Raw genomic sequence first — 57,671 nt, 5'->3', positions numbered from 1 at the left:
CTTATAGGAGCTATCAAACTCACGGCCATCGATCAGGGTGCCACGATAGTGTACACAGACCTTGGATGTTGCTTCTGGCTGTGCTCCTTCATCGCTACGGCTCTGCCACAGGATTTGCACCCCACTTGGCAGCTCTTCCAGGCCATCCTGCTCTTTGTTTTTGGCAAAGAAATCGGCTTCCTTTTGCTTGTTAACCGCCGCGACCTTGCGATTACGCAGGTGCCCGCGTATGGTCAAAACCAGTAACACCAGGATGATCGCAGACAAAATAAGATTAAGCATCGTCTTCGTCCTCCCCACCGACGATGGCGGCAATTTCGCGCAGTCTGTTCATGGCCAGATCATGAATACTGCCTTTGGGATAGGTGCCCTCTTTAAGCTCGCCGCACTCCTTGCCCGTTAACAGGCTAAGTGCTTCATCGACATTGGCGACCGGATAAATATGGAAGCGGCCTTGCTCCACCGCATCGATCACATCTTGGTTCAGCACCAGGTTTAAGCAGTTCGATTTAGGGATAATCACCCCCTGATCACCACTTAAGCCACGCATCTGACACAGTTTAAAGAAACCTTCTATTTTTTCATTCACACCACCGATGGCCTGCACTTCACCGCGCTGGTTGATCGAGCCGGTCATGGCGATCCCTTGATCTATAGGCACCTGGGTAATACTGGAGACCAGGGCGCACAATTCCGCCAAGGATGCACTGTCACCGTCAATATAACCATAGCTTTGCTCGATAGCGATATTGGCACTGAGCGTCAGGCTAAAATCCTGGGCATACTTGCTGCCCAGGTAACCGGTCAGCAGCATCACCCCTTTGGAGTGAATCGCCTTACCCAGCTCGGCCTCGCGCTCGATATCGATAACGCCGTCGCTGCCGGCATAGACGGAGGCACTGATGCGCGCCGGGGTACCAAAAGAGGTGTCACCCACATGCAATACGGTTAGGCCGTTCACCATGCCGACGGCTTTGCCTTCGGTGGCAATGAGGATATGGCCTTCTCGAATATCACTAAGCATATGTTCACTCATTTGCCCGGTGCGGTATTCCTTACCGGCCAAGGCTTCGTGCACATGAGTGGCGTGGATCTGCTCGCTGCGATCTTGACGAGCGTAATAACTGGCTTCTGCGACCAGCTCCATTAAATCGGCAAAGCGTGCCGAAAGCTTTTGCTGATGCTCGGCCTGGCGATGGCTAAAACGCAACAAGAGTGCCATAGCGTCACAGTTGACCTCGGTTTTTAAGGTCTCGCGACAATACTCCTGCACCTTGGTAATAAACTGGTACTGGTATTTATCCGTACCCGGCAGGTAGAAGTCGAAATCGGCCAGCACCCGAAAATGCTCGGCAAACTCTTCATCATATTCGTTAAGTGTGTAGTAAAGCTCGCGAGAGCCGAGGAAAATAACCTTCACATCCAAAGGAATAAGCTGCGGGCGCAGGGTGAAGCTGCTGCCCACCGAGCTGTCCTGATAGGGTAAGTCGTTTTTGATCTGGTGAGTTTTTAATGACAGCTTTAAGCCATCCCATACCTGGGCATTGGCCATGACCTTCTCGGCATCCATAATCAGATAACCACCATTGGCGCGATGCAAGGCGCCGGGCTGAATACTGCGATAACTGGTGACCAGGGAGCCCTGCGAGGTGGAATACTCAATCTTACCGAAAAGGTTACCGAAGGTCGGATTGGGCTCATAAATGACCGGCGCGGCATCGTTTTCCTTGTAGGGTACCAGCAGGTTGGGGGCGAAGAACTCGGTGAGCATTTCCTTACGGTCATACTCTTCTTCGCTCTTGTCATTGCTCTGCTCTTCGTCAAGCCATTCCAGCACGGTATCAACCAGCTCCGAGCGCAGGTCTTTTAAATAGCGTAATACGCCGATATGGGTGGCATATTTGTGCTCCAACTCGCGCAACAAGGGCTTAATGGCCGCCTCAGCGGTGGCCTTTTTCAGCTTACGCAGCGCTTCGCTGGACTCACGCTTCCATTTCGGCAACTCAATGAGGGCATCGATCAAGGCGTCTTCAAGCTCGGTAATGGCGTTGATAAAACGCTCCTGAGTGTGCTCGTCGAGAGCGCTAAATTGCTCATCGCTTAAACGCTGATTGTTCACTATGGGCACAAAGCCGACGTTGTTTTGATCTTCTATCAACTCAACGCTGTGCTCATTGGCCAGCTCTTCGACATGGGCCAGCGCATCTTCGTATTTGTCTTCAAATTCACGGTCGATGGACTTTTTCTTGCGCTGATAACCGGGGTTATCGAAAGCGGCTGGAAAGGTGTCGAGTATTTCTTCAAGCACGGCATCGATATCGTCCACCAGGACTTGCCCTTCGCCTGGATTCATCAACAAGGCGATGGGTTCGCGGTGATCCTGGTAGTTGTTTACATACAACCACTCTCTGGGCGTTTCTCTGTCCTTGGCGTACTGCTGTAGCTTGTGTTGCACCAGGGTATAACGGCCCAGTGCAGGCTCGCCCATCACATAGGCATTGTAGCCTGGCAATTGCATGCCCAAAGCAAAATCAAGGGCGCTGTCGGCTCGCTTTTGGCCGATAAAAGGCAGCTCTTCTGGGTATGGATGAGTGAGGCAAGTACGAATATGATTTTCGGAAATTTGCGGCGCAAGAGCGCAAGCACTTAAGGTGCTAACAACGCCTGATGTCTTATGTTTCATACAACACGTCTTTTGCTGGGCCCACTGCCGGGCCCTTGTTATTTTTAACGCCGCTAAGACTGACTATGGCTGCAGCGCCTGACGATTAAAGTGAATACCACCACACTCGGTGCAGGGCAAAATTTCACTGGGGTGGTATACATCTACCTTCTGATGGCAATTTTGGCACACTAAGGTGCCCATGGCTATCCATTCTCCGCTATGATAAACCCCTTTATGTTTAAAGTCTTGGCTCAAGGCCTGCCACTCTAATTGCGACTTGTCTTCGATATGGGCCAACTCATACCAGAGGCTCTCTTTGAGCTCCTGCCAAGCCAGAGAATTATAATAGTTCTCGTGCTCGATAAAGTGGTCGATATCCCGGGCCAGGTAACGCTTATATTCTTCGTACTTATCCTTGCTTAAATCCTTAAGCGCCTGTTTAGACTCTAAAAAGGTGGCCACCATATCTTTGACTTCATGGTCGTTAACATCCTTTAGCCAATCGCTAAATTCGGATAACCATTGACGATAATCTGCCATATTGACTCCTTGCATAAATTTTACCCCTACTAGTTAACTATAGTCCGCCTGCACACAATTCAATAATGGCGACAAAAAAGCCTGTCCCTTGCTGTGATTAACCATAGATTTGGGGTATGCTATCGGGCAAATTTGTCATCATTTTGCAAGAAGTCTGGAAGAGTAGATGCAAGAGCAATATAACCCGCAGGAAATTGAAGCGAAAGCCCAGTCATACTGGGAAGAAAACAAGGTATTTAAGGTCACAGAAGACGACTCAAAAGAGAAGTTTTACTGTCTCTCCATGTTCCCCTACCCCAGTGGTCGACTGCACATGGGTCATGTGCGTAACTACACCATTGGTGACGTAGTTTCTCGCTTCCAGCGCCTGCAAGGTAAAAACGTCATGCAGCCTATGGGTTGGGATGCTTTTGGTCTACCCGCTGAAAACGCCGCGATTAAAAACAACACGGCGCCAGCTAACTGGACCTATCAAAATATCGATTACATGCGTAACCAGCTAAAACTACTTGGCTTCGGTTATGACTGGGACCGCGAAATCGCCACCTGTCACCCTGGATACTACAAGTGGGAACAGTGGTTCTTCACTAAGCTTTATGAAAAAGGCTTGGTATACAAGAAGATGTCAACGGTTAACTGGGACCCAGTGGACCAAACCGTACTTGCCAATGAGCAGGTTATCGACGGTAAAGGCTGGCGTTCAGGTGCCGTAGTTGAACAAAAAGAAATTCCGCAGTGGTTTATTAAAATCACCGATTATGCACAAGAGTTGCTGGATGACTTAGACAAGCTAGAGCACTGGCCTGAGCAAGTACGCACCATGCAGCGTAACTGGATTGGCCGCTCTGAAGGCGTGGATATCACCTTTAAACGTGCCGATGGCAAAGGTGAATTCAGCGTTTACACTACCCGTCCGGATACCTTTATGGGCGTGAGCTATGTGGCCGTGGCCGCAGCGCACCCGATTGCCCAGGAAGCAGCGGCAGTCAATGCCGAGGTAGCCGCCTTCGTTGAAGAATGCAAAAACACCAAGGTGGCCGAAGCCGATGTTGCCACCATGGAGAAAAAGGGTATTGCCACTGGTTTAACAGCTGTGCACCCGCTTACAGGCGAAGAAGTCCCTATTTGGATCGCCAACTTCGTATTGATGGATTACGGTTCAGGCGCGGTGATGGCCGTACCGGCACACGATCAGCGCGACTTTGAATTTGCAACGGCTTACGGGCTTGATATCAAACAGGTTATCGCAGCAAACGAAGGCGATGAGTGTGACCTTTCAAAAGCCGCCTACACGGAAAAAGGCACGCTGGTTAATTCAGGCGAATTTGACGGCCTTGATTTCGATGGCGCCTTTAATGCTATCGCCGACAAGCTCACCGAGCTTGGCGTGGGTGAGCGCAAGGTAAACTTCCGCCTGCGCGATTGGGGTGTGAGCCGTCAGCGTTACTGGGGTTCACCTATCCCTATGCTGAACAAAGAAGATGGTTCTGAGCTGGCTGCACCTGAGGACATGCTACCGGTACGTCTGCCTGAAGACGTGGTTATGGACGGTGTAACTTCGCCGATCAAATCCGATCCCGAATGGGCCAAAGCAACCATCAACGGCGAAACCGTATTCCACGAAACCGACACTTTCGACACCTTTATGGAGTCGTCTTGGTACTATGCCCGTTACTGTAGCCCACGCTACGATGAAGGCATGCTTGAGCCGGGTGCGGCAAACTACTGGCTACCGGTAAACCAGTATATCGGTGGTATTGAACACGCTATTTTGCACTTGTTGTATGCGCGCTTCTTCCACAAGCTATTACGTGACTTCGGCCTAGTTAACTCAGATGAGCCATTCGAGCGCCTGCTTTGCCAAGGCATGGTACTTGCTGAAACCTACTTCCGTAAGGATGAAAAAGGCGGCGATATCTGGATTTCACCTACTGACGTCGAAACCGAAAAAGACGACAAAGGTCGCATTATCAAGGCGTGGCACAAAGACGACGGCCAGCCGGTAGAAAGCGCCGGTATGAGTAAGATGTCGAAGTCGAAAAACAACGGTATCGACCCTCAACAAGTAATCGACCAATACGGTGCCGATACAGTACGCCTGTTTATGATGTTCACTGCGCCACCAGAGCAAACGCTTGAATGGTCAGATTCGGGCGTTGAAGGTGCACACCGCTTTATCAAGCGTGTTTACAAGTACGCTGTTGATGTGAAAAATGCCGGCTTTGTGGCGTTAGATGTTGCTTCACTGTCGAAAGAGCAAAAAGAATTGCGTCGTGAACTACACAAGGCCATTGCCAAGATCACCGATGATCTGGAACGTCGTCAAACCTTCAACACCGCCATTGCCGCCGTGATGGAGCTATCGAATAAGCTGATCAAGGCGCCACTTGAGAGCGAAGGCGACATAGCTGTTGCTAATGAAGCACTTGAAGCCATGTTGATCATGCTTGCACCTATCACCCCGCACCTTTCGCACCAGCTATGGCAAGACCTGGGCAAAGAAGGCGACGTTCTTGACGCAAGCTGGCCGATTGCCGATGAAGCGGCTATGGTTGAGAGTGAAAAACTGGTTGTTGTTCAGATCAATGGTAAGGTACGTGCGAAACTGACGCTTGCGGCGGATGCCGATCAAGAAGCGGTAGAACAAGCCGCCTTTGCCGATGCCAATGTGCAGAAATTCACCGAAGGCCTCACAGTGCGCAAAGTGATTTATATCAAAGGTAAAGTGCTTAACGTGGTGGCGAACTAAGATGTTCGCCCCATCGCGTTTGCTCAACTTGATGATGCTCGGCTGCTTAGTGCTTATGCTAAGCGGCTGCGGCTTTCATCTAAAACGAGCTTCAGACCTACCCGAGGATCTGATGACCCTGGAAGTCACGGCACAGGACCCTAATTCGGCCCTGTACGCCGAAGTCTTGCAGGAGCTTGAGCGCGGTAACGTTCAGGTAAATCAAAACCTCAGCGTCGACTCGCCGACGCTCACCCTCAAAGCAGACACACTCGATAGACGCGTACTGTCGCTGTTTAAAAACGGTCAGGTGGCAGAATATGAACTGATTTATTCGGTCTCCTATCGCCTTGAGCGCGCCAATGCCGAGCCGATTGAGCAATTCTTTGAGCTCTATCGCAATTATCAGGACGACCCAGATAATGCTTTGGCCAAGGCCAATGAGATGACCATTTTGCTTGGCGAACTGCGCAAGCAGGCCAGTCGTCGCATCGTACGTGAGCTGGCTCAACTCTAATGCGCGTTTACGCTAATCAACTGCCGCAACAGCTACAAAAAGGGTTAGCACCATTTTATATGGTCTTCGGTGAAGAACCCTTTCAGGTTAGTGAATGCGTGCAGCAAATTCGCCACAGTGCTAAGCAACAGGGCTTCGATGAAGTCATTAAGCTGAGCGCCGGAGCGCAATTCGATTGGCAAGAGCTAGACGGTCATTATCAAAGTATGTCGCTCTTTAGCGCCCGCACCCTAATTGAAGTGGATATGGCGGGGCAAAAGCCGGGGAAAACCGGAGCCGAGCACCTCAAAAGCTATGTGCAATCCCCTAACCCGGATTGCGTTATTGTCCTGCACGGCATGAAGGCCTCGCAGGAAATCCAGCGCAGCGCCTGGTTTAAGGCCCTAGATCAACAGGGCCTCTTTATTCCCTGCTACCCCTTGACCGGCAACCATCTGCGACGCTGGCTCGACGGCCATTGCCGCCGTCTGCAGTTAAATCTCGAAGGCGATGCCAAGCAGGTATTGCTCGACACCACAGAAGGCAACCTGCTGGCCTGCTATCAGGAGCTGGAAAAACTCTCCCTGCTCTATGGGCAGCGCGCCATTAATGGTCACACCCTGCTGGGAACCTTACTGAATCAAAATAAGTTCGATATCTTTGATTTAGCCAATGCCATCTTGCTGGGTGACAGCACTAAGGCCATCCAGGTATTAACCCGGTTGCAAAACGACAATACCGAACCCACTGCCATCGCTTGGGCCCTGACTAAGGAAGCGCAGCAATTACAAAAGCTGCTGAGCTTGCAACAAAGCGGGCAAGACTTTAACAGCGCCTGCAAACAGCTGGCCATTTGGAAAAACCAGCAAGGTATGTACAGCCAGGCCTTGCAACGCCTGCGCAGCGAACACCTCAGCGAATTGCTGGACTTACTGGCCGATTTCGATAGCGCCTACAAAAGTGGCAAGCTAGGCTCTCCCTATCCCATGTTGGCCCATATTAGCGTCAGCTTTTGCCGTTCACTGCCTTTTGCCGCACCTAGCTTTGTGGAGTAAGCATGTTGTTATTTGGCGGCACCTTTGATCCGGTGCATTTTGCCCATCTGAATATGGCCGAACAATGCCTAGAGCATTTTGGCGGCGACACCTTATTTTTTATGCCCAATCGGGTTCCTGCGCATAAACAGGCAAGCGGCATCGACAATGCCGATAAGCTGGCGATGCTGAAGCTCGCCACCGCCGCCGAGCCCCGCTTTGCCATAGATGAGCGCGAGTTACACCGCAGCGGCCCCTCTTATTCCTTGCTAAGCCTGCAGGAATTGCGCAGCGAGCTTGATGCCAGCGGTCGTCAGCAGGAGCCAATCCTGTTTTTATTGGGCATGGACTCATTTAACGGCTTTGATTCCTGGTATCAATGGCGCGATATTCTCGAGTTATGTCACTTGGTAGTGTATCAGCGCCCGGACGAGCGCCTCTCTCCCTCGCCTCAATTGCAGGCCTATTTAAACCAGCACCAATGCAACCAAGGGGCTGGACTGGAGTCTAAACAAGCGGGACTGGTGTACTTTTTAGCCGGGCCGCAACGGGCGGTATCCTCTACCTTGGTGCGCGAGCGCTTGCAGCGCGGAGAGCCATGTGAAGATTTAATACCCGCGGCGGTGAGTCAGTATATACGCGATAAGCACCTGTATATGGCCAGTTAAAAATGGTACTATCACCCGCTTAAATGAATTTGATTAAACAGAGAGTGTATTTTGCAAACCAACGAACTCCTTGACTTTGCATTAGACAAAATTGATGACATGAAAGCCCGCGACGTGATCACCTTAGACGTACGCGAGAGCTCAGACATTACCGACTACATGGTGGTGTGCTCTGGTAACTCCAAACGCCAGGTACAATCTATCGCTCACCATCTTGCCAAAGAAGCCAAAGACCACAACCTCGACGTGATCGGCCAAGAAGGTCAAGACGTTGGTGAGTGGGTCTTGGTTGACCTTGGCGATGTGATCGTCCATGTTATGCAAGACGAAACCCGTGACTTCTATCAGTTAGAAAAGCTCTGGGGTTAAGCGGTGAAAATCCAATTGGTCGCCGTGGGCACCAAGATGCCCGCTTGGGTTGAAGCGGGCTTTAGCGAATATCAGCGCCGCTTTCCTAAGGACATGGCTTTAGAGCTGGTAGAGATCCCCGCCGGTAAGCGCGGCAAGAATGCCGATATCAAACGCATCTTGCAGCAAGAAGGCGAACGTACCCTGGCCGCCATTCCCAAAGGCAATCGCATCGTCACTCTAGAAGTGACGGGAAAGGCCATGGACACCCATCAATTGGCCAAAGCCATGGAAAAGTGGCAACTTGATGGCCGTGATGTCAGTTTATTGATTGGTGGCCCGGAAGGTTTGGCGCCCGAATGTATCGCCCGCTCGGAACAAAAATGGTCATTATCGAATTTGACCTTGCCACACCCCTTGGTCCGCATTATTGTAGCTGAAAGCCTGTACCGAGGCTGGAGCTTAAACAACAACCACCCTTATCACCGAGAATAATAAGAACCCATGCTGCGCAAACGCACTCCGATCCGCGACCATTCTGCCGAGGCCAATTTGTTTGCGCGGCGGGCCTTTACCGCCTTTGTTTTTGTGTTGCTCCTGGTCGCGGTACTTATTTCAAATCTTTATAATTTACAGATAGTTGCTCACAAGAGCTATCAAACTCGCTCGAACGATAACCGCATTAAGGTGATCCCCATCGCGCCCAACCGCGGTCTTATTTATGATCGTAACGGCAATCTGTTGGCGGAAAACAAACCCGTCTATAACCTTGAGGTGATCCCCGAGGAAGTAGACGACCTTGACGCCGCACTCAGTGACATTGGCAAACTGATCGACATCAGTGAGCAACAAAAGGAAGAGTTTTTAGACGACATCCGTCATAACCGCCGCTTTAAGAGTCAGGTGCTTAAAAGTCGTCTGGATGAAAAGGAAGTGGCGCTGTTTTCCGTTAATCAGCATAAGTTCCCAGGCTTTAGTATAGAGGCCCGTCTGGCACGTTACTATCCCTATGGCGATACCCTGACTCATGCCTTGGGTTATGTGGCCAAGCTTAATAAAAAGGAGCTGGCTCAGCTTGAGGCAGAGGATCTGGCAACCAACTACCGGGCCACGCGGGATTTCGGTAAATTGGGCTTAGAAAAGTTTTATGAAACCGAATTGCATGGCGAAGTGGGCTCGCAATCGGTGGAGATCAATAACCGTGGCCGAGTGCTGCGCAGTCTGGAGGAGACCGCACCGGTGCCGGGTAAAGACCTGGTGCTTACTTTGGACATTGGCCTGCAGCAAATCGCACAATTAAGTTTAGAGGATAAACGCGGCGCGGTTATCGCCCTTGATGCCAAAACCGGTGGCATCCTTGCCCTGTATTCCAACCCCAGCTATGACCCCAACCTGTTTGTCCACGGCATCAGCTCAGCGGACTACAAGGCCTTGTTGAATCCAGACAGACCGCTTATCAACCGAACCACGCAAGGGCGTTACGCCCCGGCCTCGACCATCAAACCGCATATGGCGATTTTCGGCTTGGAAGAGGGTCTGGTTACCGAGCAAACCAAGATGTTCGACCCGGGTTTTTTCCAAATTCCCAATGTTGAACATAAATGGCGTGACTGGCGCCGCTGGGGACATGGCCACGTGGATGTGTACAAGGCCATTGAACAGTCCTGCGACACCTATTTTTACGATATCGCCTACCGCGCCGGCATCACTAAGATCAGTGATTTCATGGCTCAGTTTGGTTTTGGCGATCTCTCCGGCATAGATATCAAAGAAGAAACCACCGCCATTTTACCTTCGCGGGAGTGGAAAGAAGGACGTTTCCGCGAGCCCTGGTGGCGCGGCGACACCATTTCCGTGGGTATAGGTCAGGGCTATTGGACTGCAACGCCGATTCAAATCGCCAACTCCATCAATATCCTGGTTAATAAGGGCAAACACCATCCACCGCACCTGGTACAGCAGTTACGCCGTGATGAGGAAGTGGAAGACGTCAACAGTGATGAAAAGCCACCAGTAGTATTAAACAACCCAAGACATTGGCAAATCGCCCTAGATGCCATGCACAACACCGTGACCAAGGTCAGCGGTACCGCGCACAAGGCTTTTAAAGGAGCCACCTACGATCCGGCAGGTAAAACGGGGACGGCACAGGTGGTCAGCATTGCCCAGGGTGAACGCTACGAGGCCGATAAACTCAAAGAGCGTCATCGCGATAACGCCATTTATGTGGGTTTTGCCCCTTTTAACGACCCACAAATTGTAGTCACCATTATCGTTGAAAACACCGGTGGCGGCGCCTCGGTTGCGGCACCTATTGCCCGCCAGGTAATGGATTATTATTTCCTCGCTAACCCCATTAGCCAAGGTAAGAAGGAGCCGCAGTCATGACTCCGGTAACCAGCAAGGTGTCAATTTGGCAACGTGTGCATATTGACCTGCCACTCTTTTTAGCACTGCTGGCCATGATGATTGGCAGTCTGGCCATAGTTTACAGCGCCAGTGGCCAGGATACGGGTATGATGATGCGCCACAGTACGCGCATGGGTGGCGCCATTATTGCTATGTTGCTCTGTGCCCAGGTCTCGCCGAGCACCCTCAAACGAGTGGTGATCCCTGTGTATCTGGTGGGCACGTTAATGTTGGTTGCCGTGCTCTTTGTCGGGGTCAGCTCCAAAGGCGCGCAACGCTGGCTTAACATAGGCATTCGCTTTCAACCCTCGGAAATCATGAAGTTAGCCGTGCCCATGTGTGTTGCCTGGTATATAGGCCGCAACCATTTACCACCGAAATTAAGCAACCTCTTTATCGGCTTAGTGATTGTTATGGTGCCCACCTTGCTTATCAAGGAGCAACCGGATTTAGGGACCTCGATTCTGATCGCCAGCTCAGGCATCTTTGTGCTGTTTTTAGCCGGCGTCAGTTGGCGCCTGATCGGCTCATTAGCCGTATTGGTGGGTGCCGGTGCGCCACTGTTTTGGCACTACGGCATGCACGCCTATCAAAAACAGCGGGTGCTTACCTTCCTCAATCCGGAAAGCGACCCCTTAGGCTCCGGTTACCATATTATTCAATCGAAAATCGCCATCGGTTCCGGTGGCATTGAAGGCAAGGGCTGGTTGCAGGGTACGCAGTCACAGTTGGAGTTCTTACCCGAGCGCCACACCGACTTTATTTTCTCGGTGCTGAGCGAAGAATTTGGCCTGATTGGGGTGTTATTCCTGCTCGGTGTCTACCTCTTTATTATCGCTCGCGGTCTCTATATCGCTGTAAATGCTCAAGAAGCTTTCGGAAAGTTATTGGCCGGCGCCCTCACCCTGACCTTCTTCGTCTATGTCTTTGTGAATATCGGCATGGTATCTGGCTTATTGCCCGTGGTGGGTGTTCCCCTGCCATTGATCAGCTACGGGGGCACATCTATGGTGACACTGCTCGCAGGCTTTGGCATCATAATGAGTATCGCCACCGAAAAACGGATGTTAAATAAATAATGGCCTTGCGCGCGCTTTTTATCGTTTTAATCAGTCTTATTGTTACCGCCTGTAGTTCACCCAAAGGAACCCCAGGCAATGGCCAGGCGGGTCGCTACCAGATGGAGCATGATGCCGCGCCTCTGCGCCACCCCACCGATATGGAACTACAAGATGCGGTGGTGACCGATGAAGCAAAAAGTGCTGCGGCAAATCGTCCCTATCAGGTCAGAGGCAAGCAGTATGTGCCCATTTTTGATGAAACCGGCTTCACCCAAACTGGTATCGCCTCCTGGTACGGACGCAAGTTTCACGGCTATCACACTTCCAACGGCGAGGTGTACGATATGTTTGCCATGACCGCAGCCCATAAAACCCTGCCCTTACCCAGCTTTGTGCGCGTCACTAATGTCGACAACGGCCAAAGCGTGGTGGTGCGGGTTAACGATCGCGGCCCCTTCCACGCAGACCGCATCATAGATTTATCCTACGCTGCCGCGTATAAACTAGGTTATCATTTAAAGGGTACAGCCAAGGTTAAGCTCGAAGCCGTTACCCTAGCCGACGCTAAGCCTCGCACTAAATACATACAGGTTGCTGCCGGGTCAAAATTGGCAAATATTCAGGCGCTGGCACTACAGCTAGAGCAGGATTATCAGGTGCCGACCCATATAAAACAGCAAAAAGATGGAATTTTTCGCCTCCGCTTAGGTCCTATAAGCGACGAGCAACAGGCTAAAACGTTATTAGAGCAATTAAAAAGCAGTCGGTTTGCCCAAGCTTTCTTGCTTTATGACGACCAAGCCCTTTAAGATAACACCCTAATCGCATTTTCACCCAAAACAGATTAAACAAGCATAATGAAATCAATTAAACACTCTCTTCTAAAAGGCTTAAGTGGACTGCTATGTGCTAGCGCCGTTTTTACTGCTAATGCCCAAATTATTCCCGCCCCTCCTGAGGTTAATGCCAAGGGTTATTTCCTGGTGGACTTCACCACGGGCAAGGTGATCGCCGAGGGCGAAGCCGATACCAAACTGGCACCGGCCAGTTTAACCAAAATGATGACCAGCTATGTGATTGGTACAGAAATCGCTGCGGGTAACATCGCCCCCACCGACATGGTGACGGTGAGTGAAAATGCCTGGGCGAAGAACTTCCCCGAATCATCGAAAATGTTTATCGAGGTGGGTAAACAGGTCAGCGTTGAAGACCTAAACCGCGGTATCATTATCCAATCGGGTAACGATGCCTGTGTGGCCATGGCCGAGCACATTGCCGGCAGCGAATCGGCGTTTGCCGATTTAATGAATGCGCACGCGCAGAAGCTGGGCATGAGCAACAGTCACTTTATTAACAGCCACGGCCTAGATACCAACGAGCATTACACCACACCGCGCGATATGGCGACCTTAGGTGCCGCGTTGATTCGTGACGTACCTGAAGAATACGCACTCTATAAAGAAAAAGACTTTACCTATAACGGCATCAAGCAGTTCAACCGTAACAGCTTGCTTTGGGATCAGGGCCTGGACGTTGACGGTATTAAAACCGGTCACACCGATGATGCCGGATACAGCCTGGTGTCTTCTGCAACCAAGGGCGATATGCGCTTAATCGCCGTGGTCATGGGTACCAGCTCAGAGCGTGCCCGTAAGGTAGAAAGCAAAAAACTACTTAACTATGGCTTCCGCTTTTTTGAAACCATTACTCCGTACCAAGCCGGTGATAAATTTGCCGACCAGCGTATTTGGATGGGCGATAAGGAAATGGTTTCTCTGGGTATTTTAGAAGATACGCCGATCACCATCCCTCGTGGTCAGCAAAAGAACCTGGAAGCGAATTTTGAGCTAGATAGCACATTGGAAGCGCCTCTGGCTAAAGGCACTAAGGTAGGTACCTTATACCTGCAGCTGGCCGGTGAAGACATTGCCAGCTACCCACTGGTAACGCTGGAAAGCGTTGAAGAAGGTGGTTTTTTCAGCAAGATCTACGATTACTTACGCTTGCAAATCATTGAGTAAGTAGAAATATACTTACAGCTGGCCTAATCCAGAATAAGCGCCCCTATTGAGGGGCGTTTTTTTTGCGCTAAAAAATGCTAGAATATGCCCCATTAAGAACTAATGAACCCATTAGTTTGTCTGCGTCCTGTGTTGTTAATGAGGGTCAAGCATTATGGTCAAGCCGGTTAAAAACACCAAGTTTGATGAATTTCTAGAGTTTCCTTGTCCATTTACCTTTAAGGTAATGGGCCTTGCTAACGTAGAATTAACTGAGCAAGTACTTACAGTTATGCAAGAACATGCTCCGGGCGACTACGCACCAAGAACCAAGCCTAGTAGCAAGGGTAACTACGAGTCGGTCACCTTGATTGCAACCGTAACATCGAAAGAACATATCGAAATTATCTACACTGAGCTGGGCAGCCTTGAGCATGTCCGCTACGTGCTCTAATGGCACTACCGAGGACACCCAGATAGTGAGTAATCTAATTGTTCGCCAGCTAGGACGCCAGGAATACATGCCCATTTGGCATGCCATGCAGGACTATACCGACCAGCGCGATGAGCAAAGCGCCGATGAAATTTGGCTGGTCGAACACGATCCCGTTTTTACCCAAGGTCAGGCCGGTAAAGAAGAACACCTGCTGATGCCAGGTGATATTCCTGTGGTTCAGGTCGACCGCGGTGGTCAGGTAACCTATCACGGCCCAGGTCAACAAATGCTCTATGTCCTGTTTAACTTACGTCGTCTAAAAATTGGCGTTCGTGAGCTGGTAACCTGGCTGGAAGAAAGCATTATCGATAGCCTGAAAGAATATGGCGTCGAAGCCTATGCCAAAAAAGATGCCCCGGGTGTCTACGTGAATGAAGCAAAAGTTGCCTCGTTAGGCCTGCGCGTACGCCGCGGCTGTTCCTTCCACGGTCTCGCCTTAAATGTCGATATGGATTTAGGCCCGTTTCTGCGCATTAACCCCTGTGGTTACGCCGGCCTGCAAATGGTGCAATGTAAAGACTTAGGCGGTCCACAAAGCGTAGAGAGCGCCGGACAAGGGCTGGTGCAGCAATTAATTAAACGACTCAACCCGGCAGAGGTTGAGTACCAACAAGGTTTAGCGAAATAATGACAAAATCATCTGTACGTATGGAGCCAGGCGTAAAGCTTCGTGACGCGGAAAAAATGGCATTGATCCCGGTAAAGGTTTTGCCGACGGAAAAAGAAGAAATGCTGCGCAAGCCACAATGGCTGAAAATCCGTTTGCCTAAGTCAAACGAACGCATTGATGGCATTAAACAAGCTATGCGTAAACATGGCCTGCATTCGGTGTGTGAAGAGGCGAGCTGCCCTAACCTATCCGAGTGTTTTAACCATGGTACGGCGACCTTTATGATCTTGGGTGCAATTTGTACCCGCCGTTGCCCGTTTTGCGATGTGGCGCACGGTCGTCCACTCAAGCCCGATGCCGCAGAGCCAGAAAAACTGGCGCTCACCATTAAAGACATGAAGTTAAGCTATGTGGTGATCACCTCGGTTGACCGCGATGACTTGCGTGACGGTGGTGCACAGCACTTTGCCGACTGTATTCGTGAAATTCGTAAACACAATCCAGGCATTACCATTGAGATCCTGGTGCCGGACTTTCGTGGCCGCATGGAACGTGCGCTTGAAATTCTAAGCGAAACACCACCGGACGTATTTAACCACAACCTGGAAACCGCACCGCGTTTGTATAAACTCGCGCGTCCGGGGGCCGATTATAAATGGTCTTTGGAGCTACTACGTCGCTTTAAAGCAGCTCACCCAGAAGTGCGCACTAAGTCAGGCCTAATGGTGGGCTTGGGCGAAGAAATGAGTGAAATCGAAGAAGTGTTACGCGATTTACGTGAGCACAATGTCGACATGTTGACCGTGGGTCAGTATCTGCAGCCTTCGAAGCACCACCTTGCGGTTAAGCGCTATGTGCCACCCGAAGAGTTCGATGCCCTGAAAGAATATGCCGACGAGATTGGCTTTTCTCATGCTGCCTGCGGACCTTTCGTACGCTCCAGCTACCATGCCGACCAGCAAGCGGCGGGTAAAGAAGTTAAGTAATCCATTGCAGCACGGCCTTGTGCAATGCAAGTGCCGTGCCTATTATAGACACACAGTTGTCACAATCCCTACGACCCCCTACACTTATTTCAACCGCGCACTTTAGTGCGGCTATATGCTTGTTTAATCTTTAAACATTGGTACTATTTTGCTACATTGCGCCAGCATTTGCATCTTTTTGTTAACAGTCGTAATCGGTGCGCAGAGGAAAATCCATGGAGTTTACGGATCAAGAAGTGGCCTTCTTTCAACAGTTGTTCAGTGAGAAGCCATTAGATAATGACAACCTAGGCGGGGCTGGCCTGTCTTTGCGCTCCACGCTCCCCGACTATGTCGCGCCCTTATTTGATAACCCGGGCTTGTATATGCTCGCAGAAGTCGGTCATTTTGAGCTTTGGTTTCCCCTTAGTCTCAACCTCACCGAGAATAACGACATTCAGCCACAGCTCGGTGCCCCAGAGATCTTTGAAGCTCAGGGGATCCACCGCAGTTGGCGCTTCGATAACCCCAGCGACATTACCCTGAAAGACCAAAAAGGCCAGCTTTGGCCGGTACGCTCTTTATCCTCAACCGGTGCCGTAATAGACATCACTTCCCTTGAAAATCCACCTCAAAGTGCGATGGCGAAGCTTATTTTGCCTCAGTATGATGCTCTACCGATAAAGCTTAAAAAGACCCGGCAGCAAGATAACTTTGTTGCCGTCACTTTTGTCGCCAATGAGAATAAAAGAGAACTGAGACAGTACCTTTTTGAGCAGCACAAACGGCATTTTCAGCATATTTATCAATCATTGACCAATGCTTGTTAAATGTCTGTTCAGGCAAGTTTGTTAAGCTCGAAGATACTGCAAACAAAGGGAATCAATAACTATGAACAAACTATTACTAGCAACGGCCATCTCAGCTACCTTACTAACAGGTTGTGGTGGTTCAAGTGATGATAACAATGAGCCAATGACGGCTCAGTTTACCCTAGGTGTATCGGATGCGCCGGTCAGTAATGCAAAAGAAGTATGGGTTGCTTTCGATAGCATCATTATCAACGCCGCAGACGGCGAGCGCCCAACGTTCGAAACCCGCACTGCAGATGGTGAGCCGGTAATGGTTAACCTGTTGGAGTTCACAGGTAGCGATGTATTCGGTCTTATCAACGATGAAGTTGTAGCACCGGGTGAATACGCGTGGCTACGTGCCAACATCATTAACGGTGATGAAGCCAATATCGAAATGACTTCTCACATCGTTTATAACGATGATACCGTGGCTCCTTTAGTCGTTAACCGTAAAAACAGCGACGGTATCGGCGAGATCCAAATCAACGACTTCACCCTAGCGGTAGGCGAAAACCAATTTGTTCTTGAGTTCGACCTGAAAAAATCACTGGTTGATCCTAGCAACAGCGAAGTTGTGAACCTTAAGCCTACCGGTATCCGTCTTGAAAACCTTGCCGAAGTTGAAGACATTGAAGGCACAGTATCAAGCGCCATGATGGAGACCTGTGAGGCTGACAACATCGCTCTTGCTCCAGAAACTGGTACCTTTGGTCATGCGGTTTACCTGTACAGCGGTGACGTTGTTGAGCCTAAAGACCTTTACGTAGACGGTGAAACCTCACCTGCCGACGCGCCGATTGCTACGGCTAGCGTGGTAATGAACGAAGAAACCGGTATGAACGAGTTCGAGATCGGCTTCGTTGCAGCGGGCAACTACAAGCTTGCTTACACCTGTGCGGCACACCTTGATGACGCAGAAGTACTAAATGAAGAGGTTACTCTGTACTCTATTCAGGACGTCACTGTAGTAGCGGGTGAAGACGCCAACGTTACTTTTGATATCGCTGAATAAGCAGCTGAAATAAAGCGATAAATTTTTTTAAAATTTAGCTTGCGTGGCGCAATAATTTGGCTATTATTGCGCCACTTTTTATTAGATAGCCAATCCTAGTACAGCATTTCTTGCCAAGGCGAAAGAGTAACTATCCAAATTAACTTTTGGAGTTATGATGTCGGTTTCTACCCTTGCTCAGCCTTTTGCTACAAACAACGAGCACCTTTCCTTATGCGCTGCGCTTGCTAAGCAGCACGGCACCCCGTTACTGGTACTTGACCTAAACCAGGTGCGTGAAAACTATTTGCAGCTGGCCAGTGCGTTACCCAATGTAGCTTTACATTACGCCCTTAAGCCCTTACCTCATGTTGATGTGGTACACACATTAAATGAGCTTGGAGGCTGTTTTGATTTGGCCACCAATGGCGAAGTGGACCTGGTAGCTCAGGCCGGCGTATCACCTAAACAGGTAATACACACGCATCCGATCAAACGCATCAGTGACATAGAGCATGCCCTTCACTTTGGCTGCACGACTTTCGTGTTCGACAGTGAAAATGAGCTGCATAAGTTTGTGCCCTATCGCGACCAAGTCGAACTTTTGCTGCGCCTAAGCTTCCCTAATAAAGACGCGGCCGCCGACTTGTCGAAGAAATTCGGGGTCACGGTCGAAGCTGCATTGCCACTTCTGACCCGAGCAAAAGAGTTGGGAATTCGGGTGCGCGGTTTGTCGTTTCATGTTGGCTCGCAAACCATGGATGCTGGCAAGTATGTTCATGCTATTGAACAGTGCAAAAAAGTATTTGAAGCTGCTGTTGCCGAAGGCCTAGGGGCCATGAATACCTTGGATATTGGCGGTGGTTTCCCCGTAAGCTACTCGGGACAGCCCATCGATATCAAGGAGTATTGCGCGCCAATTCGTGATGCGCTGGCAAACTGGCCAGACACGGTGCAATTTATCGCCGAGCCTGGACGCTTTATCGTCGCTTCGGCTATGACCCATGTAATGAGCGTCATGGGCCAAAGTCAGCGTGGTGGCACTACCTGGTACTACATGAACGATGGTGTCTACGGCGCCTTTAGTGGCCGAGTTTATGGTGAGCCCGAGCAGCGCTTTTACAGCCTGGCACACGAAGATGTGCAACCCTGTGTTTTAACCGGGCCGACCTGTGACAGCATCGATGTGATCAGCGATAACTGTTTAATGCCGGCCTTAGCGGATGGGGATTTGGTGTTTACCGAAAACATGGGTGCCTATACCTGGACCACCAGCACCGAGTTTAACTTCTTCGCCAAGGCGACCCTGATCAGCTTGCAGCCCTCACTTATGGTTGCCCAGGTCGGTTAATCCCGACTCATTAAATCTCTGCCGAGGCATCGGCAGAGATCCACATGCTATTCGCATACGTATCTATCGACTCCAATTCCTTGTTTGTGATCGGTATGCGAATCGGCCTTTATCTCTTTAGCAATGACCTCAGAGTAGAAGATAATGCCCTGTTGCGACTAATGAGTGCGCGTTGCGGACAGATTCTTTTTGTTTACTGCCCACTGAGAACGTTCATTCCATCTGCACACGGCGCCTATCCACACCAGCACTACTCCAAGCCCGTGCGTATCTTCACTCAGGCGACACTCGCCAACCTAGCCAAGCAGCTAGCGGCATACGACCACTCCCTTTATCACATCGAACGCCTTGAACAACTCACCCAACTGATAAAAACGCAGGGAGTTACGGATATCGGCATTGCTTTCCAGCACGGCTGGGAGGAAATAAACAGGGTGTGCACACTCAAGCAACGCATGGAGCACCTCACCTTCTGGCACGCCCATAACCATACCTTGTTCAGCGCCGAGCAGTTACCTTTTACTGTGTCTGATATACCGGCGACATTTAGCCAATTTCGCAAGAAAACCGAAAACTCGGTGGCAATCGAACCCACTTTGCAAAAACCCATCGCCTTACCTAAACCAATGCATTGCGATTTACCGACCAGTCCCCTTGAGCCTTCACGTGAAGAACTTGTAGAGCCTTGGTTTAATAACAGCGCTCCCCAGGCACTGAATGACTATTTCCACACGCGAGCGGCCAGCTCTTATAAGCAAACCCGCAACGCTTTGCATGGCGACAAGTTCTCAACCGGGCTCTCTCCCTGGCTGGCCAATGGCTCTCTTAGCGCTCGCCAGGTCTATAGCGCCCTACTTGCTTATGAGCAGCGCTGCGGCGCCAATGAATCGACTTACTGGATCTACTTCGAACTCTTGTGGCGAGAGTATTTTCAATGGCTGGCTCTAAAGCAAGGCCGCTCGCTATTTGTATTTAAAGGCATGAGCCACACGGCCCCAAAAACCAGCTTTTACCCGGAACGTTATCAGGCCTGGTGTCATGGCAATACCGAGTTTGAGCTGGTCAATGCGCTCATGCATCAACTCAATACCAGTGGATGGATGTCCAACAGAGGCAGGCAAATCGTCGCCAGTTGTTTTGTCAATGAATTGGAACTTGATTGGCGCTATGGCGCGGCCTACTTCGAGCATCACTTAATTGATTACGATGTTGCCAGCAATTATGGCAACTGGCAGTACATAGCCGGGGTCGGTGCCGCTCCCCGCGGAGGACGGCATTTCAACATTGCCAAACAAACCGAGTTATTCGACCCCGACGGCCGGTTTATCAAGCATTACGGTGGAGTGGCTGTGCAAGCACAGGAGCGGGATCACAACGGATGGCCACAGAAATAATATCAGAGACAGTATGAACAATAAGCATTACAAAGAAGTTCGCCTGATTTTAGGAGACCAACTCAATGCCAATCATTCTTGGTTTAAAACCAAGCGAGATGATGTGCTTTACATCATTGCTGAGCTGCATCAAGAAATGCACTACACCAAGCATCATATTCAAAAGATCATGTGCTTTTTTGCTGCGATGGAACGGTTTGCGTCTGCCCTTAGCCAGGCGGGGCATCAGGTTTTACACCTTACCCTGGACGACACCCAAGAGTTTGCAGAGCTCAATGATTTAATTGCCCACTGTGTCACCGAGCATCAAGCCGACTGTTTTAGCTATCAGCTCCCGGATGAATATCGGCTACGCCGGCAACTGGAGCAGCTGACATTAAGTGGCGTTGAGATAAGGCGCTATGACAGTGAGCATTTTATGCTCGGATTTGAAGAATTAGGCGACTATTTCCAGGCGGATACCCATCACACCATGGAGCAATTCTATCGCAAGATGCGCAGGCGCTTCGATATCTTGATGGACCAGGGTAAACCCCTTGGCGGCCAATGGAACTTCGACAAAGAGAACCGTAACAAGCTCAAGGCCGAGGACATTAAACAGCTTCCCCCTCCCTTGTGCTTTGATAACGACGTTAAGGCAATTACCGAGCGCATTGCTCGCCATAAAATAAAAACTATAGGCAAAGGCGGGCCCAGGCTGCTGTGGCCGGTGACACGCAAACAAGCACTGCAGTTGCTTGAGCATTTTTGTAATCATCTGCTGCCTCTGTTTGGCACCTTTCAGGACGCCATGACCTGCCACAGCGACGCTAAATGGTCCTTGTACCATAGCCGCCTGTCGTTTGCGCTCAACGCAAAAATCCTCCACCCACTGCAAGTCATCAACGCAGCAATAGAGGCATATCATGAATCTGAAGGAAGGATCACCCTTGCGCAAGTTGAAGGCTTCGTCAGGCAAATTTTAGGCTGGCGTGAATATGTCAGAGGCGTCTATTGGCTCAATATGCCCAAGTACGCACACAGTAATGCCCTCGAGGCGCACCAAGCGCTGCCGGAATTTTTCTGGAGCGGCAAAACAAAAATGAACTGCCTGCAACACGCCATTGGCCAAAGCCTGGACTATGGGTATGCGCATCATATCCAACGCCTGATGATCACCGGCAACTTTTGCTTGCTGCTGGGCGTTGAACCGGACCAGGTGGATGCCTGGTACCTGGGTATTTATGTCGATGCCATTGAATGGGTGGAAATGCCCAATACCCGGGGGATGAGTCAGTTCGCCGATGGCGGCATTATTGCCACCAAGCCCTACTGCGCCGGCGGCAACTACGTCAATAAGATGAGCGATTACTGCCAAGGCTGCCACTATAAGGTCAAGGAAAAAACTAGCGACCTCGCCTGCCCCCTCAATAGTCTCTATTGGCACTTTTTACACCGGCACAGAGCACGTTTTGGCAATAACCACCGCATTGGCATGATTTATCGAAACTGGGATAAGCAAAGTGATGAAGCCCGTCAGGCTGTGCTTGATAGAGCCCAGTGGTGCCTAGACAACGCCGATGATTTATAAAGACACAAAACAGGAACTAAAAATTAACAATTTAGTAACCAGATTGTAAGGCGCCCCCATTTAAATACAGGCTGTTTTAACACTAAAATGGAAACAAAATGAAGCAGCCCCTTATTTTCGGCGCCCTATTCATCGCCGCTATTACCACCGATGCCCAAGCATTTAGTCAGCAAACCCATAAGCGCATCGTGCTTGATGCCATTGCCTATATGCAACAAAACCAAAACAGCACCGCCTATGCAAAATTGCAACAATACGCACAACAGCACAATATGTCGGTGGCCGCCCTGGCCGAGCTGCTGGGCCAGGCGGCATACGATGTGGATGATTTCGAAGACACCTTTTTTTGCGGTGCCATGTCGGGCTCGTGTGTTCAGGCTCCAGCCTGGGGAGTCGCCGAGAGCATCGTAAAATACACCAGTTATTGGCACTTCCAAAACCACACCCAGGGTGCGGATGTGCACGGTAATGACTTTGGTGGCTATAACTATGAAAAGCTCACCGTATGGGGCGACATCGACAATATGGCGGCCACCTGGTTGCAGGGCGACTACCTGGATGACGGTCAGGGCGGCGCTAGCGGCTGGTTTGGCGACAGCAGCCAGTACAACACCTATGGGATCACCGAAGCACACTATCGCATCGATAGCTACTCCAGCTACAGCATGTATGATGACTTTGAGGAAATGCCCTTCCAGCCCATAGATAACTTGGGTCAGTACTGGTATCAAAGCTACCTGCAAAGCGGTAACCCTCAAGTATTAGGGTTTGTATTTCACACCACAGATCTACTGCAACCGCATCATACCTGGACCACCTCGGCCCTCAATCACTCAAGTTGGGAAAGCTGGGTCAATGACTACTATGATCAAGAGCAGCTTAATGACTTTACTTTGGTCTCCAACGCCATGGCCTCATTCGCAGCCCTTGACCCGCAAAGTCAGGACATCCGCCCACTGCTAACCCAAGGCGGGGCATTCAGCTATGCCCAGGGCGGCATAGTGCTGAATTCTGAAGATCATTATGATCGTGTACAAATTGGCCGTATGGTGATCCCCCATGCCATCGCCATGGTGGTGCACCTGCTAAATCACGCGATGGAGCAGCATTAATGCGACTGCGAGCCATTATTTTGATAGGCCTTTTTGGCCTATCTTCTTGGGCTTATGCACAACTGCCCACGCCTCAGGAAGTCTCCTTTATGCGCACGCTTTACCAGCAACAAAGCCTGGAGTTAGCCGCGCAAAGCAGGGAACGCCTTATTGAGAATGCGTTTTTGTTAGTGCAGGCGCAGCACACCTTTCCTCACCTCCTGTTACGCCAGGCCGAGGTGGGGTTTGATAATCAGTACCATGTCCGCCGCTACCTGCTAAACGCCTGGCAAGTGCATGCTTGGCTTGACCCCAGCACCCTGCCGGCACTGCCGCAAACTCCTTTTTGGACAGCCCAGTGGCTAAGCCAAACCCTTGGCAGCTACCCAAGCGATGGCCGGCTAAGCACCGACAGACTTGCACAGCTAAACAGCGTCGAACTGCTGCCGGAAAACGGCCCTTGGCCAGCGCTTAACTTAGGTGATTTTTATCAAAGTATGTCGATGCAAATTAAATTTCGCCTGCATCGCGCTGACCTAGACGTCTTCATCGCCGAACTAACGCGCTGGCATAAGTACCGAGAGGCAAGCAAGCAGCTTGCGGCCAAGTTGAAGCAGCAGCAACTGACGCTGTCACGACTCGAAGAGATGGCCTTAGCGGATATTTTACGACCCAGCATACTGGGCCAGCTTGGCGTCCAACAGACCTTGCATGGGCAAAGCCCCGAGCTTGAGCGCCTTAAAGGTGAAATCAGTGATACACAAATCGCCCGCTACTATGAGCGCCATCAACAGAGCTTTCGCTACATTGAGCGCGTTAGCGCGCAAGGCGTGCGTTTTAAGGATGCACAAGCGGCGCATGCATTCTACGAGCAAGCCATGAAAGTGGGATTTGCCGCGGCCTTGGCTACGCATGAAGATATATTTACCCAACACCAGGGCGAGCTTAGCCGTGATGACAAGGCTAAGGGGTTTGCCTATCAACTGGCTTTTACCTTACCGGCACAGACAATCTCTCGCCCGGTACGCACACCAAAAGGCCGCTGGCTGGTTATTCACTGTCAGGATAAGGAATATGGCCTTTATCCAGCGCAGTCACAAACCGTGCGCTATCAAGCGATGAATGCCATCGCCAAGGAGCAAGCACAGGCTAACTACCGGCGACAATACCTAGCCTGGCGTAAAGATCTGGGGTTACAAGAATGAAGAAAACCTTATTTGGCACCCTATTAATCGCCGCGACTATCGCACTCTATTGCCTTTACCCAGAGCACCAGATGCCTGATCCCCAGGTTAAAACCGCTATTGGTTCGCCATCCGAAACACCCAAAGGCAAACCTTTGGCTCCCACTAAGACAATGGTACCTGCAGAGCCGAGCACGACACTTCCAGATAACAAAGTAGAAGCGGTTAGTGCTCAATACTCGGCGCCCGAGTACCTGCCGCCAATTGCAAAAAACAATACGCAAACACCGGGTTATCAAGGGGATCTCGACGATCATCAAGCCTATCAGCAATACCAGGGCGCACAGCAGCTTGCCCTCAAACGAGCTTATGTAAACGCTGCTCAGGACAAGGTCGCGGGGTTAAAAAGCCTGTTGGCACGAGGTGAGCGCGAAGGCATAAGCGCGGAGCAACTTGAGTTTGCACGCAATAAGATAGATGCCTTAGAGCAGATGCAGCAACAACTCGAAGCAGAGCTGGCCACCGCTAGGTAAATATCAGACTCCCCAAGAGACGTGGGGAGTCAATGAGCTTGATACTGAAAAGTTCCTAAACAGTTCTGAACCAACCCGTTAATGAATAACGCTTGGCACTGGCGTAGGGAGCAACATACGTGACCGCATGAATTTTATGAACATCGAATATAGTCAGGGAATTAAAAATTGGCGAATAACTGCGAGTAGGGGTGCCGTCTTGCTCGTAAAACTGCAATAAACCGCCCCAGTCTGGGTGCCACTGCGGTGTTAACCCCAAAACATAGGCGTAAACTCGTCCTTCGGATGGAACTACATCGTTGTGTCTAGTGAGAAAATAGCCTTTGTCGTAGCAAGTTGCCTGAGCGCTGGCACGAATTATCTTCTGCCCAGACATTTCAGCAAACTCATTTAACACTGGCTTTGAATTCAAGTAACTAAAAAGTGCTTTTAACACTTCTGCACTTTGCTCGTTGATAAAATGTCGCCCATATACAAAGCCTACACCCTTCGCTGCATGCTGCTGGATATTTTCAAATAACCTACCTCGTTGTCCCGAAGACATAGCAGCTAGCTGTTCTTGGCTTAACTCTTGAGGTTTGCCATCTTGGGTGAGTGCTATGTTGTATTGCGTTTTGCTTAATTCATTGAACAAGGACTGTGCCTGCTCAGTTGGCAAGACATCTGTAATACGACAAAAGCCTTCCTGCTGTAATTGCGCTTTTGCTTCACCGAGCACATGGGGGTTGAACTGAAACATCTCATACCGTTCTTGTTATTATTTCTTAAACCAAGACTAACATCATTGTAAGCCGAAGTAAGTATTTATAGCCGAGGTGGTACAGGGCTTTTGCCAGTACCACCGATACCTTACACCTCTGCACTAAAGAGCAGCGGCTCCGCCTACAATAAACGACTTCTGAAGATAATGATCCCAACTACTTTAACAACAAACTGGAATCAATGGCGCGAAAGTAACTGGCGGCATTTATTAACGATGCAGCGGTGAGCTTTTCACAGCTATACACTTCCACACGCTTGTTTTTTTCGTCGCGTAGTTTATCGCTAACAGGTCAAAATCGCCATCGCCGGAAAGTAAAATGGTGGTGTCGGTCTGGCAGCCATACTCTATGGCATCCAGAGTGATCCCCACATCCCAATCACCCTTGGCTGAGCCGTCGGCGCGCTGGATAAAGGGCTTTAGCTTGACCTCAAATCCTATCGCGCGAAGGATATTTTGAAACTCCCGCTGCTTTGCATCACCCCGGTCAATAGCGTAGGCAAATGCATGCTGAATATCATACTGGCTGCTCACTTCACGCCAAAATGCATTGTAATCAAAATTACGCCCTTGGCTTTCTCTGCAGGTGTAATAGATGTTCTGCACGTCCACAAAAATAGCAGCACTGGGTTTTGAGGTGTCCATCGGTTATATCCCTAATTTAATCGTTTGGCCCAATTACCCTGGTGCTGTAACTGGCACTGCTCTTCGGTGTCATATCTGAGTTGTTTAGCGGCATTTTTCAGGTTCAGCCCCACCGACTTTAAACTAATTTGAATAACGCGCTCAAGTCGTGCTCGCTCGCCTGAGCTGATAAATGCATCACGCTCGGTGTCATTATCGAAAACCACCGTGAGTGTGAAGCTTGCTTGCGGGTTTTTCCAGTCAATGTGATGAGTTAACCAACTAAAACCCTTGATTATTTTACAGTGCTGTTCACACAGCCGAGTTAATAACTCGCGCAATTGCTTATCGCGTTTTTTGTCTGTTTTCGTCATTGTTAACACCTTTTATACCAATTCTGTTAAGTATGTGATCAGATATAGCGCTGAGAGCATAATATTTAGCCCGCTAGAATAATTAGCTATTTAAGTGAATTGGTATTAAACACAAAAAAGCCGCCCAAAAAGGGCGGCGCATCACAGGGAGATATCTTAACTGATTACTTACTTTCTAGTAAGTTGCCTTTGCCAATTTCGATTTTGCGTGGCTTTAAGGCTTCTGGAATTTCACGCTCTAGATCTATAACCAGCAGGCCATTTTCCAAACTTGCGGCCAATACTTTGACGTGATCGCCAAGTTGGAACTTGCGCTCGAAGTTGCGCTCGGCAATACCCTGATGGATAAATTTGCGCTCTTCTTGAGATTCTTTATCGGCCTTTGTTCCGGTCACCTTGAGCGTGTTATTCTCCGACTCAATGGTCAGCTCATTGTCGCTGAAACCGGCTACGGCCATGGTAATTCTGTACTGATCTTTACCCAGAGCCTCAATGTTATAAGGCGGGTAACTTGGTTGTTTATCGGTGCGTGCCGCCGCATCCATAAGTGATGCCAGGTGGTCAAAACCGATAAATGAACGATATAGTGGAGAAAGGTCTACTGTACGCATAATAATATCCTCAATTTAAGCAATATTTGGCGGTTGTTTTTCTGCTGAACAAACAACCTTTATGTATAAATATCAATAACTTTAGTTTGGTTAGGACCCTTTATGGCGTCCTCATAATCTGATGTATGGACGGTGCTTTTAATTTCAAGATAATAATTTCACATTTTTCTTAGAAAAGCCGGTCTAAAATAAGTATCAAATTGAAATTAAAGGATTTTAATGAAAAAGTTTTTTTTCCAACTCGTGGTCATAGCGGTGGTATTTTTCGCGGTGAGTGCCTATCAGGAGCGCCACCTTTTGTCTGCCGACCACAGCCCGGCTCCCTATTTTTCCCTGCCCCAACTGCATAGTGACGCTCGCTTTAGTATTAAGGAGTTGCAAGGGCAAAAAACCGTGCTGTATTTTTTTGCCCCCTGGTGCACCGTGTGTAAGTTATCTATGCCAAATCTACAAAAAGCCATGGATCGGGGCGACGTTCATGCCATCGCTATCGCTCTGGACTACCAGTCGCAGGCACAGGTAAGCGAATTTGTCGATGATTTACAGCTGACAATGCCTATACTTTTAGGTAGCGAATACACCGCACAGCAATATAAAATATCCGCCTTTCCAACCTATTACGTGATTGATGAATCTTTGTCTATTAGTGCACGTGCAATAGGTTACTCCACCGAGTTGGGTATTAAATTAAGAGGTAAATCAGATGATTAAAATGCTTTGCGCCGCTATGGGCCTGGCCCTGAGTGGCTCCCTGTTCGCCGCAGAGTTACCGGCGCTGCCGGAGCCGGTCAGCAACAATGCGGTGGCCAAGGTAAACACCGAGCAAGGCAGTTATTTCCTGAGCTTTATGGGCCTGGGGGCGGGTAAAACGCACCTTGATGTTCATAACAAGGTGTGGGCGTTAAAACTGGGCAGCAATGCCTGGCAAGCAAAGGCGCCGGTTCCGGCGTCAACCCAGCTATCGGGCCGCCTCGCCGCCACCGCCGTAGGCGTTGGCAAGTATGCCTATGTGTTTGGCGGTTACACAGTGGCCGCCGATCACACAGAGATCTCGGTGCCGGATGCCTATCGCTATGACGTGGAAAAAGATCAGTACCAACAGTTGGCTAATATGCCGGTGCCGGTGGACGACAGCGTCGCCCTCAACTACAACGACCAGTATATTTATCTGATCAGCGGTTGGCACAACGACGGCAATGTCAATCTGGTACAGGTATATGATATCGCTAAAGACAGATGGTCACAGGCCTCCCCCTTTCTCGGCGATGCGGTATTTGGCCACGCCGGCGCAATTAACGAGAACCTGATGATAATTTGTGACGGGGTTAAAACCGTGGCCTATGCCGAAAAACGTCGCGGCTTTGCCGCTAAAGCCCAATGCCTAAAAGGGGTTATCGACCCACAAGACCCTCGCCAGGTCTCATGGCACAGCATTGCCCACCCCAGCGGCAAGGCGCATTATCGTATGGCTGCGGGCACCATCAACGGCAACCTGGTATTTATCGGTGGCTCACCTAACCCCTACAACTACAACGGCATAGGGTATAATGGCAAACCCAGCTCGCCCTCAAGTCAGGTCTGGCGTTTTGATGTTCCCAGCAACCGCTGGCAACGGATGGAACACGCCCAAAGAGCAACCATGGACCACAGAGGTCTGCTCGCCCATGAGGGCACCGCCTATCGCATTGGTGGCATTGGCGAGAAGCAAAAGGTGTTAGACCAGATCACACCGTATCGATTTAAATTTTAGGAGTAACATCATGGCCAAAGCCTGTGCCTACCACATCCTGGTGAAGAGCAAAGAAGAATGTTTAGCAATTAAAGCCAAGCTCGATAAAGGCGGCGACTTTAATAAGCTTGCCAAACAGTACTCAACCTGCCCGTCGAAAAAACGCGGCGGCGATCTCGGTGAGTTTGAACGCGGCACCATGGTCAAGGCATTTGACGATGTGGTCTTCAAAAAACCATTATTTGAAGTGCATGGCCCGGTGAAGACCAAGTTCGGCTATCACCTGATTAAAACCGTTTATCGCAGTTAATCGTTTTTAACGAACAGATAAATCGGTTTTTGGCATTTTACCCGAGCTCCTAAGCTCGCTACACTGCCTCCTGTACCTTAAAAGAAGCACTGGAGAGATTATGTTAACTGTTATATTTGGTCGTGATGGTTGTCCCTTTTGCGTACGTGCGAAAGATGTTGCTAGCCAATTAGCCGAACAACGTGACGATTTTAAATTTCGCTACGTGGATATCATCAAAGAAGGGATCAGCAAGGCGGATCTGGAAAAGTCTGCCGGCAAGCCGTGTGAAACAGTACCGCAAATTTTTATCGACCAAGAGCATATCGGTGGCTTTACGGAATTTGAAGCCTACGCCAAGGCAAACTTGGGTCTGTATCAAGAATAACAGCTACCCTGAAGCGCCGCTCACCAAAGCGGCGTTTTCATTTGTTCATAAAACAAACTAAAAATTAAAAAAACAAGCGTAGCGCGAAACAAATCAACAAACGCCTTATTTTCAGCATTTTTATCCTGCCATTTCTACTTTGACAAGGACTAAAAAACTCTTTATTCGCTAACAGAAAACCCTTTATTTATGCCGTTTACACAGGTTTCCTAAAATACACCTGATTAAATTTCATACAAAACCAATCACATAGGAAATAGTTTCAATTTATACAAGCAATTACTGCTTCATTCCTGTACAATGCGCGCTCTTTGAATTCCTGAGGCGTTTTAATGTCAGAACCAGTCACCTTTGAGTCGTTGAACCTTTCTCCTGCTATCTTAAAAGCAGTGGAACAGTTGGGTTATGAGACTCCTTCCGAGATCCAAACTCAATGTATTCCCCTTTTACTCGACAAAAAGGATGTCTTGGGAATGGCGCAAACAGGTACAGGTAAAACTGCTGCCTTTGCTTTGCCTTTATTGAACAACATCGATGCCGATGCTAAGCACCCGCAGATCCTTGTACTTACCCCCACTCGTGAGCTTGCTATCCAGGTAGCGGAAGCGTTCGAGCAATATGCAAAATTTACTAGGGGCGTAGAAGTCTTAGCACTTTACGGTGGCCAGAGCTACGGTATCCAGCTAAGTGCATTGCGTCGCGGCGCACAAATCATCGTCGCGACCCCTGGTCGTCTATTGGATCACATCAGCCGGAAGTCTATCGACCTATCTCGTCTTAGCGCACTTGTGTTGGACGAAGCGGATGAAATGCTGCGCATGGGCTTTATCGACGATGTAGAAAGCATCATGGCGCAAACGCCAGAAACCAAGCAAACCTGTTTGTTCTCTGCGACTATGCCAAAACAAATTCAGTCTATCTGTAAAACCTACCTGCAAGACGCCGAGCAAGTGCGCATCACGCCACGTAACAGCACGGTATCGACCATCGAGCAGGTTTACTGGCAAGCCCGCGTACACAAGAACAATGCTATCGTGCGCTTCTTGGAAGCGGAAACGTTTGACGCCGCTATCGTATTCGTACGTACCCGTAACGACACGGTACAGCTGGCAGAACTGCTAGAGCGCGAAGGTTTCTCCGCGGCACCGCTTAACGGCGACATGAACCAGCAAGCCCGTGAGCGCACCGTAGACCGTCTGAAGAGCGGCTTACTTGATATCGTTATTGCTACCGACGTAGCGGCACGTGGCCTTGATGTTGAACGCATCAGTCTGGTTGTGAACTACGATATCCCACAAGACAGTGAAGCCTATGTACACCGTATCGGCCGTACTGGTCGTGCTGGTCGCCAAGGTAAGGCCATCTTGTTTGTTAAGGGTAACGAGCGTTACCTGCTTAAAAACATTATACGCCACACCAAGAGCGACATCGCAGAAGTACAGCTACCAAGTGCTAAAATGGTTGAGCAAAAGCGTATCGACGCCCTTGAAACCAAGATTGCCGCCGCCCTTGAGCACAAAGACAGCGAGTTCTTTGCCCAGGTTGCCAATTCAATCGGTAACAAGCTGCAACTTAGCCAAGGCGACCTTGCCGCGGCCCTGCTATGCCTAGCGCAACAGCAGACGCCATTGAAAGTGGAAGAGATCAAAGCGAAGGAACGTCCAGAGCGCGGTGAGCGCAATGAGCGCCGTAACGAACGTGGTGAGCGCGGTGAACGTCGCCGCGATGACAATCGTCGTGATGGTGATAAGCCACGTCGCGAGCGCCGCGACTCGAACATGCCGATGGATACCTACCGTATCGAAGTAGGCCGTGAGCACGGTGTACAGGTTAAGAACATCGTTGGTGCGATTGCCAATGAAGCGGATATCTCCAGCAAGTACATCGGTGACATCCGTTTGTTTGAGGCCCACAGTACCGTTGAGCTACCGCAAGGTATGCCCGCTGAGAAAGTTGCGCACTTCCAAAAAGTATTCATCTGTAAGCGCCCGATGAAGCTAACGCTAAGTCCAAGCGAAGCGAATGCGCCACGCGAGCAACGTGATTCACGTCCTCCACGCGAGCGTAATGACCGCAACGAAGGCAAGAAGCGCAGCTTCCGTGACCCAAATGCGAAAAGCCGTGGTCCACGCAAAGAGCGTCGCGCTGTTAGCTTTCAATAAGCAAAATTAAAAAAACCGCCCAAGGGCGGTTTTTTTTATGTCTTATCGCCGCGTATCCAGCCGACGCTGAATACATAACGTGTACCTTCTTCCACTAAGGTAACGGCATGAGCGTTAACATCCGGTCTAAACAGCTTGATACGCTTGCTGGTATAGATAGGTTGCTCGCATTCAAACTCACCGCCCTTCTTAGCAGCTTTTAAGACTATATTAAGGCGATAATGGCGACCAGACTCCACTGTATCCGTATGGCGCTGGATAAAGCTTCCTTGTTTGAAGCGCAAAAGATAACAATCAAACTTAATCGGCCAATATGCGCCAGCCAACAACATTTTGTCATAGCCGGACTGCTGACGCCCCTTCTGCCACCATAACCAACGCATTAGGTTATTCCTTATAATCGTAGCTCACTGCCATCTTGCTGATAATCGACAACTTTCGCAATTATTTAGGCACAAAAAAACCGCGCCTAAGCGCGGTTTTTCAAACGAGGGTAAAACCTTATAGGTCGCCTTCGTTTTCAGATAGGAACTTAGCAACACCTTCAGGGCTTGCGTCCATACCTTTTTTACCTTCAGTCCAACCAGCAGGACATACTTCACCGTGCTCGCTGTGGAACGCTAGCGCGTCAACCATGCGTAGCATTTCGTCGATGTTACGGCCTAGAGGTAGGTCGTTAACTACTTGGTGACGTACAGTGCCTTCTTCGTCGATTAGGAAAGAACCACGGAAAGCAACGCCCGCTTCTGGGTGCTCAACGTCGTATGCTTGACAGATTTCGTGCTTAACGTCAGCTACTAGAGCGTATTTAACTTGACCGATACCGCCGTCTGCAACAGCAGTGTTACGCCATGCGTTGTGTGAGAATTGTGAATCGATAGAAACACCGATTACTTCAACGCCACGCTTTTGGAATTCTTCATAACGCTTGTCGAAAGCAATTAGCTCTGAAGGACAAACGAAAGTGAAATCAAGTGGGTAGAAAAAGATAACCGCTTTCTTGCCTTTGATTGTCTCGTGTAGGTTGTATGCATCAACGATTTCGCCGTTACCTAGCACTGCTGCAGCTGTAAAGTCTGGTGCCTTGCGGCCTACTAATACACCCATTTTATTCTCCAAAATAGTTTGAGTTTATCGTACTTTGCGGCTGAGACGACGAGGCCGCCTAGCCTGTATTTATTCCTGCACATAGATATAGTGGCGGGCTTTTGAAAAACAACCCCGACATTAAAAATACGTACATTTATATTCTTGGGCGCTATGTTACTGAGCTAGGGCGCAAAAGAACAATCGCATTTAACGATAGCAGTTATCGAAAAAAGTGATTGTTTAATTTTTAGCTGTTCAGGCACAAAAAAGCCTGCATTCGCAGGCTCTTTAATTAATCCATAATGTCTTCGGGCATATCGCCACGAATTTCCTGCCAGATTTGACCGCTCTGATGGCCATAACGACGCATTAGGGAAATGGCACCGTCGTGGTCTTGCTTCTCGGCCAGCTCAGCCAGATCAGAATAGAATTGACGCGCTAACTCACGAGTACGGGGATCAGAGAAGTAGTGACAACCGATTTTTGAGTAAAAGCCTTTAAAGCCATTGAGGATTAACACATAAATTTTGTTGTTTCCGGCACTGGCAAGGTGATGGTGTACCAAATAGTCATAGTCGGCAAAGGCCTGAGCCGTGTCTTCAACACCGTCACGCTCGGCAACAATTTCCTTTACACGCTCTGGGTCGATTTTGATCGCCGCACGCATATAGATGGCACTGATGTTGGTGCGTGCTGACAGTAGCTGATCGGTCAGCTCGGGCATTTTATCTTCGTCAAGACGCGCCAGCGTCTCAAGAATATTAAGACCCGAGGTTTCCCAAAAGTTATTTACTCGCGTTGGCTTACCATGTTGAATGGTGAGCCAGCCATCACGAGCAAGGCGTTGTAAAACTTCACGCAGTGTCGTACGAGTCACGCCGATGAGTTCCGATAGTTCGCGCTCGGCAGGAAGAATAGAGCCTGGTGGAAACTCACCATTCCAGATGGACTCAACTATGTATTCCTCAGCAAATCCAGCTGGGCTTTTCGCTTTAAAAATTCTCATCTAAGGTCCACTTCACCACGGTTTATGTAATTTTAATTATCCCACTGATTGTACCAGATGATTAGCAACTAACAAGAAAACTTCACTGTAAAGCACACCGAGTAAAACTGGCAATTGCACAAGACAATAATAAAGTATCAGCTTTTCCCGGCGTTTGGCTGGTGCTTGCATAGACCCAGGTGCAGGTACAGAAAACTCGTTTATCTATTCGGCGCTAATATATTTAGTCAAAAACAAAATAGATAACTCATATTGCACCTACCCGTTAACCCTTCTTTAGTGGTGTTTTCTGCTGACGCAGCCAACGAGCTCCCATCAACATGAACACGATTAGATAACCCAAACTACCACCTGAGCTGCTTAAGTCGTCTGAGTCGGCATTTTCCACTTTAATATAAAACTGAACTTGGGCCGTTAGCCCTAAAGGATCAGTTGCCGTAACAGTAACCAGATAATCACCTGCTTTGGTTGGCACACCTGAAATGTAACTGCCGTCAAGCACTAAGCCAGCTGGCAAACCTTCTGTAGTAAAGATAAGATTATCGCCGTCGGGATCACTAACGATATCCCATAACGCTCCCTCATATTCAGTGCCAACAGTCATTCGTTGGTCATATACTTTTTGAAACACAGGCGCCTCGTTTAAATTAAGCAACTGAGTTTTTAGTGGAAATGTAGCTCGCCATGACCCTTGTTCAGTCACTAATTTAAAGGGAAAACTACCGTCATGGGCTAGGGAGTAAGCTTTTTCAATTGTAAAGCGAATATAGTTATCTTTCGGCACCGCATTTTTATTATCTTCGCTACTATAGCCTATCGCCAGCATCCAAGTTTCTTGAAACTCAGGTTCAGAAGTAAACAGCTCATAAATAGGAAGTGTTAACTCCTCGTAGGAATAAATGGTGTCAGGCTCGTTGAAATCCACTGCCACGTTAACAAGAAATGGCGCCTTGATTACTTCAATACCGTTTTTCACATAGGGGTTGTCAAACACCAGTAGGTCAGAACCCAAGTACGCTCTTAAGGAACCCTCTGAGACTTGGGGATACAGGTGATTCATAAACTCAACTTGATAGTAGCTGTCCGTGTTGATGTCATAACCAAATGATCCACTGGTGCTGTAACCCGAACCAAAAGCAAGTTTGGTAGTTTCATTATAAAAATAAGGACGTCTGGCCTGCACGTTCAACTTCTCCACACTACCGTCAGGCAATAATTCCATGTCATCTACAAACAAGCGGTCTGTAACAGGGTTATAAAATACCGTTTCAACACAGCAGCCGTCTTCAAATTTTCCAGCCCACTTATCTTCTACAAGTAACTCGTCGTTATTGTGAGATATGCTGATAAATTTATGCCTGTGAGTTCCCCAATAAACGATTCCGTCCTTGTAAGCACTGATGCGCGGAAAGGTAAGCTTTTCAACATAGATCTGAGCACAGTTATTGAGCGTTGTTAGCTCCTCAATGTCACAGTAGTAAACCTCCTCATTCACCTCAAAATAAACGTGTGCTTTGTCAGGAGAGATCACTGGACGACTGTCAGCTCCATGAATTGGTTGCCCAAAAAAATGCCCGTATTGAAATACTGGATACTCAGACAATAGCTGCTCATCTTTATAAATCTGAGCATAAACAAAGGTATCATTTGGGTTTAAGACAAGGGCAAATACTTTGTTTGATAGCGGCTCTGCCATAATCAACTGTGCCCAACTACCTTGACTTTGCCCCTCAAGTACAGTTTTCGATTGAATCTCCCCTGTTTCATTCAGTGTATATCGAGACAACCCCAAGGATATTTCAGAGCTTATTTGTTGAAAGTCGTTTCCCCATGCTGGTGAGCCTTGGTTGTCTCGTCTATTCACTAGCAGATCATTATTCGATAGGTGAAGAGTACTAAAATAGTCAAACTGATACGTTTCTCCTACCGGTTCAATTTTTAGGGGGCCCAACCAGAGGACATTGTTAATTTGTACAGGGCGGTCTTCAAACCCTTCCTTGTTACCGTATGACCTTTGCCCAGTTATAACTTGATAGCTCTTCAACCAATGTGGGTAGGTGAAGTTACTATTTATTCTTGCCAATGGATCAGTAGGATCAAATAACCATGGGCTAAATGCATTCGGCTTAACTCTTACCCAGTCAGTATGAGAACCAACACCAAGGAATTTGCTCCCATCCCAATTGTTAGCTATTAATTGTGGACTCGAGTCTTCGCTTAGTGGCCAGTTAAAACGCACCACATTACTGGTATATGATTTTAATACAATAAATCCATCGTTTTGATCTAAAACCAAAACATCGGGGGTCATAAATTCAGCCAATTTAGGAACACTAAATGGAACAGAATAAATAGAGCCATCCCAAGGATAAACATTGCCTATAAAATCCAACAAGGTTCCATCAGGGTGAATATAAGTGCTGTAATGATTAGGTAATTCGAAATCTTCGTGTGTGTAACGGCCTACTTCCACCGCCTGCTGATCAACGATTTGATATTGCACCATAGCTGTGTCCCCGAGTATCAGCACCAAATCTTGGTCTGGCAACAGCTTTATAGAGTAATTGCCAATTCCACTTGGCACATCTAACACATGCTGAAACTCACCTGTAGATACACCTTGGTCATCAAATGGTAGGAAATACACATCAAATACGGTGGCAGCTAGTGCTCCCCTGCCATCACTGTATAAAGCCACTTGATTGTCAGCTTCGTAGCGACCTAAATATGTATGGTCCAGCATTTGCCAACCATTCTCATCTGCTTGTAACGTATAAAAATGCCCCTCATTAAAACTATACGCTACCCCCTCTTTACTGGGGTGATTCACCATGTTCGTGAACACATTCGCAAAAACCACTGTTGATGCAGTTGAAAGAGTTAGCAGCCATATTAACAACCCGATTCTTATCATCTTATATCCTTATTTTTTTATTTTTACTTACAGCTAACGTGTCACAGATGCGGTAATAATCTAATTAAGTATTAACATTTAACTTCTTTTTAAAACCACGCTCTAGAATGATTTCGACCGAGTCTTTAGCAAAGCATTAAATTGCTCACACAAAACCCAGGAGAGCAAAGAAGAAGAGGTAAGCAGAAAATATAGGATAAGTATTCGTCTGAGTTGCATCGATTAACATCCTTTTTCTCTGTTTATAAATTGTGCCAATTAAAGTACCACTCTAACAAGCCATTTAATAAAAATGAAATTTCCGATCCGCTTTGTTCTTAAAGCTGTCCTGAGAGTGTTTATGTTAACAAGCTTTGCGGCAGAATTGGATTGGTTTAACGTCAACTTTATAGACTTTAATAGGTGGCCCAAAAATATTGTTAATGTTTCAGATTTGCCTGTAGTAGACATTTATACTAATTGATTGTGTCGTAAAAAAAGCCAATTCACTGTAAATCGCACCGAGTAAAACTGGCAATCGCACAAGACAATAATAAAGTATCAGCTTTTAGGGGTTTCTGCCCGGTGCTTGCATACCCCAAACAGCGTGGGCATAATCCTCAAAATAAAAATTAATAAGAGAGTCCCATGAGCTGGTTAAGTAAGATTTCGCGACAACGCGCGCCCTGGTTACTATTGGCGTTAATCGCCACCCTGTTTGAAGCAACGGCGCTGTATTTCCAATACGCCATGGATTTAGCCCCGTGCATTATGTGTATCTATCAACGCACCGCCGTGTTAGGCGTGTTGTTGGCTGGCCTTATTGGCGCCATCAACCCTGCTAATATATGGCTGCGCCTGAGCGGATTGGCTACCTGGCTGGTTGCCAGCATTTGGGGTCTGCTATTGGCCCGTGAGCACATTATGATGCAAACCACCACGGATCCCTTTGCCTTCGTCTGTGAATTCGAACCTAACTTCCCCGTGCCCTTGCATGAATGGATCCCTGGCTTCTTCGCCGCGACCGGCGACTGTGGTAACATCGACTGGCAATTTTTAGGTCTGTCTATGCCGGGTTGGATGCAGGTGATTTTTGCAGCTCTTGCTGCGGCAGCGATTATCGTGACCTGTGCTAGCTTGTTCTTTAAGCCTGGCAAGTCATGATTTATTTTCTCGCCAGTCACATTCCTAAGCTGCAACCCTTCAGCCACCGCCAACGCCTCCAACTGGTGGCCGAGGCGTTGGAGTTATTGAGTGCTCAGGAGCGCATCATCTTTAATATCATTAAGCTGCTACTTATCACGCCGCTGTTTTTATTGTTGGTGCGCTTTGAAGGCTGGAATATGTTGCCCTGGTTACTGCTCGCCGGCCTTGCCTACCCTATTCTGGTGTTACCCGTACGCCACTACTTTGCCTGTCGTCATCTCGACCAGGCGATTGCAGAGCATAATAAAGGCAGCTAATGCTGCCTTTATGTTATCGTCCCACTACAACGAAACCTTGTCCTTGAGTTCGGCCATTAGCCGCTCGCCTATCCCTGGCACATCATCCAATTGCTCAATACTCTTAAAGCCACCATTTTTATCGCGATAATCGATTATCGCCGCCGCTTTAGCAGGGCCAATCCCAGGCAAGGCCTGTAACTGCTCGGCCGAGGCCTGGTTCAAGCTCACTTTAGCAGCGCTCGGGGCTTCGCTTTTACTGGGTTCGGCTGGTGCCGCAACAACCGGGTGAGTGGTGGCAAGTAAGAGTATTGTGGCAAGGGCGCCTGCAAAGGCACTTGCAGAGGTGTTCAGTAGTTTCATACTTCTCTCCTTAAAGTGATGACTATTCCTTTGGTACTACCGCTATTAAATAAAGAAGAAGGAACCAGGCTTGTCAACCTAGTGGCTCTGGCGCACACGCATCGACCCAAGCTCCTGAGCACTGTGTTTATCGCAAGTTACGGAAAAAGAATAAAAACACCTTGACCTTAGCTCCTTGCCACCCTAATCTAACTGTATAAAAAAACAGTATAGTTAGGAGATCCCATGGCTGTTGTCGTTAAGTACGTAGTTGAAAGAGATGGAGTCGAGCGCATGACCTTTACCAGTAAAAAAGAAGCCGATGCTTATGACAAAATGCTCGATATTGCCGAAAACCTAGAAGGCCTATTGGCAAACGCCGATGTCCCCTTAAGCGAACAACAGGTCGAGGGCCTGGCGCTGCAAATAGCTAAACAAAAAGAAGATTTCATGCAGGTGCTAAAAGGCGCTAAGCCAAGTGATAAAAAAGCCGAAAAAAAGCCCAAAGCACAGGACAGCAATGACAAGGTGACCGAGCTGAAGGCCAAAGAAGCCTAACCAACAGCCAGAATTAAAAAAGCCAGCTAATGCTGGCTTTTTTGTTGATAACCTTTAGTTTGGTTATTTAGTAACCTCGGCCACGGCATCGGCAAAGTAATCGATGTTTGCATGGCTGATACCGGCTACATTCACACGGCTCGAACCAACGATGTAAATCGAATACTCTTTTTGCAGGCGCTCGATCTGCTCTTTATTAATGCCTAAGAAAGAGAACATACCGTGCTGACGCTCGATAAATGAGAAGTCCATGCCGTGACATTTGGCATTTAGCTTCTCTTTTAATAGTGAACGGAACTCGTTAATGCGTGAGCGCATTTCATCCAGCTCATCGTGCCACATGGTGGTCAGCTCTGAGCTAGCTAAAATAGTGCTGACGATATCCGCACCGTGTGCCGGCGGCATAGAGTAAATGCTACGCACCACGCTCAGCAATACCGAGTTAGATACATCGGCGCCGCTGGCATCTTTAGAGATGATAGAGCATGCACCGATACGGTCACGGTATAAGCCGAAGTTCTTCGAACATGAAGAACAGATGATCAACTCTTCAACCTGAGAAGCAAGCAAACGCAGGCCGGCAGCATCTTCGTCCAGGCTAGTACCAAAACCCTGGTACGCGATATCGATAAGCACGGTAAAACCTTGTGCTTTGGCGATGTCGGTTACGGTTTGCCATTGCTCGGCATTTAAGTCCATACCACTTGGGTTATGACAACAAGCGTGGAGCAAGACCACATCGCCAGCCGGGATCTGGCTTAGAGCGTTTACCATTTCATCGAACAATAGACCCTTATTTTCATAGTCGTAGTAAGGGTATTCTTTCACCGTAAGACCAGCCGCTTCAAACAAGCTGATATGGTTAGCCCAGGTCGGTGTAGTCACCCAAACCGTAGCATCATCGTTACAACGCTTAATAAACTCGGCGGCTACGCGCAATGAACCTGTACCACCTGGAGTTTGCGCCGTACGAACACGGTCTGCCAGCAAGGCTGGGTGGGCATCGCCTAACAGCAGTTGTTCCATTTTCTGACAATAATCCAAGTTACCGGCCAATCCGATATAAGACTTGGTGGCCTCATTGGCTAAGCGAAACTCTTCAGCTTTTTTTACGGCTCTTAACACAGGGGTGTTGCCCTGCTCGTCTTTGTATACGCCGACACCTAAATCGATTTTATTGGCATTGGTGTCAGCCTTGAACGCAGCCATCAACCCAAGAATGGGATCCGTCGGTAATGGTTTTAACTGTGAGAACATGGGACTCTCTTTTTAATTATCTCAGGGGTTAGCAGTACCCGGCCACATTAAGCTGGCAGATGCGCGACAATTTCTTTGCTTGCGGCAACTAACAGAGCTAAGCGTTCGGGGGTAAAAAAGTCTGTGCTGAATGCTTCCGCATCGACGATACCCACTACTTTACCTTCCTGCGAATAAAGCGGCAAGCAGCTTTCCGCCTTCACTTTTGGGTCACATGTATAGTATTCGCCACCGCTGGCAACATAGTCTTCCACATTGTTGATAATTCTGGCCTTTCCTGAGCTTGCGACCTGTACATTGTTACTGGTGGCGGCAAACTCAGCGGTTATAGGGAATAAGGGCCGGCTAGGCGCACCATAATAGGCCAGTTTTAGCAGTTGCCACTGGCCGTCAATATCACGAGCTTGATAGATACCAAACCAGTCAACACCACTTTGCTCCACGACAAAATCAACGATCGCCTGCAAGGTAGCAAGCCGCTCCTCGGCACCGGTATCAAGGTGCTCACGCAAGCTAAAGGGCTCTTCCTGTAAATGGCCAAACAGGCTACATGCGCCGCCCTCGCCCAATTCTGGAATTAAATATTGCCACTGCACCTGAGCATTGGCTGTCGCCACATATTCTTTTAGTAAAGCCTGATACTGCTCGATAAGCGCCACATCCGCCTCGATGTGCGCCAGTTGGTTATATGAATTCATTTAGCCATCCAAACATCTAAACCTTTAAACGGATGCTAACACAGAGGCAAAAGCACAGGCAATCATTAAATAAGGCGGGCGACCAACCCTCTAGAGCGTATAGGTGATGAGCACCTGGTTACCCTTGTCGTTATAGCTCACCGTCGTCGCGAGTTCATGTAACAAGGCAATTCCACAGCCATAACCTTGATACTGCTTTGGCGGTCGATGGCAGCGGTGATTAAAGCCGGGGCCGGAGTCGGTCACCGTCAGTTGCAATTGACGCTGCGTTGGCCGGTACGCTATGTCCAAGCGAATATGCCCACTCTCAAGCTGGACCAATGCCCGCTCACGCCGCGCATAATATTCGATAAAGCCGGCGTCGCTGCGTTTAAGCCCCGAGTCCAAGGCCAGTAATCCATGTTCCAGGGCATTGTTATAGGCTTCGGACAACAAGATAAAGAGCGCCGATTTATGGGCTCGGAACCCCGGTATACTGGCCACGAGATCAATCAATTCGGAGACGGGATCCGTGCTTTTTAATTGCTGCGCGTCCAGCTCCAGACTCAGACTTAGAGGTAACTGGCTTAGGCGCTCAGGAACAGGTTCCAACTGCGGCTGTGGCTGCGGGTCAATGAGTACTAGGCTGTAATCATCCGCTTGCTTGTCGCCGCCACTAAACCAATGCACCGCTCTAAGGACATCGGCTGAGCTAGCCTTGACCTTGGCAGCCACGGCGCTGAGCAAGCCTTGCTCGCCAAATTGCTGCTCCTCACCATTCGTTGCCTCAATAATGCCATCGGTGTAAAACACCAGGCGGACATTATCTGCCAAGGTGAGGTGCACCAAATTCCGTTCGAATTCATCATCTTCAAGTATGCCAAGCGCCATATGCCGAGACTGCAGGCGCTGTAATACCCGCCCCTGCTGATCGAGCAAAAAAGCATCGGGCAAGCCGCCCATCCAGAGGGTGGCGCTTTGCGCACTTGGGCTCAGCTCACACAGTGTCGCCGCACAAAACATATGCGCCGGCAATAATTGCTCAAGGGCCTGGTTTATTTCCCGGGCAATGTCGGCCACGGCAAAGTTTTTCTCCACCATGGTGTAGAAAATGCGTGCCACCGGCAGAGCGCCCACCGCAGCTACCAAGCCATGACCGGTAAAATCGCCCAGCAGAAAGTACTGGCCTCCGTTGGGACTCAAGGCACTGAGGAAAACATCACCGTTGAACATCGCCGCAGGTGACAAATGCCAGTCGACCCCCTTGGGCACCTGCATATTTCGCTGCAGGGCATTGGTAAAGATATGCTCCACCAGCTCGTATTCGCGCTCCGTTTGGCGCTGATAGTAACTAAGCGCCCGCGTCTGCTCCATGGACTGCGCCAGCAACTGGCGAATACGCAGGTGCGCCCGCAGTTTGGCTCTGAGAATATGAGCATCAAATGGCTTGGGCATAAAGTCATCACCGCCAACATCAAGACAGCTAGCCAGGGCCTGCTGCCCCTCTAATGCGGTAATAAAAATGATGGGTAAGTAAGCGCCCCCAGCCTGTTGCTTTATTTGCGGCGCCGCCTGATACCCGTCCAGGATGGGCATCATAATATCAAGCAGCACCACATCCACCGCCATGCTGGTTACCAAGGCCACCGCCTCGGCGCCGTTAGCGGCTTCCAGCACACAATACTGCTCGCGCTCCAATAAGGCGCGCAGCACTTGCCGGTTAAGGGCCTGATCATCCACCACCAAGACCACCGGGGGATGTTCGGCTATTCCAGGTGAGCCGCCGAGGCGGCCAACCTCAGTCAATGGCAAACTTCTTGTCAAAACGAGAAATCTGGAAGATCTTCTTCAATTGCGCATTGGCATTACAAATAGCAAAGCGTTCAACTTGTCCCTTCAAGGCTTTTTGCATGTTTAACAACATGCCCAGCGCCGAGCTGTCCATGTAACTGGTGGCACGTAAATCCACCTCCACAGAGCGCGCGCCGGGGTCGATGCCAATGTAAGCGTTACGAAAGTCCTGTACTAAGTTAAAATCAAACTTATCCTTAATCACTATTACCAATGTATTCTTTTCCTTGTCGTAATGCTGATTCAAACTCATGCTCGCTCCTAAGCTACTGATTATTTGCTTGTTTAAAATATAGGACCTAGCACTAATTTGGCAATAAGCAGAGCGCAATTATGATAAACTAGCGGCCTGATTAGGTCGGAGGTAGTGATGAGCGACAATAACCTAGTGTATTCAACTGAGACGGGACGCATTAAAGCGCCTGTTGAGCAAGAGCAAGCCGACGTTAAGCTGTTTAAAGACGGGGCCCTGCGTATCGAGCGACAAACCAAGGGCCGCAAAGGCAAAGGGGTGATGCTGGTTGTTGGTATTGACCCGCAGGAACATGATCTAAAGAAACTGGCGAAGCTATTAAAATCAAAAATGGGTCAAGGCGGCGCCGTTAAGGATGGCGTTATCGAAATCCAGGGTGATGACCGCGACAAACTTAAAGGTTTGCTGGAAGCACAAGGCTTTAAGGTCAAGATAGCCGGCGGCTAAGCCTCAAGACGCCCATATTATTGCGGGCTATACAAGGCCCGCCAATGGCCTCGTAAGGTCTGCGGGTCGTAGTCAATATGGGCCACGCCACAGGTTGGGAAGATGGGCATTTTATCCGGACATAGCTCGGCGACCATATAACTGACAATGGGCATATGGGCGACCACCAGCCAGCAGTCTATGTCATCGTGCACCGCAATCAGAGCGCTAAGGTAATCAACGGCGCGTTTAGCATCGGCGGACGGGATCACTTCCTCGCTGTCTTCGCTGTAAATAAAGTTGCGACAATGCTCCTTTACCTGCATCGCGGTTTGTTGCGCCCGCACATAGGGGCTCACCAATAAGCCTTGAGGATTAAAGCGTTGTGCCAGCCATTGACCAACATGATCCGCCTGCTCCAGGCCCTTGGCGGTCAACTCACGCAAATTATCTTCTGCCTGCAATGGCTGCGCATCGCCATGACGCATGATTAAAACTGTTTTCATTTCTGTTAAATCAACTAATTAGAGAAAAAGTTTTGCCGCAAAAGCTAGCCATTAAGGCGCGATATTCGCTATAGTTTAGCTTTACCACCCGATATTCAGGTAGGCACTTCGCCGTAACCGCTGGCCCTGAACATCTTGTAACTTTTTTTAGTTTCAGGAGCAATAATTGAATATCAGCCGCAATGATAACAGACTCTACCAAGCGCTAACACTGCCCAATGGTCTTAGGGTTTTGTTAGTCGCCGACAGCGATAGTCAAAAAGCGGCCGCCGCGCTTACCGTTAATGCCGGGCACTTTGATGATCCCTGGTACCGCCAGGGCCTTGCCCACTTTGTCGAACATCTGCTTTTCCTCGGCACCGAAAAATTCCCCGAAGCCGGTGAGTTTCATGACTTTATTAGCCGCCACGGCGGCAGCAGCAATGCCTGGACCGGCACCGAACACAGCTGCTATTACTTCGATATCACCAAGCAATATTTTCAGCCGGCCCTGGAGCGTTTTAGCCAGCTCTTTATTGCCCCCCTGTTCAATGACGCAGAAATAGACAAAGAACGTAACGCCATCGACGCCGAATTTAAGCTAAAAATTAAGGACGATGGCCGTCGTATCTACCAGGCACACAAGGAAACGGTCAACCCCAAGCATCCCTTTGCCAAATTCTCGGTGGGCAGCCTGGATACCTTGAGCGATGAACAAGGCCCGATAAAACAAGAACTGGAGTCGTTTTTTTCCGAGCACTATCAGGCCCAATGGATGACTTTGGTATTATGTGGCCCCTACTCCTTGGCGCAATTGCAGCGCTGGGCCGAACATCTATTCACAGAGCTCAACAGCAGCACGTCCAGCAAACCCGAGATTGCCGAGCCCTTGTATCGGGCGCAAGACCTTGGGCTGGAGCTGCATATAGAGCCCCATAAGCATTTGCAAAAGCTGATCATCAGCTTTGCCATGCCGAGCATAGATGAATTTTATCAGCATAAAACGGTTAGCTTTCTTGCCCATTTACTCGGCTATGAGGGCGAGGGCTCTCTGCATTCTCTGCTTAAAAGCCAGGGCTGGATCAATGCCTTATCCGCCGGCGGCGGCATTAACGGCAGCAACTTTAAAGACTTTAATATCAGCCTGGCGCTCACCGATGACGGCATTGAATATTATCAGGATATCGTCGAGATGGTGTTTGCCTATATCGCCCTTATCCGCGAAAACACCGGGCAACTGCACGCTCTGTATCGGGACAAGCAAACGCTGTTGCAAATCGCCTTCGATAACCAGGAAAAGGCGCGCTTACTGGATTGGGTCAGTGGCCTGAGCGTGAATATGCACCACTATCCCAGCGAACATTATCTGTATGGCGACTATCTGATGGCCGGTTATGAGCCACAGCAGTTTGCCCAGGTGCTCGACTGGCTGAGCCCCAAGAATATGCGTTTGGTGTTGATCCACCCGGGCGTTAGCGGCGATAAAACCACACAATGGTACAACACCCCCTATTACACCAGGGCCTTGGAACCCCAGTGGCTGGATGCCCTGGCGGCCATTGATACGCCGCTAAACACCATGTCTCTGCCCGAGGTGAACCCTTACTTGCAACGCCCCTGCATACTGCATGAACTGGAGTCGCCCGGTGCCACCCCAGAAAAGCTGGCCTCACACCCGGGCTTTAACTTTTGGTTTAAACAAGACGCCACCTATCGCGTCGCCAAGGGTCACTTTTATCTGGCCATCGACTCCCAGTTGGCAGTCAAAGATGTGCAGCATATGGCCCTCACTCGCTTGTTTGCCGATCTCTTTATCGACTGTGTGGCCGAGCAGTTTTATCCCGCCGAGCTGGCAGGCCTCAACTACCACCTGTCTTCACACCAGGGTGGTTTAACCCTGCACACAGCGGGTCTGTCTTCCAGCCAGCTGGAGCTAGCGCAGGGGCTGTTAGACGCCCTCTTTAACGCGGATATTTGCGCCAAACGCTACGCCGAATACAAGAAGCAATTGGTACGCCACTGGCAATCGAGCAACCAAAACAAACCGGTGAGTGAGATTTTCAGCCGCATCGGCGCCGAGATCATGCCCTGGAATCCCACCCCGGAGGCGCTGGCGCAGGCACTTAAAAGCACCAGCTACTTGCAGTTTAAGCAGTTCCGCGAAGAGTTTTTTGCCGCCGTGCATATCGAGGCATTTTTACACGGTAACTGGCGCCCAGCCGACGCCTATGACTTTTTGCGACTGATCCAGTCCCATCTGGAACAAAGAGCCAATATCGAAGCCATCAGCCGTCCGCTTGAGGAAATAACCTCCATAGTACAGCAGCAGCTTAGCCTGCCCTGTAACGACCATGCCATGGTGATTTACTATCAGGCCACCAGCGGCGATATTGAAGAGAAGGTATTGATGATGATGGTCAATCACCTCCTTAATCAGCCCTACTTTAATGCCCTGCGCACCGAGCAGCAGCTTGGCTATTTGGTGGGTGCCGGTTATGCGCCTTTTAATTCCCGCGCAGGCCTGGCATTTTACGTGCAATCGCCCAATGTCTCGGGTAAGGAGCTATTGGCGCATCATAATCACTTTATTAGCCAGTACTGCCAATAAGTGACGCAAATGGATGAGCAAACCTGGCAGCACAGCAAACAAAGCCTGTATCGCCAGATTGCCGAGAAAGACAAAAACCTGCGCCTGCGCTCACAACGCTTTTGGCTAGCCATCAGCAATCCAGGTGTCGAGTTTACCCTGCAGGCAAATTTACTGAGTACGCTGGAAAACATCGAGTTTGAGCAGGTGCTGCAGTATTTAAACGAGTTGTTTGCACCGCAGCGCCCGCGAATGGAGTGGTTGAGTGATCCGCTCACTGAGCAAGGTCAAAACGAGCAAAGCCAGCCCTTATAAGGTTTGATCCTTGCCCAAGTTCAGGTCCCGACGCGTTGGGCTGCCTGGATATAAAACACTAATAATGCTTTGATTATAATTGTTTTATTCTTTTGTAAAGGATGCTAGTTTGAATTAACTAACACGTTTATATAAAGGGATTTATTGTGAGTCTTCTAAAACCGACCAGCGCTTTAATTTTGGCTTTTCTTGTAGCCACAATGGCCTCAACCACGACTTTAGCTCAAGAAAAATTAAGTGACACCTACAGTCAACACACCGAAATCATACAGTCAAAAGTGCTTGGTGAAGAGCGCAGCATCCTGGTGCAATTACCTAAAAGCTACCACACCAACCCTGACAAGGTGTACCCGGTAATTTACCGCCTAGATGGTGCCAGTAATGTCCCCCTGCTTACGGCGGTTATAGAGCGCTTACAGCATGCCCAATCAGCTCCCGAGGTTATTATTGTCGCCATAGAAAATACCAACCGCCTGAGAGATCTTTATCCCACGGTAAACCAAGACCCAAGGGGGCCGGTCGGACTCGGTGGCGGTGGCGCCAAGTTTTTGGATTTTTTCGAACGTGAATTGATCCCTTTGGTCGATAATAAATACCGTACCCATGACTTTAGAGTCATTGCCGGCGCTTCCGCAGCCGGAGTCTTTGCCCTTTATGCGCTGCAAGCCAAGCCCGAACTTTTTCAGGCCCATATCGCCTATAGCCCTGCGGTGTGGTGGAACCATGGCGCGTCGGCAAAGAGTACCAAGGAGTTCATTGCCAAAGCTAAAACGCTTAATAGCTATGTGTATATGAACATAGGTGAAGAAGGTGGCGATATGCGCGCTGTGTATGATGACCTGCATCAGTTTATGCTGGCCAATAAACCCAAAAATCTGACCCTGGTCACCAACGCCTTCGATAACGTAGCGCACGCACTGACATCCAGCGCCGGCATATTCAATGCGTACCATCATTTATTTATGCCCAGGGCCATGCCGGTACAGGCCTTCACCGGCGAGCTGGACTCTATTACCGACTACTACGCTCGCCTTTCACAGCAATACGGCGAACAGATAGCGCCGCCGGAACAGGTAATAAGAGAACTGGGTTACCACTTTGTCTTTGAAGAAGATGACTTTACAACGGCAATAAAGCTATTCAAGTTTAATATCGAATTGCACCCTAAGTCCGCCGATGCATACAACGGACTGGCCTTCGCTTATGAGCGCAACGGACAATATAAGGACTCACTGCAACAGGTTAATATGGCCTTAGAGCTCTCCAAAGAAGGCGATGCGGGTTATGACTTCTTTATCCAACGCCGCGATAGATTGCTTCCGTTAGTGAAGGGCACGCAAAGTTAACTGGCTTACAAGGCCGCGATAATCAACTTTAGTTTGAAAAGGAAATCATGGGTGCATTTGTATTTTTATACTTCTTTCTAATTATCTATGCACTTGCAATTAGGTTTGCATCTAGAAAAGAGGTCTATTCTGGTCATGTTAGTTGGGCATATAAATTACAAGCTTTTACTTGTGTTGCTATTACAGCATTAACTAGTGCATCAATTGCATTCCTTTTTGCTCAGAATGTAGCCGAATGGTTCTATCAGTTTATACCTGCATTTATTGTGGCAGTCATTGTTGCTGCAAATAAGCCTATTGATTACAGTGAAATTCAAACTAACAAGTTGTTAAAGCAGGACAAGTAAAGCTAGGCTGGCGCTAATTTTAGCCAAGCTGAATCTGCCCATCATGCGGATGTTATATCTCTAAGGAAGGAGTTACCTCATGGAAGAAGAATCGACGTTTATTACCTTTGCATTGTTTACGCTCTTGGCTGCCATTAGTCCCATTATTTTGGCCATTATTGCAAGCGTGAAACTACACAGAACCTTTGGCAAGGGAGCCATTTTCTTTCTTAGCATTGGAACCATCCTCATAGGGCTGCTGCCGCTCGACACGCTCGCGACGGTTGCACTATCAAGGTTGGATACCGACCTACTTGCTAAAGCTATGCTCTATAAAAGCTATGTTGTCATGGCGTTGACTTATCTGGGCTCGGTCTCTATCTCGGTGGGCATTCTAATGCTGTGCCACCAGTATCAAACAAAGCCCTAACCATGCCGCTTGGGAAAGTATTCACTCTCTTAAGCCCGTAGATTGTGCCAGCTCGCTACCCATGCTGGTTTTAGCACAGCCAAAAAGGTAAGCTAACTTCAAGGACTGAATAATAACCTATTATAAAGAAAGGAAAAATTGTGCATCCAAATAGAAATGCAATCGCTTTTGGTGGTCTAGTGGCCACAGTTTTATTCTTTGTGCTCTTAATCATACTGGCCTTGTGGGCTTGGCCTAAATACAAAGTATATAAATTAGAAATGAATGGTATTGCCGCATTAAAAGAGGCGGAATGGAGCAAACAAATCCTCATTGAAGAAGCCAAGGCAAGGGAGCAAGCGGCGCTAATGCAAGCAAAGGCGCGGGTCACGTTAGCCCAAGCCGAGGGTGAAGCCAAAATTGTTCAAGCAAAAGCCGAAGGCCAAGCAGACATTGAAAGAGCAAAGGCAGCCGCAGAGGCAAACAGAATCATAGGCGAGTCTCTAAAAGGGAATGAAGCTTACCTGCGTTATGTCTGGATTAAAGGCCTGCAAGAAGGCAATGGCGAGCGCATATACATCCCCACCGAGGCAGGTCTACCCATACTCGAAGCGGGCAAAGCAGGAAAGTAATCTGCTTTTGGGTGAATTGCTAAAACTAGATAGTTTGTCCAAACAGCTGGATCTTGTCGCGGTGACGACGACACCCAACTAAGAAAACCGTTGCCGATGAGTTGCAACTCACTTACACAAAAAAGGATGCTCGGCGGCATCCTTCTCGGCACCAAGAAATATCAGGGACGCCAAATAATCCCACAATGGGCTATGGCGCGCATCAAAGCGCGGCGGTAATGCACATTAAACAGCGCCAGGGCGAAGGGTCCACATAAGCCGCCTAACAGGGCCCAGCGTTTGGCTGGCATGCCTTTGGCGGTGGCAACTACAAACAACAAACTGGCAAACACGACACTTAATAATAAAATCATAATCCCCCCTCATTCTCGGGCGGCGACTTTACCATAAAGATGCTGATTAATTAACCACCCAGCCCACCCTGCTTCTTTAATTCACAGCTAGACCATTGGTTATTAAGTAAACTTTTTCAGTTGATTTTATTTCATCTAGAAGCCGATACGCGCCCAAAATCCTGAGCACAAAAAAGCGCAGCATATTGCTGCGCTTTTCAATCTTGTACTTAGGAGGAGATTAACTGCGAGCCTGTTCCTTGTCTTGATCCGCAGCGTCCTCGGCAACGTCCCCGGCAACGTCCTTGGCCGGCTCTTCAGAATCAACTGATTCGGACTCGTCGTTGCTTTCAGCGTCGGCTTTGTCGCTAGCCTCTGCCTTGTTCTCAGCTTCAACCTGCTCCTTTGTCTCAACCTGCTCCTTTGTCTCAACCTCTTCCTCAGCTTCAACCTTGCTTTTAGCCTCGGCAACCGCCTGCTCCTGCGGGTAATAACTTTCGCCCTGCTCGGCCATGGCCAGTAGAGCCGCCGCCGGGGCAAAGCCGTCATTCAACTGCGCATAGGTTGCCAGAATCGAGCACACTTTGCCGGCGCCCAGGTTATCCATATAGCTAAACGGACCGCCCAGGAACGGCGGGAAGCCAATGCCGAAGATGGCACCTATGTCGCCGTCGCGGGCATTGCTGACGATACCTTCTTCCAAACAACGTGCCGCTTCGTTCAGCATCTGCATGACGCAACGCTGGGCAATCTCTTCCTTGTTTAGTTTAGGGCTGAGCGTCACGCCCAGGAATTCGTAAACCGACTCGTCCACCTTCTTCTTTTTCTTGCTGTAATCGTAGAAGCCACGGCCCGACTTGCGACCTAGACGCTTGTCGTCGATTAGGCGATTAAACACCTCGGGTGCCTTAAAGCGCTCGCCCAGCTCGGCCTCAAGAATAGGAGCGATCTTAGAGCCGATATCGATACCCACCTCATCGAGCAGCGCCAGAGGGCCAACCGGGAAACCAAACTCCACTAAGGCCTGGTCGATTTTCTCTATGGGTTCACCTGCGAGCAATAGGTTTGCCGCCTCGTTCACATAGGGAGCCAAGATACGGTTTACAAAGAAACCGGCCTTGTCTTTAACCACTATCGGCGTTTTGCCTTGCTTGCGGGCAAAGCTCACGGTGCGGGCGATGGTTTGCTCACTGGTCTTCTCGTGGGGAATAATTTCCACCAGCGGCATTTTTTCTACCGGCGAAAAATAGTGTAAGCCAATAACATTTTCCGGACGCTGCGCCTGCGCGGCAATTTGCGCTATCGGCAACGAACTGGTGTTGCTGGCAAAAATGGTGTGCTCTTGGGCATATTGCTCAACATCGGCAACCATGGCCTGCTTCAAAGAAAGGTCTTCAAATACCGCTTCGATAACCATGTCCACATGCTTAAAGCCGCTGTAATCCGTGGTGCCGGTAATGCGGTTCATCTGCTCTTGCAACTCGGCCAGAGACAGAATGCGGCGCTTACGCTTCTTCTCCAGAATTTTGTAGCTGTAGTTCATGGCACCGGCAATGCCTTGTTGCGCCACGTCTTTTACTCGGGTGCGCACACCCGCCTTGATGGCACTCACATGAGTGATACCCGCGCCCATCAGGCCGCCACCCAACACGGCAATCTTGTCGGTGCTTGGGGCGTCATCGGCGCGCCATTCTTTCTTCATCTCTGTGGTGGCAAAGAAAATACCGCGCAGTTTTTTAGAGACATCGCTCATAACCAGGTCGGCAAAACCTTCAGCCTCTGTTTTATAGGCCTTGAGTTGGTCCAGCTCGACGCTGGCACGCACCGCCTTGATAATAAGCTCAGGTGCCGGGTAATGGCCGCCGGTCTTCTTGGCCACATTTTCGGCGGCTTTTTTGAAGATCAGGTTGCGGCCAAAGGGGTTAGACTCCAGCAGCGCCGACATTTTATCGAGCTGAGGTTTCGTCGCTTTCGCTTTACCTTTTTGCGCAAACTGCACCGCCACGTCCAATAAAATCGAGTGCGGCACGCAATCATTCACCAGACCTGCTTTTTTCGCCTGCTTGGCGCGCACCTGCTTGCCGGTTAGCATCCACTCCAGAGCCTTTTGAATGCCCACCAGCTTAGGCAGACGCTGAGTACCGCCGCCGCCAGGCAAGAGGCCTAATTGCACCTCGGGCAGACCCATTTTGGTAATGTCGCTGTCGCTACAAACGCGGTAATCACAGGCCAGAGCAAACTCTAAACCGCCACCTAAGGCAGCGCCGTGAATGGCGGCCACCGTGGGATAAGGCAATTTAGCCAAGTCAAAAAAGGCGTCGTGACAGGTACTTGACAGAGCCAGCGCTTCTTCGCGGGTATTGGCCTCGTCCAGCATGTTGATGTCGGCACCGGCAATAAAGTTATCCGGCTTGGCGCTAATAAACACCAGGCCTTTAACGTTATTTTCGTTGGCTGTGGTGATCACATCCTGCAACTGCTCGGCAAAGCTGGCGCGCAAGGTGTTCATCTTCTCGCCGGGCACGTCTATGGTGACGATACCCACGCGCTCGTCATTGAGCTCGAATGTAAATACTGATTCAGTCATTATGCGCTCTCCAATACAAAGGCGGCACCCAGGCCACCGGCGGCACAGGCCGTGGTTAATGCCAAACCACCACCGCGACGATTAAGTTCATGAATACTTTGGGTGATCAAACGCGCACCTGTGGCGGCGAAGGGGTGACCATAGGCCAAGGAACCACCGTTAACATTGAATTTATCCATGTCGATTTCACCAATGGCCTTATCGCGACCAAGCTGCTCCTTGGCAAACTTATCCGAGGCAAACATCTTCATATTCGCCAGGGTTTGCGCCGCAAAGGCCTCGTGCATTTCAATCAGGTCCAGGTCACCCAGGGTAATACCTGCGCGTTCAAGGGCCACCGGCGTTGAGTGCGCCGGGCCCATCAGCATGTCTTCGTGCACACCGATGGCGGTAAAAGCATAGCTGCGAATATAGCCCAGGATTTCATAACCCATGGCCTTGGCTTTGCTTTCGTTCATCAACAGCACCGCTGCCGCACCATCGGTTAATGGCGTAGCATTAGCGGCGGTGACGCTGCCGTATTTGCGGTCGAACACCGGCTTTAACTTGGCGTAGCTGGCAAGCTCGGAGTTGGCGCGGATATTGTTATCCTGCTCGATAAACGACTTATAAGGCGGCACATGAGCGGTCATTACCTCCTGCGCCAGCTTGCCCTCGGCCCAGGCCTGACCTGCCAAAGTGTGTGAGCGATGCGCCAAAGCATCCTGATCGGCACGGCTGATATTATGGGTTTTTGCCATCTGCTCGGCGGTTTGCCCCATGGACAAGCCGGTGGAGTATTCGGCCACCGCCGGCGGCACCGGCAGTAAGTCTTTTAGGCCTAGCTTGGAGAAAATCTTTAAGCGCTGCGACAGGGTGCGCGCTTTATTTAAGTCGACCAGACTGCCCGCCAGTTTTTTGCTTACGCCAATAGGCAATACAGAGGATGAGTCCGCACCACCGGCAATACCCACCTGTGTGTGGCCGGCCATTATCGACTCCGCGACATTGGCGATGGCCTGGAAGCTGGTTGCACAGGCACGGGAGACCGAATAGGCATCGATATTCACAGGCATGCCGGTTCCGAGCACAATTTCACGAGCAATATTTGGCGCTTCGGGCATTTGTACCACCTGACCAAACACCAGCTGGTCGATTTCCTTGCGGTCGAAATCAAGACGCTCAAGCATCTCATTGACCACCAGCTTGCCTAGGTCCAATGCGGGTATATGATGAAAAGCGGTCGCTTGCTTTGCAAAAGGTGTACGCAGGCCGCTGACAATGGCGATGCGCTCCCCGTTTCGTGTTGTTAGTTTTGTTTGCTCAGACATATAAATGCTTCTCCTGCTGACAGGTCTGACCTGTTAATGTTTCCCCGATTCTAAAACAACCCTGGGCGCATTGCCAATAGGCAGGGCTAAATTTACCACCCAGCTACAACAATAGTTAACAAACTGGCGCAATCAAAATAAAAAACAAGACTTTAAAACTGAACAATTGTAAGTAAAATCGATCGAACTATTTGGCTATAGCAATGCCTAAAGGGCGTTGTTAGGCGTAACAAGGTTATGACACACGCCCTATTTTTTCACAGCATTTAAATATGCCGGCAAGGACAAGTACACTTATGGCAGTTTCTAAGTTTGCACAATTAAAAACCTATTTAGATACCCAAATCATCGGTCAACACCAGCTCACTCAGTCCCTACTCATTGCCGTATTGGCGGACGGTCACCTGCTCGTTGAAGGCCCTCCCGGGCTGGCCAAGACCCGCGCGGTAAACGCTTTGGCCAAGGGCCTAGAAGGCAGCTTCCAACGCATTCAGTTTACTCCGGATTTATTGCCGTCGGATGTCACCGGCACCGATATTTACCGCCAACAAACCAGCGAGTTTGTGTTTGAGCCGGGTCCGCTGTTCCACAACCTGGTGCTGGCGGACGAAATAAACCGCGCCCCGGCCAAGGTGCAGTCGGCCCTGCTGGAGGCCATGGCCGAGCGGCAAATCACCGTGGGCAAGAACACCTACCCACTTGAGCAGCTGTTTATGGTGATGGCGACACAAAACCCGCTGGAGCAAGAAGGCACCTACCCGCTGCCCGAAGCGCAGCTTGACCGCTTTTTACTGCATTTGAATATCGATTACCCGGACGCCGAAGCTGAGCTGGCCATTTTGCGCCTGACTCGCGGCGAGGCCTTGGCCGGTGAGCAGCAAAATATTGAGCCTATTTCGCAGGCGGATCTATTCGATGCCCGCCAACAAGTATTGGCACTGCATTTGGCCGAGCCCTTAGAGCAATACCTGGTGCAGCTGGTGATTGCTACCCGTGATGGTTTACGCGTCGATGACGACCTGGCCAACTGGATTGAATACGGTGCCAGTCCACGGGCCACCATTGCTCTGGACCGAGCCGCCCGCGCCCATGCCTGGTTAAATGGTCGCGACTTTGTCAGCCCGGAAGACATTCAGGCGGTGTTTCATAATGTGCTGCGCCATCGCATTATTCTGAGCTACGAAGCTCAGGCCGAGGGCGTCAGTAAAGATCAGGTGTTAACGCGCATTTTAGAGCGCGTGGCAGTGCCTTAATGGCTAAGTTGCAGTCAGCCATGGGTGTGCAGCAATGGCTTCAACAGTTGCATAGCAACGGCCATAGCCTGGCTTTAAAAGAGCTCACCTACTACAAAACCAAAACCCAGCTGCTGGATTTAGCGGTGCGCAAGCGTATACGCAGCCCTCATAGCGGCCAGTATCTGGCTCCGCATAAGGGCCGTGGCATGGAGTTTGCGGAGGTACGCCATTATCAAAGCGGCGATGATGTGCGCAGCATCGACTGGCGTGTGACCGCCCGTACCGGCGAGGCCCACACCAAGCTGTTTCAGGAAGAAAAGGAGCGCCCGGTACTGATGTTGGTGGACTTTAGTGCCAGCATGCAATTTGGCTCTCAGCTGCTATTTAAATCGGTGCAAGCGGCGCATCTGGCGGCCTTGATCGCCTGGTCTGCCTGTGCCCGGGGCGACAAGCTTGGTGCCCTGGTTTTTAACGATCAGCAGCACCATGAGTTTCGCCCACAAAGCCGAGATAAGGCGGTGTTACGGGTATTCCATGGCCTGCTCGACAGCCATAAACAGCAGCAAACCCTCAGCAGTAGCACCACTGGCACAGATCTGCTGCGCCAGTTGCAACGCCTCAACCAGCTTGCCAAGCCCGGCAGTACGGTATATCTGCTCAGCGACTTTGCCATGCTGCAACAGGATAACAACCCGGCCATAGAGCGGGAATTACAGCGCCTGGCTCGCCACTGTGAAGTGGTCGCCTGCGTGATCAGCGATCCCTTTGAGCAGCACCTGCCACACTACCCGGAAGCGGTGAATGTGCGCAGTCATCAGGGGCAATTTAGCCTACCCCTGCACGACGCCAGCTTTCGCCGCCGCTTTAATCAGCAGGCACAGCAACTCGGCGCTTTGCGCCAGCAAAAACTATCCCGATATTGCCACTCCTTGGTGGAAATCAGTGCCGCCAAGGCACTGGAAAAACAGTTTTATGAAGGGAGTTTGTAAATGAAATGCTGCCAGCCTCCACACCGCCACTCCTTGGTGGAAATCAGTGCCGTTAAAGTACTCGAACAACAGTTTTATGAAGGGAGTTTGTAAATGAAATGCTATCAGCCTCCACACCGCCACTCCTTGGTGGAAATCAGTGCCGTTAAAGTACTCGAACGACAGTTTTATGAAGGGGGTTTGTAAGTGAAATGCTGTCAGCCTCCACACCGCCACTCCTTGGTGGAAATCAGTGCCGTTAAAGTACTCGAACAAGAGTTTTATGAAGGGAGTTTGTAAATGCAGTCAGCCCCCACAATGCCATTGGCCGATGTGATTGTCCCCACCGAGGTATCAAGTTGGCCGCCGGGTCCGGCCTGGTGGCTCTTGGCCGCCACACTGTTAGTGTTAATTATCGCCGCCGTACTGGTTTATCGTCGCCGCCAGCAACACTTGCGCGCCAAACGCCATGCTTTGGAATTGGCGCAGCAACAAACGGCGTTAGGCCTGCATCAGCTGTTAAAGCGCTTGTGCAAACATTATTACGGTGCCCAGGTAAGCGCCCTGACTGGCCAGCGCTGGGCCTTGACCCTGTCTCAGTTGAGCGGCCTTACCTTTCACGCCGAAGAGCTTACTGCCTTATATAAGGGTGATGCCGTGCAGAATGCCATGCAGAATGCCATGCAGAATGCCGAGCAGGATGAGCTGGCGCATAAGCTAAAGCAGGCCCTGGTGCAGTTTAAGACCAAGGAGACCCTGGATGTTTGAGTTCGCCTGGCCCTGGCTGTTTATTCTTCTCCCCCTGCCCTGGCTACTGACCTGGGTGCAAAATAGCAAAAAAACACACAGTACCTTGTTACTGCGTATCGACTCCCTGGCCTATCAGGCCAAGGCAAAAACCCAGACCCGCGTTAACAAGCGCTGGCCACATTGGTTACTGGCCCTGGCTTGGCTGACATTCGTGAGCGCCTTGGCTAATCCAGTGTATCGCGGCGAGCCTATTACCCTGGCCAATGAGGGGCGCGATATTATGTTGGCGGTGGACTTATCCGGTTCCATGCGCGAGCAAGACATGGCCTATCAGGGACGTTTTGTCGACCGCCTTAGCATGGTAAAAAATGTGCTCAGCGACTTTATTACCGAGCGTCAGGGCGATCAGCTCGGGCTTATTCTCTTTGCCGATACCGCCTTTTTACAAACCCCGCTAACCAGGGATCTGGATACCGTGGCGCAAATGCTCAAAGAAGCGCAGATTGGCCTGGTGGGTCGCGCCACCGCCATCGGTGATGCCCTGGGTTTGGCGGTAAAACGTTTTAACGATAAATCTGCGTCCAACAAGGTGGTGATCCTGCTCACCGACGGCCAAAACACAGCCGGCAACCTCACCCCGGAGGAAGCCTTGATCCTGGCCAAGGATGCA

The 57,671-nt window shown here is 49.7% G+C and carries 57 protein-coding genes and 2 pseudogenes (2 of these 59 cut by a window edge); 39 read left to right on the top strand and 20 right to left on the bottom strand.

Features of this window, described 5'->3' with window-relative positions:
• The 3 genes from C2M36_RS11530 to C2M36_RS11520 form a co-directional block, all read right to left on the bottom strand.
• Positions 1-282, bottom strand: the 5' portion of a protein-coding gene (locus C2M36_RS11530) for an FKBP-type peptidyl-prolyl cis-trans isomerase (RefSeq protein WP_105255028.1). It extends 192 nt beyond the left edge of the window; 282 of the gene's 474 nt are visible here — the first part of the coding sequence; its start codon is at positions 280-282; its stop codon lies beyond the left edge, outside the window.
• Positions 275-2,683, bottom strand: a complete 2,409-nt coding sequence (locus C2M36_RS11525) for a Lon protease family protein (RefSeq protein ID WP_105255027.1) — start codon at positions 2,681-2,683, stop codon at positions 275-277. Before C2M36_RS11525 ends, C2M36_RS11530 begins: the two co-directional genes overlap by 8 nt.
• A gap of 63 nt (positions 2,684-2,746) precedes the next feature.
• Positions 2,747-3,205: a zinc ribbon-containing protein gene (locus tag C2M36_RS11520; RefSeq protein ID WP_105255026.1), complete on the bottom strand. Its 459-nt coding sequence runs from the start codon at positions 3,203-3,205 to the stop codon at positions 2,747-2,749.
• 166 nt (positions 3,206-3,371) lie between these two features.
• On the opposite strand from C2M36_RS11520, the gene leuS reads away from it, so the two are divergent.
• The 21 genes from leuS (at position 3,372) to C2M36_RS11415 (ending at position 24,988) form a co-directional block, all read left to right on the top strand.
• Positions 3,372-5,954, top strand: a complete 2,583-nt coding sequence (leuS, locus tag C2M36_RS11515) for a leucine--tRNA ligase (protein ID WP_105255025.1) — start codon at positions 3,372-3,374, stop codon at positions 5,952-5,954.
• 1 nt (position 5,955) lies between these two features.
• On the top strand, positions 5,956-6,450 hold the full coding sequence (locus C2M36_RS11510) for an LPS-assembly lipoprotein LptE (protein WP_105255024.1): 495 nt from the start codon (positions 5,956-5,958) through the stop codon (positions 6,448-6,450).
• Positions 6,450-7,484, top strand: coding sequence for a DNA polymerase III subunit delta (gene holA / locus C2M36_RS11505; protein ID WP_105255023.1), 1,035 nt, complete (start codon positions 6,450-6,452; stop codon positions 7,482-7,484). Before C2M36_RS11510 ends, holA begins: the two co-directional genes overlap by 1 nt.
• A 2-nt stretch (positions 7,485-7,486) precedes the next feature.
• A complete protein-coding gene (nadD, locus tag C2M36_RS11500) occupies positions 7,487-8,131 on the top strand; it encodes a nicotinate-nucleotide adenylyltransferase (protein WP_105255022.1) in 645 nt (214 codons plus the stop codon).
• A 51-nt stretch (positions 8,132-8,182) separates the two neighbouring features.
• A complete protein-coding gene (gene rsfS, locus C2M36_RS11495; RefSeq protein WP_105255021.1) occupies positions 8,183-8,500 on the top strand; it encodes a ribosome silencing factor in 318 nt (105 codons plus the stop codon).
• Positions 8,501-8,503: 3 nt separating this feature from the next.
• Positions 8,504-8,974 carry a 23S rRNA (pseudouridine(1915)-N(3))-methyltransferase RlmH gene (gene rlmH, locus C2M36_RS11490; protein ID WP_105200671.1) on the top strand — a complete coding sequence of 157 codons (471 nt, stop codon included), beginning with the start codon at positions 8,504-8,506 and terminating at the stop codon, positions 8,972-8,974.
• Positions 8,975-8,983: 9 nt separating this feature from the next.
• Positions 8,984-10,867 carry a penicillin-binding protein 2 gene (gene mrdA / locus C2M36_RS11485; RefSeq protein WP_105255020.1) on the top strand — a complete coding sequence of 628 codons (1,884 nt, stop codon included), beginning with the start codon at positions 8,984-8,986 and terminating at the stop codon, positions 10,865-10,867.
• On the top strand, positions 10,864-11,967 hold the full coding sequence (gene rodA / locus C2M36_RS11480) for a rod shape-determining protein RodA (protein ID WP_105255019.1): 1,104 nt from the start codon (positions 10,864-10,866) through the stop codon (positions 11,965-11,967). The genes mrdA and rodA overlap by 4 nt, the downstream gene beginning before the upstream one ends.
• Positions 11,967-12,758, top strand: a complete 792-nt coding sequence (locus C2M36_RS11475) for a septal ring lytic transglycosylase RlpA family protein (RefSeq protein WP_105255018.1) — start codon at positions 11,967-11,969, stop codon at positions 12,756-12,758. The genes rodA and C2M36_RS11475 overlap by 1 nt, the downstream gene beginning before the upstream one ends.
• Positions 12,759-12,806: 48 nt before the next feature.
• A complete protein-coding gene (locus C2M36_RS11470; protein WP_105255017.1) occupies positions 12,807-13,970 on the top strand; it encodes a serine hydrolase in 1,164 nt (387 codons plus the stop codon).
• A 154-nt stretch (positions 13,971-14,124) separates the two neighbouring features.
• On the top strand, positions 14,125-14,403 hold the full coding sequence (gene ybeD / locus C2M36_RS11465) for a DUF493 family protein YbeD (protein WP_105190444.1): 279 nt from the start codon (positions 14,125-14,127) through the stop codon (positions 14,401-14,403).
• The gene (lipB, locus tag C2M36_RS11460; protein WP_105255016.1) at positions 14,384-15,073 is read left to right on the top strand and encodes a lipoyl(octanoyl) transferase LipB; all 690 of its coding nucleotides are present in this window, start codon (positions 14,384-14,386) and stop codon (positions 15,071-15,073) included. Before ybeD ends, lipB begins: the two co-directional genes overlap by 20 nt.
• Entirely contained in the window at positions 15,073-16,041 is a 969-nt protein-coding gene (lipA, locus tag C2M36_RS11455) for a lipoyl synthase (RefSeq protein WP_105255015.1), read from the top strand. Before lipB ends, lipA begins: the two co-directional genes overlap by 1 nt.
• Positions 16,042-16,256: 215 nt before the next feature.
• The gene (locus C2M36_RS11450) at positions 16,257-16,850 is read left to right on the top strand and encodes a hypothetical protein (protein WP_105255014.1); all 594 of its coding nucleotides are present in this window, start codon (positions 16,257-16,259) and stop codon (positions 16,848-16,850) included.
• 61 nt (positions 16,851-16,911) lie between these two features.
• Positions 16,912-17,886, top strand: a complete 975-nt coding sequence (locus tag C2M36_RS11445) for a DUF4382 domain-containing protein (protein ID WP_105255013.1) — start codon at positions 16,912-16,914, stop codon at positions 17,884-17,886.
• 157 nt (positions 17,887-18,043) lie between these two features.
• Complete coding sequence (locus C2M36_RS11440; protein WP_105255012.1) at positions 18,044-19,216, top strand: type III PLP-dependent enzyme; 1,173 nt, start codon at positions 18,044-18,046, stop codon at positions 19,214-19,216.
• Between the two features lie 44 nt (positions 19,217-19,260).
• Positions 19,261-20,610: a DASH family cryptochrome gene (locus tag C2M36_RS11435; RefSeq protein ID WP_234399165.1), complete on the top strand. Its 1,350-nt coding sequence runs from the start codon at positions 19,261-19,263 to the stop codon at positions 20,608-20,610.
• 13 nt (positions 20,611-20,623) lie between these two features.
• Complete coding sequence (locus tag C2M36_RS11430) at positions 20,624-22,180, top strand: cryptochrome/photolyase family protein (protein WP_105255011.1); 1,557 nt, start codon at positions 20,624-20,626, stop codon at positions 22,178-22,180.
• Between the two features lie 98 nt (positions 22,181-22,278).
• Complete coding sequence (locus tag C2M36_RS11425; protein WP_105255010.1) at positions 22,279-23,292, top strand: phospholipase; 1,014 nt, start codon at positions 22,279-22,281, stop codon at positions 23,290-23,292.
• Complete coding sequence (locus C2M36_RS11420) at positions 23,292-24,476, top strand: peptidyl-prolyl cis-trans isomerase (RefSeq protein ID WP_105255009.1); 1,185 nt, start codon at positions 23,292-23,294, stop codon at positions 24,474-24,476. Before C2M36_RS11425 ends, C2M36_RS11420 begins: the two co-directional genes overlap by 1 nt.
• A complete protein-coding gene (locus tag C2M36_RS11415; protein WP_105255008.1) occupies positions 24,473-24,988 on the top strand; it encodes a hypothetical protein in 516 nt (171 codons plus the stop codon). The genes C2M36_RS11420 and C2M36_RS11415 overlap by 4 nt, the downstream gene beginning before the upstream one ends.
• A gap of 55 nt (positions 24,989-25,043) precedes the next feature.
• On the opposite strand, the gene C2M36_RS11410 is transcribed toward C2M36_RS11415, so the two are convergent.
• From C2M36_RS11410 to C2M36_RS11395, 4 genes and pseudogenes are all read right to left on the bottom strand, one after another.
• Positions 25,044-25,727, bottom strand: a complete 684-nt coding sequence (locus C2M36_RS11410; protein WP_105255007.1) for a 2OG-Fe(II) oxygenase — start codon at positions 25,725-25,727, stop codon at positions 25,044-25,046.
• 178 nt (positions 25,728-25,905) lie between these two features.
• Positions 25,906-26,393, bottom strand: a pseudogene (locus tag C2M36_RS11405) (LabA-like NYN domain-containing protein).
• 11 nt (positions 26,394-26,404) lie between these two features.
• Positions 26,405-26,746, bottom strand: coding sequence for a Fis family transcriptional regulator (locus tag C2M36_RS11400; protein ID WP_105255006.1), 342 nt, complete (start codon positions 26,744-26,746; stop codon positions 26,405-26,407).
• Between the two features lie 164 nt (positions 26,747-26,910).
• Entirely contained in the window at positions 26,911-27,357 is a 447-nt protein-coding gene (locus tag C2M36_RS11395; RefSeq protein ID WP_105255005.1) for an Hsp20 family protein, read from the bottom strand.
• A 219-nt stretch (positions 27,358-27,576) separates the two neighbouring features.
• On the opposite strand from C2M36_RS11395, the gene C2M36_RS11390 reads away from it, so the two are divergent.
• The 5 genes from C2M36_RS11390 to C2M36_RS11370 all read left to right on the top strand — a co-directional run bounded on the left by C2M36_RS11390 (position 27,577) and on the right by C2M36_RS11370 (position 31,925).
• Positions 27,577-28,068 (top strand): TlpA family protein disulfide reductase, encoded by a 492-nt coding sequence (locus C2M36_RS11390; RefSeq protein ID WP_105255004.1) that lies wholly within the window; start codon positions 27,577-27,579, stop codon positions 28,066-28,068.
• A gap of 22 nt (positions 28,069-28,090) precedes the next feature.
• Positions 28,091-29,107 (top strand): Kelch repeat-containing protein, encoded by a 1,017-nt coding sequence (locus tag C2M36_RS11385; RefSeq protein WP_442792655.1) that lies wholly within the window; start codon positions 28,091-28,093, stop codon positions 29,105-29,107.
• A gap of 10 nt (positions 29,108-29,117) precedes the next feature.
• Entirely contained in the window at positions 29,118-29,396 is a 279-nt protein-coding gene (locus C2M36_RS11380; protein WP_105190458.1) for a peptidylprolyl isomerase, read from the top strand.
• Between the two features lie 100 nt (positions 29,397-29,496).
• On the top strand, positions 29,497-29,763 hold the full coding sequence (locus tag C2M36_RS11375; RefSeq protein ID WP_105255003.1) for a GrxA family glutaredoxin: 267 nt from the start codon (positions 29,497-29,499) through the stop codon (positions 29,761-29,763).
• A 332-nt stretch (positions 29,764-30,095) separates the two neighbouring features.
• A complete protein-coding gene (locus C2M36_RS11370; RefSeq protein WP_105255002.1) occupies positions 30,096-31,925 on the top strand; it encodes a DEAD/DEAH box helicase in 1,830 nt (609 codons plus the stop codon).
• Positions 31,926-31,960: 35 nt separating this feature from the next.
• Here C2M36_RS11370 and C2M36_RS11365 read toward each other — a convergent pair whose 3' ends face one another.
• The 4 genes from C2M36_RS11365 to C2M36_RS11350 form a co-directional block, all read right to left on the bottom strand.
• The gene (locus C2M36_RS11365) at positions 31,961-32,308 is read right to left on the bottom strand and encodes a 2OG-Fe(II) oxygenase (RefSeq protein WP_105255001.1); all 348 of its coding nucleotides are present in this window, start codon (positions 32,306-32,308) and stop codon (positions 31,961-31,963) included.
• Positions 32,309-32,426: 118 nt separating this feature from the next.
• Positions 32,427-33,032 carry a peroxiredoxin gene (locus C2M36_RS11360; RefSeq protein ID WP_105255000.1) on the bottom strand — a complete coding sequence of 202 codons (606 nt, stop codon included), beginning with the start codon at positions 33,030-33,032 and terminating at the stop codon, positions 32,427-32,429.
• Positions 33,033-33,306: 274 nt separating this feature from the next.
• Entirely contained in the window at positions 33,307-34,020 is a 714-nt protein-coding gene (gene fadR, locus C2M36_RS11355; RefSeq protein ID WP_105254999.1) for a fatty acid metabolism transcriptional regulator FadR, read from the bottom strand.
• 265 nt (positions 34,021-34,285) lie between these two features.
• A complete protein-coding gene (locus C2M36_RS11350) occupies positions 34,286-36,934 on the bottom strand; it encodes an Ig domain-containing protein (protein ID WP_105254998.1) in 2,649 nt (882 codons plus the stop codon).
• Positions 36,935-37,561: 627 nt separating this feature from the next.
• Here C2M36_RS11350 and dsbB point away from each other — a divergent pair.
• On the top strand, positions 37,562-38,077 hold the full coding sequence (gene dsbB / locus C2M36_RS11345) for a disulfide bond formation protein DsbB (protein WP_105254997.1): 516 nt from the start codon (positions 37,562-37,564) through the stop codon (positions 38,075-38,077).
• The gene (locus C2M36_RS11340) at positions 38,074-38,376 is read left to right on the top strand and encodes a DUF6170 family protein (RefSeq protein ID WP_105254996.1); all 303 of its coding nucleotides are present in this window, start codon (positions 38,074-38,076) and stop codon (positions 38,374-38,376) included. Before dsbB ends, C2M36_RS11340 begins: the two co-directional genes overlap by 4 nt.
• 24 nt (positions 38,377-38,400) lie before the next feature.
• Here C2M36_RS11340 and C2M36_RS11335 read toward each other — a convergent pair whose 3' ends face one another.
• Entirely contained in the window at positions 38,401-38,718 is a 318-nt protein-coding gene (locus C2M36_RS11335; RefSeq protein WP_105254995.1) for a ComEA family DNA-binding protein, read from the bottom strand.
• Between the two features lie 225 nt (positions 38,719-38,943).
• Here C2M36_RS11335 and C2M36_RS11330 point away from each other — a divergent pair, with 225 nt between their 5' ends.
• Positions 38,944-39,255 (top strand): YebG family protein, encoded by a 312-nt coding sequence (locus C2M36_RS11330; RefSeq protein WP_105254994.1) that lies wholly within the window; start codon positions 38,944-38,946, stop codon positions 39,253-39,255.
• A 63-nt stretch (positions 39,256-39,318) separates the two neighbouring features.
• Here the strand turns inward: C2M36_RS11330 and C2M36_RS11325 are convergent, their stop codons facing one another.
• The 4 genes from C2M36_RS11325 to C2M36_RS11310 all read right to left on the bottom strand — a co-directional run bounded on the left by C2M36_RS11325 (position 39,319) and on the right by C2M36_RS11310 (position 43,293).
• A complete protein-coding gene (locus tag C2M36_RS11325; RefSeq protein ID WP_105190469.1) occupies positions 39,319-40,512 on the bottom strand; it encodes an amino acid aminotransferase in 1,194 nt (397 codons plus the stop codon).
• Between the two features lie 47 nt (positions 40,513-40,559).
• Positions 40,560-41,210 (bottom strand): GAF domain-containing protein, encoded by a 651-nt coding sequence (locus C2M36_RS11320; protein ID WP_105190470.1) that lies wholly within the window; start codon positions 41,208-41,210, stop codon positions 40,560-40,562.
• Between the two features lie 90 nt (positions 41,211-41,300).
• Positions 41,301-42,995 (bottom strand): fused response regulator/phosphatase, encoded by a 1,695-nt coding sequence (locus tag C2M36_RS11315; RefSeq protein ID WP_234399163.1) that lies wholly within the window; start codon positions 42,993-42,995, stop codon positions 41,301-41,303.
• Positions 42,988-43,293 (bottom strand): STAS domain-containing protein, encoded by a 306-nt coding sequence (locus C2M36_RS11310; RefSeq protein ID WP_105254993.1) that lies wholly within the window; start codon positions 43,291-43,293, stop codon positions 42,988-42,990. Before C2M36_RS11310 ends, C2M36_RS11315 begins: the two co-directional genes overlap by 8 nt.
• A gap of 117 nt (positions 43,294-43,410) precedes the next feature.
• On the opposite strand from C2M36_RS11310, the gene C2M36_RS11305 reads away from it, so the two are divergent.
• Complete coding sequence (locus C2M36_RS11305; protein ID WP_105254992.1) at positions 43,411-43,740, top strand: stress response translation initiation inhibitor YciH; 330 nt, start codon at positions 43,411-43,413, stop codon at positions 43,738-43,740.
• A 17-nt stretch (positions 43,741-43,757) separates the two neighbouring features.
• Here the strand turns inward: C2M36_RS11305 and sixA are convergent, their stop codons facing one another.
• On the bottom strand, positions 43,758-44,225 hold the full coding sequence (gene sixA, locus C2M36_RS11300; protein WP_105254991.1) for a phosphohistidine phosphatase SixA: 468 nt from the start codon (positions 44,223-44,225) through the stop codon (positions 43,758-43,760).
• A 166-nt stretch (positions 44,226-44,391) separates the two neighbouring features.
• Between sixA and C2M36_RS11295 the strand changes: the two are divergent.
• The 5 genes and pseudogenes from C2M36_RS11295 to C2M36_RS11275 all read left to right on the top strand — a co-directional run bounded on the left by C2M36_RS11295 (position 44,392) and on the right by C2M36_RS11275 (position 49,819).
• Positions 44,392-47,106: pseudogene (locus C2M36_RS11295) on the top strand (insulinase family protein).
• A 200-nt stretch (positions 47,107-47,306) separates the two neighbouring features.
• The gene (locus C2M36_RS11290; RefSeq protein WP_105254990.1) at positions 47,307-48,452 is read left to right on the top strand and encodes an alpha/beta hydrolase-fold protein; all 1,146 of its coding nucleotides are present in this window, start codon (positions 47,307-47,309) and stop codon (positions 48,450-48,452) included.
• 47 nt (positions 48,453-48,499) lie between these two features.
• Positions 48,500-48,799 carry a hypothetical protein gene (locus tag C2M36_RS11285; protein ID WP_105254989.1) on the top strand — a complete coding sequence of 100 codons (300 nt, stop codon included), beginning with the start codon at positions 48,500-48,502 and terminating at the stop codon, positions 48,797-48,799.
• A gap of 79 nt (positions 48,800-48,878) precedes the next feature.
• Entirely contained in the window at positions 48,879-49,208 is a 330-nt protein-coding gene (locus C2M36_RS11280; protein ID WP_105254988.1) for a hypothetical protein, read from the top strand.
• 140 nt (positions 49,209-49,348) lie between these two features.
• Positions 49,349-49,819, top strand: coding sequence for a hypothetical protein (locus tag C2M36_RS11275; protein ID WP_105254987.1), 471 nt, complete (start codon positions 49,349-49,351; stop codon positions 49,817-49,819).
• Between the two features lie 161 nt (positions 49,820-49,980).
• On the opposite strand, the gene C2M36_RS11270 is transcribed toward C2M36_RS11275, so the two are convergent.
• From C2M36_RS11270 to fadI, 3 genes are all read right to left on the bottom strand, one after another.
• On the bottom strand, positions 49,981-50,172 hold the full coding sequence (locus C2M36_RS11270; protein ID WP_105254986.1) for a hypothetical protein: 192 nt from the start codon (positions 50,170-50,172) through the stop codon (positions 49,981-49,983).
• Positions 50,173-50,392: 220 nt separating this feature from the next.
• Positions 50,393-52,738: a fatty acid oxidation complex subunit alpha FadJ gene (gene fadJ / locus C2M36_RS11265; RefSeq protein WP_105254985.1), complete on the bottom strand. Its 2,346-nt coding sequence runs from the start codon at positions 52,736-52,738 to the stop codon at positions 50,393-50,395.
• A complete protein-coding gene (gene fadI / locus C2M36_RS11260; RefSeq protein WP_105254984.1) occupies positions 52,738-54,048 on the bottom strand; it encodes an acetyl-CoA C-acyltransferase FadI in 1,311 nt (436 codons plus the stop codon). The genes fadJ and fadI overlap by 1 nt, the downstream gene beginning before the upstream one ends.
• 296 nt (positions 54,049-54,344) lie before the next feature.
• On the opposite strand from fadI, the gene C2M36_RS11255 reads away from it, so the two are divergent.
• The 4 genes from C2M36_RS11255 to C2M36_RS11240 all read left to right on the top strand — a co-directional run.
• On the top strand, positions 54,345-55,301 hold the full coding sequence (locus C2M36_RS11255) for an AAA family ATPase (RefSeq protein WP_105254983.1): 957 nt from the start codon (positions 54,345-54,347) through the stop codon (positions 55,299-55,301).
• Positions 55,302-55,309: 8 nt separating this feature from the next.
• Positions 55,310-56,272, top strand: coding sequence for a DUF58 domain-containing protein (locus tag C2M36_RS11250; protein WP_442792654.1), 963 nt, complete (start codon positions 55,310-55,312; stop codon positions 56,270-56,272).
• 279 nt (positions 56,273-56,551) lie between these two features.
• Positions 56,552-57,019, top strand: coding sequence for a DUF4381 domain-containing protein (locus C2M36_RS11245; protein ID WP_105254982.1), 468 nt, complete (start codon positions 56,552-56,554; stop codon positions 57,017-57,019).
• Positions 57,012-57,671, top strand: partial view of a vWA domain-containing protein gene (locus tag C2M36_RS11240; protein WP_105254981.1) — the 5' portion only. The gene runs 339 nt beyond the window's last position; 660 of the gene's 999 nt are visible here — the first part of the coding sequence; it begins with the start codon at positions 57,012-57,014; its stop codon lies off the right edge, out of view. Before C2M36_RS11245 ends, C2M36_RS11240 begins: the two co-directional genes overlap by 8 nt.

The sequence above is a fragment of the Pseudoalteromonas sp. T1lg75 genome, assembly GCF_002964705.1.
Lineage (GTDB): Bacteria > Pseudomonadota > Gammaproteobacteria > Enterobacterales > Alteromonadaceae > Pseudoalteromonas.
This window is presented reverse-complemented; position numbering and strand designations above follow the sequence as displayed.

Bases quoted from the DNA above. Each gene is read 5' to 3' on its own strand.
- fadR (WP_105254999.1), bottom strand. From the start codon at position 34,020: ATGAGAATTTTTAAAGCGAAAAGCCCAGCTGGATTTGCTGAGGAATAC.
- C2M36_RS11365 (WP_105255001.1), bottom strand. From the start codon at position 32,308: ATGCGTTGGTTATGGTGGCAGAAGGGGCGTCAGCAGTCCGGCTATGAC.
- C2M36_RS11320 (WP_105190470.1), bottom strand. From the start codon at position 41,210: ATGAATTCATATAACCAACTGGCGCACATCGAGGCGGATGTGGCGCTT.
- C2M36_RS11340 (WP_105254996.1), top strand. From the start codon at position 38,074: ATGATTTATTTTCTCGCCAGTCACATTCCTAAGCTGCAACCCTTCAGC.
- C2M36_RS11325 (WP_105190469.1), bottom strand. From the start codon at position 40,512: ATGTTCTCACAGTTAAAACCATTACCGACGGATCCCATTCTTGGGTTG.
- fadI (WP_105254984.1), bottom strand. From the start codon at position 54,048: ATGTCTGAGCAAACAAAACTAACAACACGAAACGGGGAGCGCATCGCC.
- nadD (WP_105255022.1), top strand. From the start codon at position 7,487: ATGTTGTTATTTGGCGGCACCTTTGATCCGGTGCATTTTGCCCATCTG.
- C2M36_RS11475 (WP_105255018.1), top strand. From the start codon at position 11,967: ATGGCCTTGCGCGCGCTTTTTATCGTTTTAATCAGTCTTATTGTTACC.
- C2M36_RS11270 (WP_105254986.1), bottom strand. From the start codon at position 50,172: ATGATTTTATTATTAAGTGTCGTGTTTGCCAGTTTGTTGTTTGTAGTT.
- C2M36_RS11290 (WP_105254990.1), top strand. From the start codon at position 47,307: ATGGCCTCAACCACGACTTTAGCTCAAGAAAAATTAAGTGACACCTAC.
- C2M36_RS11350 (WP_105254998.1), bottom strand. From the start codon at position 36,934: ATGATAAGAATCGGGTTGTTAATATGGCTGCTAACTCTTTCAACTGCA.
- C2M36_RS11280 (WP_105254988.1), top strand. From the start codon at position 48,879: ATGGAAGAAGAATCGACGTTTATTACCTTTGCATTGTTTACGCTCTTG.
- C2M36_RS11435 (WP_234399165.1), top strand. From the start codon at position 19,261: ATGCTATTCGCATACGTATCTATCGACTCCAATTCCTTGTTTGTGATC.
- lipB (WP_105255016.1), top strand. From the start codon at position 14,384: ATGTCCGCTACGTGCTCTAATGGCACTACCGAGGACACCCAGATAGTG.
- C2M36_RS11375 (WP_105255003.1), top strand. From the start codon at position 29,497: ATGTTAACTGTTATATTTGGTCGTGATGGTTGTCCCTTTTGCGTACGT.
- C2M36_RS11305 (WP_105254992.1), top strand. From the start codon at position 43,411: ATGAGCGACAATAACCTAGTGTATTCAACTGAGACGGGACGCATTAAA.
- dsbB (WP_105254997.1), top strand. From the start codon at position 37,562: ATGAGCTGGTTAAGTAAGATTTCGCGACAACGCGCGCCCTGGTTACTA.
- fadJ (WP_105254985.1), bottom strand. From the start codon at position 52,738: ATGACTGAATCAGTATTTACATTCGAGCTCAATGACGAGCGCGTGGGT.
- C2M36_RS11360 (WP_105255000.1), bottom strand. From the start codon at position 33,032: ATGGGTGTATTAGTAGGCCGCAAGGCACCAGACTTTACAGCTGCAGCA.
- C2M36_RS11255 (WP_105254983.1), top strand. From the start codon at position 54,345: ATGGCAGTTTCTAAGTTTGCACAATTAAAAACCTATTTAGATACCCAA.
- rodA (WP_105255019.1), top strand. From the start codon at position 10,864: ATGACTCCGGTAACCAGCAAGGTGTCAATTTGGCAACGTGTGCATATT.
- leuS (WP_105255025.1), top strand. From the start codon at position 3,372: ATGCAAGAGCAATATAACCCGCAGGAAATTGAAGCGAAAGCCCAGTCA.
- C2M36_RS11440 (WP_105255012.1), top strand. From the start codon at position 18,044: ATGTCGGTTTCTACCCTTGCTCAGCCTTTTGCTACAAACAACGAGCAC.
- ybeD (WP_105190444.1), top strand. From the start codon at position 14,125: ATGGTCAAGCCGGTTAAAAACACCAAGTTTGATGAATTTCTAGAGTTT.
- C2M36_RS11370 (WP_105255002.1), top strand. From the start codon at position 30,096: ATGTCAGAACCAGTCACCTTTGAGTCGTTGAACCTTTCTCCTGCTATC.
- lipA (WP_105255015.1), top strand. From the start codon at position 15,073: ATGACAAAATCATCTGTACGTATGGAGCCAGGCGTAAAGCTTCGTGAC.
- C2M36_RS11520 (WP_105255026.1), bottom strand. From the start codon at position 3,205: ATGGCAGATTATCGTCAATGGTTATCCGAATTTAGCGATTGGCTAAAG.
- holA (WP_105255023.1), top strand. From the start codon at position 6,450: ATGCGCGTTTACGCTAATCAACTGCCGCAACAGCTACAAAAAGGGTTA.
- C2M36_RS11395 (WP_105255005.1), bottom strand. From the start codon at position 27,357: ATGCGTACAGTAGACCTTTCTCCACTATATCGTTCATTTATCGGTTTT.
- C2M36_RS11390 (WP_105255004.1), top strand. From the start codon at position 27,577: ATGAAAAAGTTTTTTTTCCAACTCGTGGTCATAGCGGTGGTATTTTTC.
- mrdA (WP_105255020.1), top strand. From the start codon at position 8,984: ATGCTGCGCAAACGCACTCCGATCCGCGACCATTCTGCCGAGGCCAAT.
- C2M36_RS11525 (WP_105255027.1), bottom strand. From the start codon at position 2,683: ATGAAACATAAGACATCAGGCGTTGTTAGCACCTTAAGTGCTTGCGCT.
- C2M36_RS11450 (WP_105255014.1), top strand. From the start codon at position 16,257: ATGGAGTTTACGGATCAAGAAGTGGCCTTCTTTCAACAGTTGTTCAGT.
- C2M36_RS11420 (WP_105255009.1), top strand. From the start codon at position 23,292: ATGCGACTGCGAGCCATTATTTTGATAGGCCTTTTTGGCCTATCTTCT.
- C2M36_RS11400 (WP_105255006.1), bottom strand. From the start codon at position 26,746: ATGACGAAAACAGACAAAAAACGCGATAAGCAATTGCGCGAGTTATTA.
- C2M36_RS11425 (WP_105255010.1), top strand. From the start codon at position 22,279: ATGAAGCAGCCCCTTATTTTCGGCGCCCTATTCATCGCCGCTATTACC.
- C2M36_RS11245 (WP_105254982.1), top strand. From the start codon at position 56,552: ATGCAGTCAGCCCCCACAATGCCATTGGCCGATGTGATTGTCCCCACC.
- C2M36_RS11510 (WP_105255024.1), top strand. From the start codon at position 5,956: ATGTTCGCCCCATCGCGTTTGCTCAACTTGATGATGCTCGGCTGCTTA.
- C2M36_RS11330 (WP_105254994.1), top strand. From the start codon at position 38,944: ATGGCTGTTGTCGTTAAGTACGTAGTTGAAAGAGATGGAGTCGAGCGC.
- C2M36_RS11445 (WP_105255013.1), top strand. From the start codon at position 16,912: ATGAACAAACTATTACTAGCAACGGCCATCTCAGCTACCTTACTAACA.
- C2M36_RS11410 (WP_105255007.1), bottom strand. From the start codon at position 25,727: ATGTTTCAGTTCAACCCCCATGTGCTCGGTGAAGCAAAAGCGCAATTA.
- C2M36_RS11310 (WP_105254993.1), bottom strand. From the start codon at position 43,293: ATGAGTTTGAATCAGCATTACGACAAGGAAAAGAATACATTGGTAATA.
- C2M36_RS11470 (WP_105255017.1), top strand. From the start codon at position 12,807: ATGAAATCAATTAAACACTCTCTTCTAAAAGGCTTAAGTGGACTGCTA.
- C2M36_RS11415 (WP_105255008.1), top strand. From the start codon at position 24,473: ATGAAGAAAACCTTATTTGGCACCCTATTAATCGCCGCGACTATCGCA.
- C2M36_RS11380 (WP_105190458.1), top strand. From the start codon at position 29,118: ATGGCCAAAGCCTGTGCCTACCACATCCTGGTGAAGAGCAAAGAAGAA.
- C2M36_RS11285 (WP_105254989.1), top strand. From the start codon at position 48,500: ATGGGTGCATTTGTATTTTTATACTTCTTTCTAATTATCTATGCACTT.
- sixA (WP_105254991.1), bottom strand. From the start codon at position 44,225: ATGAAAACAGTTTTAATCATGCGTCATGGCGATGCGCAGCCATTGCAG.
- C2M36_RS11335 (WP_105254995.1), bottom strand. From the start codon at position 38,718: ATGAAACTACTGAACACCTCTGCAAGTGCCTTTGCAGGCGCCCTTGCC.
- C2M36_RS11430 (WP_105255011.1), top strand. From the start codon at position 20,624: ATGAACAATAAGCATTACAAAGAAGTTCGCCTGATTTTAGGAGACCAA.